Genomic DNA, 46,983 nt, shown 5'->3' on the forward strand with positions numbered 1-46,983 from the left:
TTTTAACCATTGGGTTGTTAATTATTTTTTCTATTTTTGTTCAGCATTAGTATAAGATGGGTAATCAATTAAGAATAACTTTATGAAAATAATCACTGGAGCATCAAGAGGTATTGGAAAATATTTGATGGAAAAATATTTAAACAAAGGTGAAACAGTTTATGGAACATACTTGTCAACCGAGCCTGATAGTAAATACAGGGAGTTTTTATCAAAGGTCGATATTTCTGATCATGCAGAGGTTGCAAAATGGGTTGGCTCACTTAAATTTGATGATAAAATTGAATTGATAAATTGTGCAGCTACTAACTATAATGCATTTGCTCATAAAGCCGATCCGACAAAATGGAAAAAAACAATTGAAATTAATCTAATAGGAACCTTCAATGTTATCAATGCCTTGTTACCTGAAATGCGAAAGAATAACTATGGCAGAATAATAAATTTTTCATCAGTGGTAGCTAAAATGGGTGTTGCCGGTACAAGCGCTTATGCCAGTTCTAAAGCGGCATTATGGGGATTGTCGAAAAGTATTGCCGTTGAAAATGCTTCCAAAGGAATAACAATAAATTCGTTGAACCTTGGATATTTTAATATTGGTATGATTAGCGATGTGTCTTCTGAAATCCAGGAAAAAATAAAAGAAAAAATTCCTTCTAATAGTTTTGGCGACCCGATTAATATTTATAATTCGGTCAATTATATCATTGCTTCTGATTATATCAATGGTGCCAGTATTGATATTAATGGTTGTATAATTTAATTTCGGGAAAAATGATTTACGAAGACAGTAAAAAAAATATTAAAATTGTTGCCGACAAAATCGAAATTGGTAAAAATGTTAATTTCGGAAATAATATTTCTATAGCGTTAAAAGGGCTTTTCAGTGTTGGCGATTTTAGTCATTTTGGAAATGATATTAATATCAGGGGCAACAACGTTAAAATAGGAAAACATTTATTTCATTCATCAGGCTTGCGAATTGGCGGAGGAGGGCGTCAACACCCGAATGCAAACCTTACCATAGGCGACAGATGTGTTATTCATAATAATTTTATAAACGTTTGCGAACCGGTTGTTATTGGAAATGATGTTGGGTTATCTCCTGAAACATCATTCCTCACACATGGTTACTGGATGTCGGTTCTTGAAGGATATCCTGCTTCATTTGCCGGAGTCAAAATAGGCAATGGTGTAATCATTGGTTACCGGAGTTTAATAATGATGGGCGTGGAAATTGCTGATTATTCTGTTATCGGTGCACAAAGCGTTGTTACGAAAAGCATCACCAGGAAAGGTATTTATGCCGGCTCGCCTGCAAAATTTATTAAAGAAATAATACCATTATCTCTTGAACAAAAAGTAGAAAAATTAAAACAGATTATTGACAGTTACATTCCTATTGCTCATTATCATAATATCAAACCAAATATTAAAATAGAGTACCCTTTTGTTTTTATAAATGATTTTAAATTTAATGCAGAAACATTTGAATATTGGGGCGAAGAAAGCGTAGAAACGGATGATCTGCGTGATTATATCCGCAAATGGGGAATAAGGATTTTCACTGAAAGACCTTTCGTGAGCAATTTCAGTTTATAATAAGTAAACTTTAAATTTTATATCATAATTTATTTGTCGTTTTTAATTTATGCAAAATCAGCTTAAAGTTTCAGTTATTATCCCTTGTAGAAATGAGGAGAAGTGGATTGGTAAATGTATAGAATCCGTTTTAAAAAATGATTATCCTCACGATTTACTTGAAATTTTTGTTGTTGACGGATTAAGTAACGATAAGACTGTAGAAATAGCAAAAAGCTATCGGGGAAAATATCCTTTTGTAAATGTTTTAAAAAACGAAAAAAGAATTTTTCCTGCTGCTATAAACCTTGCTTATAACAATTCAAAAGGCGATGTAATAATTATACTTGGCGCTCATGCTGAATATTCTTCAAATTATATTTCAGATAATGTAAAAGCATTGTTTGAATATAAAGTTGATAATGTTGGTGGTTTGGTAGAACAAATTTGGCCGGTAAAAAATTTTGCTGGCGAATTAATTACAATTGTTCTTTCATCTAAATTTGGAATTGGTGGTGCTACATATCGCACCGGTACTGATAAGCCAGTGTTAACAACAACAGTCTTTGGCGGTTGTTACCGAAGAGATGTTTTTGAGCGAATAGGTTTATTCAATGAGAAACTTATCAGCTCTTCTGATATGGATTTCAATACCAGGTTAAAAAAGATTGGAGGGAAAACGTTACTTATTCCATATGTAAAAGTAACTTATCATTATGCAGAAACGAATTATAAGAAATTCATAAAAAATAATTTCAGGAATGGATTCTGGTCTGTAAATCCTATAAAGTTTGTTAACTATATTCCTGTTTCATTCCGTCATCTTATTCCTTTATTTTTTGTCTCGGGCATAATAGGTGCATCTGTATTATCTGTTTTCTCTTATTATTTTTTATGGTTGCTGATATTAGTAATGGGCATATATGTATTAGCGGCATTTTATTTTTCATTAAAGTATATTAAAAAAGGATTTAATTATTTTCTTGTGCTTCCATGCTTCTTTTTTTCTCTTCATTTTTCATATGGTTTGGGCTCTTTACTTGCACTCATGAGTGTTATCGTATTTAAGATTTCGGGCATATTTAAAAAAGATTAATGATTGGGCATTGCTATAGAAAAGCTATAAGAGAAAGATTTTTAGCTTAAATATATACGGAATCACTCATTTCTGGCAGAAATTAAAATTATTTGGTTAACTTTGGCTGCCATTTTTAAAAGGTAGAAATGACTTATAATTCTGATTTTATACAAATAATTTATAAAACAATGCTTCGCATCCGGCTTGCCGAAGAGAAGCTGGTAGAGCCTATTTTGGATGGAACAGTTAAATGTCCGGTGCATCTTTATTCCGGTGAAGAGGCTGTAGCAACAGGCATTGGAGCGAATCTGAAAGATGAGGATTATGTTTTTGGCAATCATCGTTCGCATGGACATTATCTTGCAAAAGGCGGTGATTTGAAAAAAATGATTGCTGAAATTTATTGCAAGGAAACCGGATGCTCCGGTGGGCGTGGTGGTTCTATGCATCTGATTGCTCCTGAAAAAGGAGTGCTTGGAATTGCTCCCATTGTTGCGGGAACTATTTCGCTTGCTTTAGGTGCAGCGCTTGCATCTTCAATTCGTAAAGATGGAAGAGTTGCTGTTACCTTTTTTGGCGATGGCGCAACAGGTGAAGGCGTGCTTTATGAAGCCATGAATTTTGCTTCACTTAAAAAATTACCCATCATTTTTGCTTGTGAAAATAATTTTTATTCAACGCATTTACCAATTCTTGAAATCCGCGCCAATAGCCAGATTGCTGATGTTGCAAAGCCATTTGGGATTTCATCTTATCAGGTTGATGGTAATGATGTGCTAGCTGTTTACGAAGCATCGCGCGAAGCAGTTGAAAAATGCAGAAACGGAAATGGCCCTGTTTTTATGGAGTTTTTGACTTACCGTTTTCGTGGCCATGTTGGTCCTGATGATAATGTTCAGGGTACACATACCGATATTCGTCCGAAGGAAGAACTAGAGCAGTGGTTGAAGAAAGATCCTATTCCCCGTTTTGAAAATTATTTGAAAGAAAATAATTTCATTGATGATTCGAAAATAAAAGAAATAAGAAATATAATTTCTGATGAAGTGAACGATGCGGTTAAGTTTGCTGTTGAAAGCAATCGCCCGCATAAAGATGATGTAACAAAATATGTTTTCAGAAAGAAAAGTTAAATATAGTATTGCAATTAACGAAGCTATTATCCAACTGATGCGGAAGGATGCATCGGTTATATTAATTGGGCAGGGTGTTAAAAGCCCATGGTACGTAGGCAATACATGCACAGGATTAATAAAAGAATTTGGCGAAGAGCGTGTGATTGATACACCTGTTTCGGAAAATGCTATAACTGGTGCAGCAGTAGGCGCAGCGCTGGCAGGAATGAAATCTATTGTTGTTCATCCCCGCGCTGATTTTGTTTTGTATGCTTTCGATCCGATTATCAACCAGGCTGCAAACTGGCATTACATGAGCGGTGGAAACGCTAGCGCCCCGGTGGTTTTCTGGCTAATTGTAAATCGTGGAGGCGAACAGGCTGCGCAACATTCACAAGCGTTGCATTCAATCTTTTCGCATGTTCCCGGACTGAAAGTTGTTGCTCCTTCAAATGCTTACGATGCAAAAGGAATTTTAATATCCGCAGTTAATGATCCCGATCCTGTTGTTTTCATTGACGACCGCTGGTTATATGGAAAAGAAAATAATGTTCCTGAAGAAATGTATGAAGTTCAAATTGGTAAAGCATTTGTAAAAAAACAAGGAAAAGATATAACTTTAATTTCTTCTTCGTACACTTCATTTCTTTGTGAAGAAGTTTCTACTGAATTAATGAAAACGGGAATTGACGTTGAGTTTGTTGACCTATGCACACTTAAACCTTACGATAAAGAAACCATTCTTTCTTCAGTTAAAAAAACAGGAAAGTCTGTAATTGTTGATGGTTCATGGAAAACCTTTGGTTATGCTGCCGAAATTTCTGCAATGATTTCCGAAAATATTTTCAGTAAATTAAAAGCGCCTGTTGAAAGGCTTTGCCTGCCTGATGCTCCGGCACCTGCAAGCCGTTCGCTGGAAGAAAATTATTATATAAGTAAAGAAAAAATAATTGAAGCAATACATAAAGTAATTAATTATTCAGAGTGATGAAAGTACGTTTTGTGAATCCCGGAAGGCTGTACCAGATGCTGAAAAACGAGCTCGATGCAGCCTATTTTGATGTAATGAGCAGAGGTGAATTGATTGACAGAGGTCACTTGAAAGAGTTTGAATCAAACCTTGCAGCTTTTGTGGGAACAAAGTATGCCGTAGGTTTGAACAGTGGTTACGATTCGTTGCATATGTCATTGCGTGCTGCGGGAATTGGCGCAGGCGATGAAGTGATTGTTCCTGCACATACCTTTGTTGCAAGTTGTTCGGCAATTGTTAATGTTGGCGCAACACCTGTTTTGATTGATGTTGCGAAGGATTTTAATATTGATGTAAATAAAATTGAAGAAAAAATTTCGAAGAAAACGAAAGCAATCATGCCGGTTCATTTAAGCGGCTGGATGGCTGATATGCCAGCTGTGATGAAGCTTGCAAAAAAATATAATCTGGTTGTTGTTGAAGATGCATGTCAGAGTTTAGGTTCATCTGTAAATGGAATTGGTGCTGGAGCCTGGGGATTGACGGGATGTTTCAGCTTTTACCCTTTTAAAATTTTGGGCGGTTATGGCGATGGTGGTGCAATTACTACAAACAGCGAAGAAGTTGCCTCATTTGCCAGAAGGATGCGCTTTAATGGTGAAGAAAGAAACACCGGAGAATATCATGGTCATGGCTTTACCTGTTTGTTGGATAATTTGCAGGCAGCATTTCTAACAGTGAAATTGAAATATTTACCGGAACATATTCGTCGTCGCAAACAAATTGCAAACCGCTATCATGAAGCATTGGCGGATGTTTCGGAACTATTACTTCCAAAATATAAACGCGAGGGATTTGACCATGTATACCAGAATTATACTTTGCGTTCGCAACAGGGCGAAGAATTTTCATCATATTTAAAACAAAATGAAATTGAAGTTTTAACACAATTCCGTAAACCATATTATAAGCATGAAGCGCTGAAGCTTGCCGATACAGGCTTCCCTGAAACCGAAGCATTAAGCCGTGAAGTATGTTCATTGCCTATGTGTTTTGAATTATTGGATGAGGAAGTTGAGTATGTGATTAAGACCGTTAGAGCATTCTACGGAAAAAATTAAAACTTATTTTAATGAAACAATTATCAAGGATAACGGAAACCTTTACTGAGTCGGTTATTCGTGAAATGACACGTGTAAGCGATGCCTGCAATGGAATAAATATGTCGCAGGGTTTCCCGGATTTTGAAAGTCCGTTGGCAATACGGGAAGCGGCGATTAATGCGATAAACAAACATCATAACCAATATCCGGTAACCTTTGGTGAGCCTGAATTACGTGAAGCAATTTCAAAAAAAGCTTTAGCTTATAATAAAATAAATTCAAATCCTGATACTGATATAACCGTTACCTGTGGCGCAACTGAAGCTATGATCGCTACTTTAAAAGCAATTATAAACCCGGGTGATGAGATAATAATATTTGAACCATTCTATGAAAATTATGGTCCTGATGGAATTCTTTCAGGTGCAAAACCAAAATATGTAACGCTTCGTTTCCCCGACTGGCACTACGATTCAGACGAACTGAAAAAAGCTTTTAATAAAAATACAAAAGCAATTATCATCAATACTCCGAATAATCCTACAGGAAAAGTTTTTAGTCGTAAAGAATTTTTGGAGATTGCTCAATTATGCATTGAATGGGATGTTTATGCAATTACCGATGAAATTTATGAGCACATACTTTATGATGGAAACGAACATATAAGTATGGCTTCAATTCCCGGCATGGCTGAAAGAACGATTACAATAAATTCCATTTCTAAAACTTATTCAGTTACCGGATGGCGCGTAGGTTGGGCTATTGCCAATGCTCCGATAACCGCACGCATCCGAAAAGTTCATGATTTTTTAACAGTGGGTGCTCCAACTCCCTTTCAGCATGCAGCAGTTTCAGCATTAGGATTTCCTGATTCATATTATATTGAATTACAAAAAAAATATTTAACATCGCGTGATTATATGCTGGAAACCTTGAATAGCGCCGGATTTAATCCTGTTATTCCTAAAGGCTCATATTATATAATGGCTGATGTGGAAAAACTTTTCAATGAATTTAAAGCAGAAAATGATTACGACTTCAGCAAAAAATTAATTGAGAAAACACGTGTTGCAACAGTTCCCGGATTTTCATTTTATTCCAAACAAAATCTTACAACAAAGCAAGTTCGTTTTGCATTCTGCAAAAAGTTTGAAACATTAGAATTGGTAAGGGGTTTATTATTGAAAAATAAAAAATAAGAATTTTTTATTTATTCATTTTTCCCGTGACACACTTTGTATTTTTTTCCACTTCCGCATGGACAAGGATCGTTGCGTCCAACTTTTTTCTCAACCCTTACAGGTTCAGCTTTTCTTTCGGGCGGCTTATTTGATGAACCTTCACTGCTGCCACCGCCGCCAATATCGCTTCTGCCTGTTTGTAATTTGCTCATATCTGTTCTTTCAGGGGCCTGTGCTTCCTGAACATGCTCGGAATCCTGTAATGGAATATTTCCTTTGAAAATAAATGAGATCACATCCTTATTTACTTTTTGTATCATTTTTTTGAACAGTTCAAATGATTCAAATTTGTAAATGAGTAGCGGATCTTTTTGTTCATACGTAGCGTTCTGTACAGATTGCTTTAAATCGTCAAGTTCACGGAGATGTTCTTTCCATGCATCATCAATAATAGCTAAGGTGATTCCTTTTTCAATAGAAAGAATTATTTCTTTTCCTTTTGATGTATATGATTTTTTAATGTTCGCAAGAACCTGTAAGGTTTTCATTCCGTCGGTTACCGGTACTGCAATGTTATCGTAACGATAAGTGTGGTTTTCGTATACGTCTCTGATTATCGGGTAAACACGCTGTGCAGTGAAATCCTGTTTTTCTTTATAATATTTTCTAATGTGAACATAAAGTCTTTCTGTGATTTCATCAGATCTCATGTTGAAGAAATCTTTTTCCGATATATCGGTTTCGATACCGTATATTTTTAGCAAATCAAATTTAAAGCCTTCAAAGTCGCGAACTTCCTGGTAATCCAGGACCATCGTTTCGCAAACATCGAACATCATATTTGAAAGGTCGATTGAAAGTTTATCACCAAAGAGGGCATTATGACGTTTCGTATAAATAACATCACGCTGCTTGTTCATTTCATTATCATATTCGAGTAAACGCTTACGAATACCGAAATTGTTTTCTTCAACTTTTCTTTGAGCGCGTTCAATCGCTTTGGTGATCATGGAATGTTGTATCACTTCACCTTCTTTAAGTCCCATGCGGTCCATAAGGCTTGCAATACGGTTTGAACCGAATAATCGCATCAGGTCATCTTCCAGCGATACAAAGAACTGTGATGTTCCCGGGTCGCCTTGTCGTCCTGAACGACCACGTAACTGCCTGTCGACACGGCGCGATTCATGACGTTCGGTACCTATAATAGCAAGTCCACCTGCATCTTTTACACCGGGTCCGAGTTTAATATCAGTACCACGACCTGCCATATTTGTTGCAATGGTAACGGTTCCTGCACGTCCGGCTTCGGCAACAATATCAGCTTCTTTCTGATGAAGTTTTGCATTAAGTACATTATGCTTGATGTTCCTAATTTTAAGCATTCGGCTTAGTAGTTCCGATATTTCAACCGATGTAGTACCTACAAGTACCGGTCTTCCTGCTTTTACAAGTGCAACAATATCTTCAATGACTGCATTGTATTTTTCGCGTTTTGTTTTGTGAACAAGATCTTGCTTGTCGTCCCTGATAACGGGTTTGTTTGTTGGAATAACAACAACATCCAGTTTATAAATATCCCAGAACTCACCGGCTTCTGTTTCGGCAGTACCGGTCATTCCGGCAAGTTTCGAATACATTCGGAAATAATTCTGTAATGTTATCGTTGCATACGTTTGTGTGGCTGCCTCAATCTTTACAGTTTCTTTTGCTTCTATAGCCTGGTGTAATCCATCGGAATACCTACGTCCTTCAAGTATACGACCGGTTTGCTCGTCAACAATTTTTATTTTGTTATCCATGATAACATATTCCACATCTTTTTCAAAAAGGGCATAAGCTTTTAATAACTGGTTAACCGTATGTATACGTTCTGACTTTATTGAAAAATCCTGAAGGAGTTCATTTTTCTTTGCCAGTTTTTCCTGTGATGGAATCCCTGATTTTTCAAGTTCTGCAATATGTGCACCAACATCGGGGATGATAAAAAATTTATTATCATCAGTGAACGATGTGGTAAAATCAATTCCCTTATCAGTAAGGTCGATGGTATTATTTTTTTCATCAATGACAAAATATAATTCATCATCAACAATGTGCATGTTCTTTTGCTGTTCTGCAAGGAAAAAGTTTTCTGTTTTCTGCATCAACACTTTCATTCCTGGTTCACTAAGAAATTTGATAAGCGCTTTATTCTTTGGTAATCCGCGAAAAGCACGGAATAAAAGTTTGCTTCCTTCTTTTTCGTTTTCAGGATTTGATGTGTCGCCAAGCAGTCGTTTTGCTTCAGCAAGAATATTGGTAACTAAATTTCGTTGTGCGTTATAAACTTTTTCAACAATAGGTTTCATATCCAGGAATTCCTGTTTATCGCCTTTTGGTGTTGGTCCTGAAATAATAAGAGGAGTACGGGCATCGTCGATCAATACAGAGTCAACTTCGTCGACAATGGTATAATTATGTTTGCGCTGTACCAATTCTTCAGTGCTGCGCGCCATATTATCACGCAGGTAGTCGAATCCAAATTCATTGTTTGTTCCGTAAGTAATATCGGCAAGGTATGCTTTTCGACGGGCATCAGAGTTCGGTTCATGCTTGTCGATACAGTCCACTTTTAATCCGTGAAATTCAAATAAAACGCCCATCCATTCAGAGTCACGTTTTGCAAGGTAATCGTTTACAGTAACGATATGCACGCCTTTTCCCGGTAAAGCATTCAGATATGTAGGTAAAGTTGCAACAAGTGTTTTTCCTTCACCGGTAGCCATTTCCGAAATTTTTCCCTGGTGTAGTACAATACCGCCAATAAGCTGTACGTCGTAATGGACCATATCCCAGGTGATGAGGTTACCACCGGCGATCCACTGGTTTTTATAAAAAGCTTTTTCGTCTTTGATTTCAACGTTTGGACGTGAAGCTGCCAGATCGCGATCCATTTGTGTGGCGGTAACTTCTGTCCATTCATTTTCTTTAAAACGTCTTGCCGTTTCTTTCATTACAGCAAAAGCAGCAGGAAGAATTTCTATGAGGACATCTTCGATTTTTGAAGTAATCGTTTTTTCGATTTTTTCTATGCTGGCATAAATCTTTTCTTTCTCTTCATCTTCGATTTCAAGATTATTCTCAATCCGGCTTTTTAATTCCTCAATTTCTTTTTCTTCACCTTGGATATGAGATGCTATCTTTGATTTGAATTCATTTGTTTTTTCCCTGAGTCTATCATTGGAAAGCTTACAAATGACTTCGTACTCTTTATGTATTTTATCTACAAGAGGAAGTAATGCTTTAACATCTTTTTCAGATTTACTTCCGAATAATTTTTTTAAAAACGTTGCCATATATTAATTAATGATAATGTACAAAAGTACACGAATTTGATTAATAAATGTCAATAAAATAAAAAAGCTGCTATTTATACCGATACGTAACAGGTCGCCGTGGCGACTGCAAAAATAATTTTTCAACAAGCGTTACTATCGGCATAACTCGTTCTAATAATTTTTTCAAAATGGATAAGAACGAGTATAAAAGCAGCTTTGAAAAAGGAAGTATTTTTTTAAGAATGTTCTTTCACCACATCTTTAAGAGTTACACTTCTCTTTTTAAGTTCAATGCGGCATTTCGAGAAATTATTAACGGGCCATCCCTGCCACAGAACATAATTTCCGTAATTGTCTTTAGTGTTATATACAGCAGTAGTTTGGCTGTCGAATTCCCAATACATCATATCGCCGGTAGCATCGAAATCAACTTTTACATCCATAAATTTATGATAAATAACCAGGTCGAGGTAATCCTGTGTGATACCTAGTAAATCCAGTAATGTTGTTAAAGCTTTCTGACCGGGAAGCCCTTCGAGTTTCATTTCAATGGTAAATCGTTCTTGCTGACCTCCGCCAATAAAGAATTCCCCTCCATTATTAAAATCAAGGCTAAGATAATTGAAGGTCTGATCAATTTGTGATGCTATGGTTGTGTATTTATTGTCGCCATAAACGATATACATGAATAATGGTCCTGCCGTTGACGATACCGAATTATCACTTACTAAATAGAAAGCCACTACCGGAAATTCAACTTTACTGGTAATGTTGGTGCCTTGTTCATTATAAACTGCGGTAACTTCCCAAACTCCTTCCATTTTTGTTTTGGTAGGAGTTTCATCTTTAAGACATGAAGAGAAGAAAATAAAAAATATAACAAAGCTTAATGGTTTTAAAAGTACGATTCTGCGCTTTTTCATAAGAGGTGGTATTAAATTCAGCGTATAAATTTACAAAAAAAATGCCATTATATGAGTAGTGTAGATATTTGGATAGACAGTATTTTTATAGCAATTATTGGAAAAATAAAAAGCCGTAGGTCATACGGCTTTTTTTAAATTTTTAATATTCATCTTCATGAAAGAAGAAATCTTCTTTCGTAGGATAATCGGGCCAGATATCTTCGATGCTTTCGTAGACCTCACCTTCGTCCTCTATTTCCTGGAGGTTTTCAATAACTTCCATAGGTGCGCCTGAACGAACTGCATAATCTATCAATTCTTCTTTGGTAGCGGGCCAAGGGGCATCTTCCAGCTTCGATGCTAATTCAAGTGTCCAATACATATGGTTAAGTAATTTTGTGCAAAAATAATCTTTATAACATAAAAGTCAAGAGAAAAAAATAAAAACCTTGATTATTTTTCAACAGAATAATTAATATATTGTTTTTGAATGTGTTAATATTTATGAAATTGCGGTATCGATAAAGCGCTTAAAATTGTATAAAAAATTCTAAGTTATTATTTTAACCCTGATGGCATTCAATCCTTTTGGTCCTGACTCAGTTTCAAAAGTAACTTTATCATTTTCTTTTATCCTGTCAATCAATCCATTTATATGGACAAATATGCTTTCCTGCGTTTCATGGTCTTTAATAAAACCATAGCCTTTTGAATCATTAAAAAATGTAACAGTACCTTTTCTTATTATATCAAGGGGTTCGATGTCTTCTTTTTTCGAGATACTAATTCTGATGTCTTCTGTTTTAATTGTATTCTTTATATTCGGATCGGGTGGAGTGGAAGTAATATTGCCGTTATGATCAACGTAAGCAAACATTTCTTCGAGACTTTTACCTTTATCAGAGTTGGCTTTGCGTTCTTCTTTTTTTTGTTCTTTCTCTTTTTTCTTTTTTTCTCTATTTTTTTCTTTTTCCCTTTTATTGAATGTTTCGTGTGATCTACCCATAATTTATTTTTAGTGATTTTTTTGTATAAAAAGCAAACCCTGAATTTAGGAATAACTTATTTTTTGCAAAGATAACAAATTATAGGGAATGGAACACAAAACACCGCTTAGGACTGCTGTGGCTGTATTTGCTAATGATTGAATAATAAAATTCCAGTAATGATAATATTTCTTGGTAATGTTTTTTAGCTTTCATCTTTATAATAAATTTTATAATATTTTCGTCCGTCCTTCTCAACGCCTTGTTCTATCAGCTCTCTGTCGCCATGAATATAAATGTGAAAGTTCTTATCCAGTTTCAAAACACTTTTAAAAATGCGTGCTTGTTTTTTTACAGCTTGTGATGAAATCTCAAAACTATCGTTCAGGCTTAATTCGTTGTCTCCCCTGTATATTTCATCAAAGTTTCGGAATGATTTTATAATTCCTGTATCCTGGAAAACTTCTTTTTCAAATTCTTTCTTTTCGAATGTTTCGTGTGTTTTGAAATAATCAACGGAGCGGTTCAGCAAGTCAATCTGGTCGGCTTTGCTCACTTCAAATTCGTCCGACAATTGTTTCGTCACGAAGTTTTTTGCAATGGTCAGGAATTCTTTTGTTTGGTGGAATTCATTACGGATTGGTGTTATATTCAGAAAATCATCTCTCCAATACTGTGCTTCCAGTGATTTATTGGCATTATCAACAATCACTATTTTATAACCTTTTTCACGTTCGGTATTAAATATGATGCAAGCCTTATCAATTCCTTTTACTTCAAAACCATAATCATGCTGAATGACAAATTTTGATTTGTGGTTTATCATTTTAATGAAAGGGACATCTGTTTCTGATTTAAAAATCCCAATAGCTTCAACCATCTCATTATCTATTTCAACATCTGTAAAGTATGCAACATTCAATTCCCCTTCCTTTATTTTCGGGTGAGTTGATTGTTCATAAAGAAGTTTGGCAATATTCTGTGATGCCTCTATGAATGATTTAGGTTCAGAAAAAATTCCTTTGACTATTGTATAAACTTCATTTAAATTAAGTTTTACGGAATGTGTAAATGAAAATAATTCTTCAGTTTTTATTGGCAGTAAAAAATATGTTAGCAGTAGGTCTTTGGTGTCGGAAGCAAGGGCCGATACTTCGTCAGAAAGTGTGAGCTTTTCTTCTCGCTGCTTATTGCCAACATGATGGGTAATTAAATATTGAAGTTCTAATTGTGTGAAATCTAAATTCGTCATGGCGTATGGTGTGTGTTATATTAATTGTCGAAGTTTTTTATTCCTTATTATGGGTTGCTTTAATAATAAATGGGTTGTATATTTTGTAATTAAATTTAGGAATAATAAACTTTCTTAATGATTTGAAAGAAGGCATTTATAAATTTATTTATAAGTGATAAATTTACCCCAACTTCTTTTTTTAGCTTTCAAATTTGTAAGCTTATAAATATAAATGCCAGGCTTAAATTGTTGTATATTTATAGTGATTTTATTTTCAGTAATGTTATTAATATAAAGTTGTATCCTACTGTGAATATCGTAAATTGCAAGTTGAAAAGGTTCTGCATTAGGATTATCAAATCCGATTGTAATAAAATCTTTTGATGGATTTGGATATATTTTTGATTTAACAGGACTGAAATGAGTTTCAGAAATCCCTTCAACAAAATCCTGAATACATAAATCATCGAACATTAAACCATTAAGATTATTATCAATACTATCACTTATAAAAGTAAAGCGATATAATAATGTATCACCAATATTAACATTGAATACGGAACCATTATCTGCCAGTACAACATCAAAATATTTACATCCTCCTGAACGTCCCGTAAGGACAGGCTTTTGAGAGAACCATGTTATGCTAGCATTATAAACACTATCATTAATCAAATCTATCCATGTTGTTCCATTATCAGGTGAAAATTCTATTTTTCCAAAATCTTTTAATGAATCGGTTTCGCAATAAAATTTCCCCTGAAACATTTTACATCCGTAGATATCGCCAAATGTTGCCGTGTTTTTTATAATAAAAACAGAATGATTATTTATTGGATATGGATTAATTGTATCTGTAATTATAGTACGGGACGGGTATGCAGTATCGATGATTTGTTTTTGAGTTTTTCCAATTTGCCAGATATTTTGAGAATAATTAATGGTATCAATTGTTAAACGACACATGCATAAAGTATCATCAAAATTCAAACAATAATTATCGCAAGGTAATTGAGCATATATTGTGTGAATATTTAATGCAAATAAAAAAATAATTAGTTTTCTCATAGTTTTATTTTTATTTTAAGCAATATTAATGCAACGAGAACAAAACAAATATAAATATATTTAAGGAACCCAATTAATGATTTTAACTTTTTGCAATGATGTGTAAACATTTTACCTTTACAAAAAAAATTTCTATAAATGCTCGATAGAATAATTAATATAGATAAAGAATTGTTGCTTTTCTTTAACGGCATGCATAACTCTTTTGCCGATATTATGATGTATTGGATTAGCGATAAATTTATCTGGATTCCTTTTTATGTTTTTCTTTTATATAAAATTATCAGGATTTATAAATTGAGAACGATTGATGTTATTATAGGTATTGCTATACTGATTACAGCAAGCGATCAGATTTCGGTTCATTGCTTTAAAGATGTGTTTCAACGTTTGCGTCCTTGCCAGGATCCATCAATGCAAGGGCTTGTTCATTTGGTAAATGGCGAATGCGGAGGCTTATACAGTTTTGTTTCATCGCATGCTGCAAATACTTTTGCATTAGCATTTTTCTTAATCAGTGTTCTGGGAAAAAAAATAAGATGGATTACTTCGGTAATGATTATTTGGGCAACTGTAGTTTCATTTTCGCGTGTGTATCTTGGGGTACATTATCCGTTTGATGTTTTGTGCGGAGCAATATTAGGAATGATAATAGGTTTGCTTATCGGAAAAATTTTCAATTGGTATTTTCGAAAATTTGTTTTGAAGGAGACGCGGATTAACGCGGATTAACGCGGATTTAAAAGGATTGTAAGACCCTGGATACAAGTCTCAAGTTCCAAGTCCCAACTTACTACTTGCAACTTACTACTTACTACTAATGTCTTTCTATTCTTTTCCCTTAAATGGTCTTATAATCAGTCGTAGTGTGCGGTCGTAACTTATGTAATTCCAGAACCAGTCGAAAAATGTAAAAACTTTATTCCTGAACCCAATGATTGCCATCAGGTGTATGAAAAGCCAAATGAGCCAGGCAAGCATTCCCTGGAATTTTATTTTTCCTATATCGGCAACAGCTTTATTTCTGCCTATTGTAGCCATTGAGCCTTTATCAAAATATTTGAATTCAATTAAAGGTTCTTTTCTTTTTAATTTTAATAGATTTTTTGCAATCAGTTTGCCTTGTTGCATTGCTACTGATGCGACCATAGGATGTCCTTTGGGTGTTGTGTTCGAAATGAATGCAGCTACATCGCCTGCCACGAAAATATTTTCAAATCCTTCAATTTGATTATATGAATTTATATGGTAACGATTTCCGTGAATAATGGTACTTCCTGGTAACCCCTGTATTGTAGCGCCTTTCACGCCGGCTGACCATAAAAGTATTTTCGCATTGATTTCTCTTCCATCATTAGTATAAACTTTTTCACCATCAAAATTTTTCAAAAAAGTATTCAGCCATATTTCAACTCCCATGCGGGAAAGATAGTCGTATGCTTTTTTTGAAGCCTGTTCTGACATTACTCCCAAAAGCCTGTTGCTTCCTTCAAGTAAATAAATTTCCATGTTTGAAATATTCAGTTCAGGATAATCTTTTGCCAGCACATGTTTTTTTAATTCTGCAAGTGCACCGGCCATTTCAACTCCTGTCGGGCCACCACCGGCTATTACAAAAGTCATGTATGCCTTACGCTTTTCAAGGTCTTCAATGTGTGTTGCTTCTTCGAAGTTTTGTAGAAGTATGCTGCGAATATCAAGTGCCTGCGGGATATTCTTCATTTGCATCGATTTCTGTTCAAGTAATTTGTTTCCGAAAAAATTACTTTCGCTGCCGGTTGCAATTACTAAATAATCGTAGCGAATGCATCCTATTGATGTGCATAGTTCTTTTTTTTCCGCATCAATCTTGTTTACTTCAGCCATGCGGAAAAAAACATTTTTAAAATGTTTAATATATCTTCTTAACGGGTAAGCAATAGAGCCGACTTCAAGCCCGCTTGTAGCAACCTCATACAGCAATGGTTGAAATGTATGATAATTATTTCTGTCGAGAAGAACTACCTGAAATTCGTTTTGGTCAACATGTTTTATCAGCGACAATCCTGCGAAACCGCCGCCAATTACTACAACCCTGGGTAGCGCTGATGATGGTACATTAATATTCATAACTTTTTGTTAACTTAAATTTCCGAATTCTTTTGCAGTCATTTCGTCAATTTCAACTTTGAAAAGAAAAACATTTTTTATTGCCGGTTCCGAATATGTGAAATCTTTTTTTACATATTGCTGCATGATGATATTCATGGCTTCGATTTTCTTATCAATATCTTCAATAAACACTACTTTGCCGTAACAGATAACACTTTTATAGCTCATGATGTAACTGCATGCTACGTTTTCACTCTGACAACTTAGTTTATAACCATTACTGAATGCAACACATACACGATTATTTTTTTTGAGTATATCAATTTTTCTTCCGGCTTGCCCTGAATGCAGGTAAATGCATTTGTCTTTATAACCAAAATTAAATGGTAAAACATAAGGCATATTATTTTCATCAACCATTGCAACATGACAGCATTCGCATTTGCTTATGATGTCGTCCATTTCCCATTGTTTGGTAATGATTCTTCTTTTTTTCGGCATAAGCTTTTTTTTACAAAGATATTTCTTTAAAAATCTAAAACAAAATCACAAAAAATTTGTTACTTTGAATGAAAATTAAATTTTATGAAGCGAAGTATTTTATTTTTTTTATTGTTGCTTTTTACATTTTCTGCAATGGCACAAACCGGGAAATATTGGGTTTTCCTGAAGAATAAGAAAAATGTTACATTCGACCCTTATTCATATTTTGATAAAAAAACTATTGAGAGAAGAATAGCATACAATATTCCTTTGCTTGATTCTACTGATTTTCCGTTGAATGAAGAATATGTAAATACAATAGTAGTGCAGGTTGATTCGGTTTCGCAGTGCAGCCGTTGGTTCAACGCTATGGCGGTATACGCTAATGAACAACAAATTGAAAAAATAAAATCATTTTCTTTTGTGAAAGAAGTTGAACCGATGATGATGATGTGTAATGTTGCCGAAAAAAATACTGCTGACTGGGACACTATAATAAAACCGGAGCAAATGGAATTAATGGAAAAACAATTGACATTGATGGGTGGTGATAAATTTGAGAAAGCAGGAATTGATGGTAAAGGAATTCGTATTGCCATTTTCGATGGAGGATTCCCTACAGTGAATACCAGCCCAGTTTTTGAACATATCCGTAAAGACGGAAGAATTTTAAAAACATGGGATTTTACAAAAAATAAAGAATTTGTTTATAGTTATATTTCGCACGGAACCTCTGTAATGTCGTGTATTGCAGGAATGGTTAATGGGAAAAAAATTGGCCTTGCTACCGGCGCTGAGTTTATACTGGCACGCACCGAAGTTCAAAGCGAGCCATTCTCGGAAGAAGAAAACTGGCTTGCTGCCGTGGAATGGGCTGATAAGAATGGTGCAGATATTATAAACAGTTCGTTAGGATACACCTATCATCGTTATTTCCAAAACCAGATGGACGGGAAAACAAGCCTCGTTTCACGCGCAGGGAACCTTGCTGCAAAAAAAGGAATGTTAGTTGTTAATGCTGCTGGCAATGATGGTGATAATGACTGGAAAGTTGTTGGTACACCTGCTGATGCCGATAGTGTTCTGTCGGTAGGTGGAATTGATGCATGGACAAAATATCATATTTCATATAGTTCTTTTGGTCCCACTACTGATAAAAGAATGAAACCAAATGTTTGTGCAGTGGCGCATGTTATTGTTGCAGGAAAAAACGGGTTGAATGCATCCGACGGTACATCATTTGCCAGTCCGCTGATAGCAGGATTTGCGGCATGTGCATGGCAGAAAGCACGCAGCCTTTCAAATATGCAACTGTTTAATCAAATTGAAAAATCAGCAAACCTTTATCCTTACTTTGATTATGCACATGGTTATGGAGTGCCGCAGGCATCATACTTTACAGATACTACAATAACATTTAAAGAACGTACATTTACTTTTGATGTTGAAAGTAATGAGGTAAATGTAAATATCAAAAATTTTTCTTACGAGAATAATGATGATAATTTACTTTATTATAATATTCAGAAAGATGATGGTGTGCTTCTGGAATACAATGTACTTAATGTTTCGCAGGAAAAAGTTTTCAGCGTAAAAATATCTGATTACAAAAAAGGGTATAAACTCAATGTGCATTATAATGGTTACACAGATTCATATTCATTTTAAAGGTTAAAATTATGAGAAAGATTTTTTTAATACTGTCATTGTTCGTATTTGTTGCGATAACTCCTGCGCAGAATGTTTTACTTCATAAAGAGGTTAACGATTCAATAATACAAAAATATGGTCCAAACCTTAGAAATTTTCATCACCTGTTTATAAGCATGGGATTTGTTATGGGTGAACCGGATTCATCAGGTAGTGATATTTTATACGGGAACTCAACAAACTATTTGGTGGGCTATCGTTATAAATTAAAGCTTTCAAACTGGTTTGCGATTGGGTACGACATTGATATCAGTTCATATTATTTTCGTTTGAAACAGTCATTAACAAAATGTACTCCCGATTCCATTTTACATGATAAGGAGAAATTTATCATTGGAAATGTTGGTGGCGACCTTTATTTACGATTTAATTACGGACGTCGAGGTAATAGAGTTGGTAATTTCATTGATCTTGGCGGGTATGGCGATTTGAAAACAGCAGCAAAACACTTTACCAAAGATAAAATGCTAAATGGAAATGTTGTTGAAGTAAACACATCACATTTAAAATATGTGAACAAATATAATTACGGAGCAATGGCGCGTGTAGGATTCAACAGGTATGTTATTTATGGCTGCTACAGATTGTCGGATATTTTTAAAGATTCGCAATATCCCGAACTTCCAAGGATTACAGTGGGATTACAGATAGGGTTACATAAATAAAATTCAAAAACCAAGTTCCAAATTCAAAAAAATAATCAGTGTAAATCTGTATCATCCGTATAATTCGTGTTCTATTAAATTTTAATTTTATTTTTTTTATACCGATTGTATATATGTAATAGTCCAATATACCGATACGGAAATGATTTATTCATAACTTATTTTATTTTAAAGGTATTCATGATCTCAAAAGTTCTGTTGCAAGATTTCCTATCGGCATAACAGATTCTAAGCACAATTTGTTTTACTAATTTGCTAAGATTCTGTATAAATTGTACTATAACATCTATGTCATCGGCATAACCATTGTAAAATTTAAAATATCCTTTGGACTATTTTAAATTAACAATTGGTATTACACGAAATTTTTAATGAGAAACAAAGAAAAATTTTACTTCTTTCTTATCATCATAAGCCCATCACGCAAGGGGAGAAGGATATTTTCAACGCGTTCATCATTTTGAATAAAATCATTAAACTCTTTAATGCCACGTGTTTCCTTGTCGGATGATTTTTCTTCCATAACTTTTCCATCCCACAGTACATTGTCGGCAACAATGATTCCGCCGGGTTTCACTTTATCAAAAACCAATTTGTAATAATCAAGGTATTGTTCTTTGTCGGCATCGATAAAAACCAGGTCGAATGTTTCATTCATCTTTGGAAGCAATTCAAGTGCATCACCGATATGTAATTTTATTTTTTCTGAAAAGCCTGATTTATCAATGTATTTGCGAATTATTTCTTCAAACTCGGGATTGATCTCGATACAATGTAACACACCGTTTTTTTGTAATCCTTCAGCAAGGCATATTGCCGAATAGCCTGTATATGTACCTATTTCAAGAATATTTTCAGGTTGTAACATTTTGCTGATGATGCTAAGCAGTCGACCTTGTAAATGTCCTGAAAGCATACGCGGGTAAATCATTTTAACATGTGTTTCCCTGTTGAGTTCCTTTAATAATGCAGGTTCTTCTGATGTATGTTCTTCTGCGTATTGCAAAATTTCATATTCTGATTTCATAATGCCGATTTAAATATTAGCATACTGAGTTTACGTGTTGAAAAAATATCATTGGCAACATCCATCAGCTGGTTTGCTGTGATGTCGTCAATTTTTCTGCTTATCTCTTCAAGAGTATCTACTTTATGGTACACAGAAAAACTTTTTCCCATCGAAAGCATTTCATTTAAATTGTGGTCGTATGAAATAGCCAGTTGTCCGATGAGTTGTTGCTTGGCATATTTAAGCTGAAGCGATCCTATTTTGTTTTCACGCAGTTTCTGAAGTTCTTTATGAACCAGTAATATTACTTTTTCCATGTACTGGTCTTCGGTGCCCATATAAATCTCGAAAGAACCCGTGTCGGAATAAGGGTTGTATGATGAATCGATATTGTAGCAGAAACCAAATTTTTCTCTTATGTTCATACTCAGGCGCGAGTTCATTCCTTGTCCGCCAAGAATATTACTTAGCAGTATCAGCGGGTTTTTCATTTTATGTTTGCTGCTGTATGCATGATTACCTATAACACAATGAGTCTGGTGTATGGGTTTTGAAATTATTTTTTCAAAAGTTTTATTTCCGGTAAAATGTTTTCGTTCCCATTTCCTTGTGTTATTAGCTTTTTCACCGTAATGTTTTAATGCCAGTGTTTTCAGTTCTTCAAAAGAAATATTCCCTACGGAGCATATCACTACCTGGTTGGTGTTATAACAACGTTTAATGAAGCGCTGAAGTTTTGAGCGCGAAATGGACCTTATACTTTTTGGCGTGCCCAGAACGTAGCGGCCTATAGAGTGATTTCCAAATAACTGTTTTTCGAATTCGTCAATAATTTCTTCAGCGGGATTATCTTTATATGAATTGATCTCATCGAGCACCACATCTTTTTCTTTTTCAATTTCCTTTTCAGGGAATGTTGAATTGAAAACAATATCCGACATCAATTCCAATGCACGTTCATAATATTTATTCAGGAAAGAAGTGTATACACAGGTATCTTCTTTAGAAGTGAATGCATTAATTTCGCCGCCAACATTTTCCATGCGTGATAATACCTGGAACATATTACGGTTGGAAGTGCCTTTAAAAATAACATGTTCAATAAAATGAGCAATGCCCTGTTCGTTCTCATTTTCATCGCGCGAACCGGTATTGATTATAACTGCGCAATGCGATACAAGCGAAGGGGTTTGTTTGTGAACAAGCTGGATGCCGTTAGGTAAAGTATAGTTCTGGTACATTATTTTTTATATTCCTGCAAAAGTAATCAGAATTGTTGGCCGGAGGAAGAAATATAATTTATAGAAAAAAGAAATAGTTTATTGTTTTGGATTACTGGTCTTCTCGATTGGATGAATTATTTTAAGTTCGATAAGCTTTTCTTTTGGAGTATAGCGTAAACATAACCCTATAGCAGCAATAATGATTATCCTGATAATAAGTTTGCTGCCTAAATTTTGTTTCTGCATAACACTTATGACAATTGATAAAAGAAGCGTCATACACCCGGTATTGATCATTACGATATACCCAGGATAGTTTTGGATGCGAAATAATATTCCAACAACACAGATACTAAATGCCCAATAAACTAATTTATTTAAAAATTTTACCATTACTGATGCATCCGGTTCCATTGACTTATAAGCGAGTAAAAAATAAACCAATGAAAGAGTTCCTAACGATATTAAAAGTAAAATTCTTCCTTGTGAAATGTCAAATGATTTTAAGATCAAGCCTGTTAATATAAATAATACTGCAATACTTTCAATGGCTGTTAATTTCGTGATTAATTTATTGGCAAGTTTGGCAAGGATTTCATTTTGATTATTCATGAGTGTTTTTTTTTGATTAAAAATTATTTTTTTCAATTCGGTTTTTTACTGTGGTCCATGTTTCGGTGATCAGGAAACTTTCTTCCATGTATGCAATTATTTTTTCAAAACGTTTCATTGGTATGGCAAATGATAAAACATTTTCGGGAACACATGGACGTGCCGAAGGGTCGAACATTCCTATAACGGCTCTTTGTCGTTCTGTTTTACTTTCAAGAAAAGGATAATAAACAATACTTCCGCAACCTGCGCCAAATGGAGTAATGGTGCCGTTGGGGTCAACCTGGTCGAAATTGGCAAGCGTGAACAATCCCGACAACACATCAGGTTTTGCAAAAAATATAACTACATCCGGTTCATCGGTTTCACTAATATTATCCCAACGTTTGAAAACAATATTTTTCCCTTCGATTGGCAGTTTGCTTTGATTCTTCATTAATTCCAAAACCATTTCCGGAGTGTGGATATAACGTTCGCCTTCCATGTTTGCATTTCCGCACGAAAGAAAATACTCAAAACCCGGACGCATTTTATCGGTAAAGCCCAAATATCTTTTAGCGCCGCCACAGGCAATAGCATCAGCCTGATAGACGAGCGATTTTCCATTTCTTACTTTTGCCAATTCACAAATAAGGCAACTTCTTCCTTTAGGTTTTTCTGCCCATTCAGCGCCAGCATCATTATCGGAATAAAAAAAAGTTATTGGAAGCTCGGCATTACCAAAATATTTTTTCCAAAGTGTGATGAATTTTTCTTTCAGTTCGGGTTTCATGATTTGAAAATTATTTTTTATGTGGAATACTATCTATTTGTCAAAATAAATGAACATAAGAATAAAAAGATTAATATGATAAAATATTTTTCAAAAATTATAACGTTCTCGCACTTGCTGTTCGGTGGCGGTTTTAACCGATAAATTATCTAGAAAGCACTAAAGCTTGCCTTACTGCTTTCCTGTCCAACGAGCCACAAACCCACCACTGACAGCAAATGCGTGTTAGCGGTTCGGGCTTCCTTTTGTCCGAAGCCGTCAAGTCCAGTGTCCGCACAACTGTTCATTAGAAGTTTGTTATCGTGTTCGTTAAGTTTGTGGTCATGTCGTCTGTTCCTCTTTTACATAATAGCTCTCTAAAAACCTAAGTGTGTTAGATATTTTTTGTTGCACTCTGTCGTCAGCAACTGATTTGTTGTATTGAGCAAAATTATCACGAATGTTCTTGCTCATATTTTTTAGTGCCTCATCATTGACTGTACCTTTTACAATATTCAAAACAAATTCGTCTGCTCTTTCGTTTCCTGTTTTGTAAGGTACTTTATATCTTTTAGCATAAGGTAAAAGAAATTCGTCAAGATTATGTCCTCTGTTTGCAATTTCAGTTGTAAAACTTTCGTCAAGAACTGTCCCTGCCCAATGTTGTTCGTCCGCTCTTAAATGTGCTTTCACAAGACCCTTACCGTAAACGGAATTGATATTGTAAATACCACCACCTCCATTATTTTGTTTAAAGTCAACATAAACCATCTCTCCAAAAACCAAAGAACCTCTTACAGGAAAACAAAAGTCAATCGCTTGCCAGTTGAATTTGTAAGCGACTTCAAGAATTTCTATAAGCGAAGTTTCGCTGGTGTCGTTTGTGAAGAAAACAACTGTGTCAGAAAAGTTGATGCAGTTAATTTTTGATTTTGAAATATCTGCAATCACTCCGTGAGGTGCATCTTTAAACTTACCTTGTCCAAGTGCACTTTCCATGTCCCGAAAATTGTTGCCGATAATTCGACTTTGATATTCCAAGTCGTTGTTCTCAATGAACTCCTTAAAACCTAAGTAGTCAAAATATGCAATAAATCTATTCATGTCCTGTCATTGTTTCTGTTCGTTTTTTTACAATCAGTTTCAAGTTAGCTCTATCGTCTTAGCCTGACCGCTAACTTTAGTATTGCTCTATTGAATATATTTCTTCTAAATCATTACTTCAACTTAGCCGGGTAATCTTTATCAAAATAAATCCAGAATGTTGGCGAGTAACCTCTAAGGTTAAGGGAATCATCATAGTTTTCGCGCATCAGCATTACGCCGCAAACTTTTTTATTGAAAGAAAGTTTTTTATCATCATACGACCATTCTTCCAGGAAACGCACTTTAGAAATTTCTTTTATATCTGTTATGTTTTTAATCACGGTGTCCTTATACACATTAGTATTATTGGGATCCTGGATTGAAATGGTATCTACTTTATTAAGAATACCTTTTGCCTGTTCGGGTGTAAGCGGTGTATTATCGTAATCGTAGGCTTTTACCTTACCTGTATATGCAAGGTCGAGAATGGTTTTTACAAAATTCTCTCTTTTGGAACCTTCAATATTTTCGCGCCACCAGTCGTAATCAGCATTGGGCGATTTTATAAAAACATCATACTGTATACGCTCAACCAAAATATTCTTGTCTTTGTTTTCGGTTTCGGTATTGCTGTTATTGCTGCACGATAACATAAATAATGCAGGCAGCGAAAGCAGGAAAAAAGAAATTTTTTTCATAATGTTTGTGTTTAGTTTTTTATAAATGTTCCTGAATAAATATTTTTGAGTGTGCTTATTTTAATAACATAAAAACCCCCGGGTTTATTGTTCACGTTTACTGAAATGCTTTTATTCGCGGGCATAGTTAATTTTTCGGAATGCACAATATCGCCAATGCTATTGTATATTGTCATATCGGCTTTTTCATTTTCATTGATACCGGGGATATTGATATTTATTTCGCTTTCTGCAGGATTGGGATATAACTGCACTTTATCATTATGCAATTTATTTTCTGGAATGGAAAGCGTGGAATAAGAATCGAAATACATTATGTACGAACCGGGAATGATTACTGTTGGATTGCCGATTATTTCGTTTTCATTCTGCATAATTCTGTAATCGTCTTCTGTGTGTAATTCAATAGAACTTCCAAAGGTAGCGCTGATAATTCCTTTCTTAGCCAGGTATGACCTGTACAATCCGCATGATACCTGCATTGTAGAACTTGAGCCCCCTGCATTCCAATGAAAGCTGGAATCTTCCTGGAATGTATAACCATCAATTGATGAACACCTGATCAGTCCCGAATCATTTTTAGTTAAGAAAAGATTCCATAAGGAGTTTACTTTGAAAACATCGGGGTTGGAAATGCCTGCTGAATCAAAATAACTAATTCCGGGTTCTTCGGTAAATGTAACTCCATCAGAGGATGCAGCATGATGTAATTCAATATGTGAGTTGTGATCGTAGCTCAGATAAAATAATCTTATTCTCCAGTCGGGAAGCATTACAGCACAAGGGTCCGACTTGTGTACAACAGATGAGCCATTGATAATTACTTCTTGTGGTGTTGAAAAAAAATCACCATCCGGCGAAGAGGTAACCATTATCTTTTCAGTATCGGCAGCACTTTCCATTTTTACATAATACAATAATACCTGGTATGCTGAATCAATTACTGCGCTGGGTTTTGCTGCCGGGGAAATTGAAAATGCAAAATCGCGGGTAAAATCAATTTCATTAATTGATGAGGCCATATATACTTTACGTTCCCAGGGATTATATGTTTGAGAAAAAACAAAAGAACATGAAAATATTATGGAAAAGAAAAAGAAATATTTTTTCATCGTAGGGAATTTTATGGGATAAAGTTAGAAAAATTATTTTAAAACCTATTTATACTCGTTCTTATCAAGAATGCAAAAGCAAATTTGATTAGAACGTGTTATACCGATAGGAACGCTTGTTGAAAAATTATTTTTGCAGTCGCAGCGGCGACCTGTTCCGTATCGGTATATTACCAATTGTAAATTGAATTTGAAATGGCGGTCATTCTGAGTTCATCGAAGAATGAATCGCATACAGAATGTTCACATTTCGATAAACTCAATGTGACATATCTGACTTAACATTATACTATATTAATTCAATAATTTGATTTGTTTCTTTGACTTCCTCTATATTATTACTTTGTGAACCTCTGTGTTAAATAAACGAATTATTTGTAATAATTTATTTCATAGATTTTGTGAATTAATCTGTATAAATTCCTGCTTAACTTTTTTTAACCCTTGTTAACGTTTGTTTATAGAATTGTATAGTTAAGCTGGTGTAAATTTGTTGCGTAAAAAGAAGGAGGTTGTTATGACAACAAAAATAAAAATTGCATTTCTCATTTTAATGATGACCACATGCAATATAATTTTTGCACAGGAAAATAATTCGCAAAGCAAATCGTACATGAAAATTAAAACCATGAAAATAATTAATGGCGATACGATTATTAATGAAAAAGAATATACCGGCGATGGCAATATGAATATTGAAGACTCGCTGACCGGGGAGGGATTTGGGAATTTTAATTTCAATTTTGACCAGGGAAATTATAATTCTGATATGATGAAAAAGTTTTCGGATATGCAGAATATGTTTAAGGATTTTAGTTTTGGCGCTGACGATTTTTTTAAGAACGATTTTAATATTCCTGAATTTGAATACAATTTTAATATTGATTCAATAATTAGGGAATTCAATTTTCCGGGAAGTAACGATTCATTATTCCGCGATTTGAATGATCATCGGATGATAATAAAAAGTTATAAAGACAAACAGGATAATGAATCTATTGATAAAACTGAAAAACCCGATATGGATATTCAGCTTTTCGGCAAAGATGACAAAGGCAGAAATGTAGTATTCAACAAAAAAATAATTATCGAGAACGACGATTCAAAAAAAGAAATTAAAAACTGTAAATCTTCAATTGATATTGAAGTTTTCCCAAACCCTGCGGATGGTTATTTTAATATTTCATTTCCGTTAGATGAGAAAAACAAAACCATAATAACTGTTTCTGATGTGAATGGCAAGCAACTGCTGAAAGAGATATTGGAAAAGGCTGATGGACTTTATACACGTCAGTTTGATATGAAAGCATATGAGAAAGGAACTTATATGATAAACATAAAACAAGGTAAAAAGCAAGCTACAAAAAAAATTATTATTTCATAGTTTTATATTGATGTTAGAATAATTGGATGGAGTTGGGCTTCCCTTTTTTATATTCGGGAGGCCTTCTTTTTTAGTTCAAAGCTGAAACCCCAAATCTCAAATCTTAAATCTCAAATTATTTGTGTAAACCTAAAGTCAAAAGTATATAGGAGTAGTGGCTTGTTAAGGTTAAAGTTATTTGTTGAAAGTAAAATTCCATCGCACCATATTTCGATAAACTCAATATGGCGCCAGGCGCACGGTCAGGCTGAGTTCATCGAAGCCTGATGATGAATAAAAAATAATTTTATTTTCTTTCGACTTTAAACCATCAACCAAACCAGCGGCTCAACCTAAAAACACAAAACAAATATTCAATTCATAATTCATAAATCTCAAATCTTAAATCTAAAATTATTTATGTAAACCTAAAGTCAAAAGTATATAGGAATAGCGGCTTGTTAAGGTTAAAGTTATTTGATGAAAGTAAAATTCCATCGCACCATATTTCGATAAACTCAATATGGCGCCAGGCGCACGGTCAGGCTGAGTTCATCGAAGCCTGATGATGAATAAAAAATAATTTTATTTTCTTTCGACTTTAAACCATCAACCAAACCAGCGGCTCAACCTAAAAACACAAAACAAATATTCAATTCATAATTCATAAATCTCAAATCTCAAATCTGAAATCAAAAATTTTTACCTTATTTCCTCTATACATTATACCCCTATACCTATTTTTAACTAAAAAGATTTTGAATTTCAGCAGCGTACTTTTTATTAAGGAAAGTTCTTCTGAGTTTAAGGGTAGCAGTGAGTTCGCCGGTTTCTATACTCCAGTCGTTTTTCATCAACTCATAGCTTTTTATTTTTTCGGTATCACCAAAGTGTTCATTATATTTTGCTATTTCTTTTGCAAAACGTTTTTTGATACGTGGTAAATTAAGCATTTCATCGTTTGTTGTATAAACAATGCCTTTGTATGCACACCAGTTTCGCAGGTTGTTGAAATCAGGGACTACCAGTGCTGCCGCGAATTTCTGGTTTTCCCCAATGACCATAATGTTATCAATAAAATCGGATTCTTTGAATTTGTTTTCTATAAGTTGTGGTGCAACGTATTTACCAAATGATGTTTTGAAGATTTCTTTTTTCCTTCCGGTAATTTTTAAAAAACCATCATTGTCTATTTCGCCAATATCGCCTGTGTGAAACCATCCTTTATCATCAATGGCTTCCTTTGTGAGTCCAGGTTCTTTATAATATCCTTTCATAATTATTGGTCCATACACAATGATTTCCCCGTCATCTGCAATTTTTACTTCAACGCCCTCCAGCACTTTTCCTACAGTTCCGAATTTTGTTCCTTTAGCAATAATATCATTGCAGGTAATTACAGGTGATGTTTCGGAAAGCCCGTATCCTTCAAGCACACGAAACCCGGCAGCCCAGAAAATACGTGCAAGTCTTGGTTGTAGTGCTGCTCCGCCGCTAACAATAATGTCAAGGTTATTACCCAGGCTTTGTTTCCATTTTGAGAACACTAATTTCCGTGCAAGTTTCAATTCCATTTCGTATAACCAGCCTTTTGCTTTATCAAGCTCATAACGGTGTCCAAGGTGTAAAGCCCAAAAGAAAATATATTTTTTGATACCTTTAAGTTTGCTTCCTGTATTCACTATTTTATCATAAATTTTTTCAAGAAGGCGGGGAACAACACACATGATGTGTGGTTTTACTTCTTTAACATATTCACCTACATTAGCAATGTTATCGCAGTAGTATACCGAGTATCCTTTATACAAATAAAAATAATTAACGGTTCTTTCGTATACATGACAGATAGGGAGAAAGCTCATTGCGCGTACTCCCGGTTCGTAAGGAGGGATTTGGGAAAAAGCGATAAAGTCGGTTATAATATTTTTGTGAGTCAGTAATACCCCTTTGGGATTGCCTACAGTTCCTGATGTGTATATAATTGTTGGAATATCGTTTTCGGTTATTGAATCTTTGATGGATTGTAATTTTTCAGGAACTTTATTTTTTTCTCCAAGTTCAATAAGCTCTCCCAAATGCGGAAGTCCCTTAAGGTTTTTAAATGTGTATACAGTTTTTATGGTTGGGATATTTGGCAAAATATGACTTATCCTGCGATACATTTAAATGCCTGCAACAAAAATATATTTTACTTCAGCATGTTTTAAAATATATTCGTAGTCTTTGTCGCTTATCGTGGGATATATGGAAATATGTATCGCCCCGATTTGTTGTACGCCCATATCAATAAAGTTCCATTCGGGTCTGTTGAATGTTATTGATGCAATTTTATCGCCCTTCTCAATACCGAGAGCAAGCAAACCATAACTTATATTGTTTACATTTTCAACAAAACCGGTTGTACTGAATTTTACCCAGGCATTATTATCTTTCCCTGCAAGAGCATCAGTCCGTTCGGGCCAGTTCTCGTGATATTGGGAAACAAGATCAAAAATTCTTTTTATTTCCATGAAAATAATATTAAATAAGCAGTGTAAGCTTTATAATTTATTCCCTATAAAAAAATAAGAAATAAGTAGTATTTTGAAAATTGGTAAAAATTAATTTTTATACCAATTGTTAATTTAAAATAGCCCAAAGGATATTTTAAATTTTACAATGAATATGTCATCGGTATTATAATTCAAAGCGGCAAAAATAAAAAAAAATAAAATCATTTACGTTAAATAGATAAATCGTAAATATAATTATATTTATAGATACATGAATTCGATAAATAAATATTCAAAATGATTTTCATTTGCTTAATTAATAACTGATGTTACTTAAAATCATTATTTGTATCGAAACAACATTATTTTATTATTATTATGTTCCGTTTGGGACAACAGCTTGGTATAGAAAGGTACAACTCACTTCTTATTGTACCGTAGGTACTAAACTTTCAAGACTATATAGCTTTCAAGCACGCTCAGTTAATTGGGTTGTGCCTATCTGCCTCGTCGATCCGCTTACCATCGAGGCGGGCAAGGCTGGCGGCATATACTCTTAAAATACTTTTTTATTCGCTTTTTGCTTTCATCATATCCTTACTTATTTTTATCAGGTGGAAAGTCTTAACAAGCGTTCCGCTTTTATCAAAGATTTCTATTTTTTGCTCTTTTGCTTTATATTTCCATTTCCCATCTTGCATTTCGTGTTTATCACTTGGCGAAAGTGCAAGCCAGGAACAATTCTTACCTTTTTTGAATTCGACTTTATATCGGAATCTTCTTGGAGGTAACTCTTTATAATCGCATGGTCTATATACTGTAAATGCAGAATCCGGGTTGCATTCTTCGTTTGAATGCACCCAGCAGCCAATAATATCAGATTTAGTGATCTTGTGTTTTTGAGAATAGCAGGAAATAAAAGAAAAAATAATTGCAATTAATAAAATTGTTTTTTTCATCTGTTTAAATTTTAAGTTTTTATAGTTACCCGCCTTGTCAGTCGGGCAGGCCCACCTTGCCAGTCGGGCAGGCTCGATAGCACTCCCGATATTCATCGGGACGCAACACGGGCTTGCTCGTGAATATCCATGCTTTATTTTTTCCTTCACTTATTTTAATCATTTTGTTTAGTACAAATTTATCGTTTGCATGGATATTTCATACAGCTATGTTTTTATTTTATAAAATCAAAATTATAAATTTTTAAACTTTGCTAATTTAATATTTTATTTTTCATCATCATCCGGTAAAAAGAATTCGATTTTACCGCATTGCGGACAAAAATATAAATCGAACGATTCGCGATTAGTAAAGAGTTCAAACAAATCACCTAATGCACCAATTCTAGTTCCTTCGTGGAATTTACTGTTCCCTTTGTATAGCATAGGAACATTACATCGCAAACAATCTATTTTCATTTTGCCTTCGTAACTTTTGTTGTCGCGTGGTATGGCATTTATCCCAAGTTTATGCTGACAGTTAGGGCAGAATTCAAACGAAGCATCAACTTCTTTGTTACAATTCGGGCAGACATCTAAAAATTCATTTTTCGGAACCACTCTTTTTTCAGAAAAACTGTATTGGCAATTCCAGCATATGTCGAAATTTTCTTCAACCTCGGAATTGCAATTCGGGCATTTCTTAACAGTTGATTTATTTTCTTTTTGAACGGGAATATTTTTTAATAATAAATCAGCTTTTTCAAAATCTTCTTCTTTGATTTGTATGATTATTTGTTTGTCAAACGGATTAATTGAAGATGCTGCTAAATCAAAATGAATAGCAGAATCATTGACATTAACCTGGTATGGGATTCCGTTTGAGTCCAGAATACCTATTAACTCAGATGCTTCATCAAAGTTGGGAAACCTTCGAAATTCGATAAAATTATCCATAATTTATTTTAAAACTATTTCTATCAAATATAGGTAATATTATTAAACCTATTGAAATAAAGAAACAATCAACAATTGAACAATCGAAGAGTTGAACAATTGAACAGTTGAATTGAACTACAAACAGCAAACCACAAACAATTAAACACTCTTATAAGTATGCACTGTATTCGCTTGTGCAGTGGGCAATACAAGCATTTCGTTTATATTTACATGAGCCGGCAAAGTTGTAGTGAAATAAATAGTTTCCGCTACATCCATTCCTGTTAGTGGCTTGAAACCTTTGTAAACATTGGCTGCGGTATTGGTATCGCCTTTAAAGCGAACAATTGAAAATTCAGTTTCAACAGCGCCCGGATGAATTGCTGTAACTTTAATATTGTGTTTCAATAAATCAATGCGTATTCCTTTGGACAGTACGTCAACTGCCGATTTGGTGGCACAATAAACATTTCCATTTGCATAGGTTTCTTTACCTGCAATCGAGCCGATATTAATTATATGCCCTTGTTTTCGTTCTACCATTAACGGACTAACAAGTCGGGTTATATAAAGCAATCCTTTGATATTTGTGTCAATCATGCGTTCCCAGTCATCAATCACTCCTTCGTTAATCGGGTTCATCCCTACAGCAAGTCCGGCATTGTTCACGAGCACATCAATTGCTTTCCATTTGCCATCTATCGATTCAATGGCTTTTGTTGTTTCGCTTAATTTCCTAACATCAAAATTCAGAGCAAGAACATCTGCTTTGTATTTTTCTTTTACTTCTTTTGCAACTTCTTCAAGTTGTTTTAAGCGCCTGCCGGTAATGATAATATCGTAATTATTTTCGGCAAACTTAAATGCGCATGCTTTGCCAATCCCGGCAGTTGCGCCTGTTATCAATGCAATTTTTCTTTTCATTATTTTAAGAATTTGAGAAAAGGAATTTTATTTATTAGTTTTTCTTTATCAATCATCATGAACAATAAAATCATAAGAAACGGAAGTGCGGGAACTTTGTAACGAACAATAGCGCCCATTACCGGTGTTATCAACCCTGTAAGCACAAACATGAAAATTACAGCAAATAAACTTGCATAGAAAAAACTTTTATGAATTTGTTTGTGGTCGAAAAATATTATTGAAAGAAATAAAATTGTAAGTATTAAAAAATTTTCAATGCCTGCAAATAATATGAATATAGAACCTGTTTCAAAAAAATAAGGACGAAACAATGTATTGTAAAAAGCAACTGGCGAATACTTAATAAAACTGAAAATATCGGGCGATAAAACAGGAATCTCTATATAACTCCCAGAATTCATAAACTTGGCAAGCCCAATAAAATCGCGCTGTTTGGTAACAAGAATATCAATAATATTGTAATCGGGAAAAATGTAATGAAGATTAAAACCTATTATGATGTATGCGAAAAATACAATACAATATTTGAGAAGAATATTTTTTTCGTTGGTTTTATATACCCAGAAATGTGAAATTAAAATAGGAATTACAATAGCAAGAATATAAAATTTAGTATAATACAGAAGAACACAACCAGCAACAATCCACAAAAAATAGATGAAATTAAAATTGTGAATTATTTTTATAAAGTGATAAAGAAGTATTCCGATTGCAAAAAATAATAGTCCTTCTTTCAGTACTCCCGAGCCCCAGAACAAAACGGAAGGCATCAGGAAAATGCCGAAGATCATTTCTTTGCTTTTTCCTTGAGTGTATTTTATTACACTCTTATAAATACCTGTCAGTCCAATTAGGGAAAGGAAACACATAACAACCGTGTGAACATTATAATATCCGAAAGAAAAAATACGCAGTAATGCGTTAAAACGAATAATGGTGTGGCTTTCATTATATATATTGCTTTCGTAAACCCGATACCAGTTGTTCATCACTTTGTAGTAATTAGTATCGAAATATGCGCTGTTATTGTTAATCCCGAAAAGCATCCTGAAAAAATCACCGGGTTTGTTATATAAAGCATCATACATAATTTTGCTGTCATCAAAGTATTTGAAAATATCGGCGGTATTACGGTCGGTGTAGTAGTAAGTGTAAATAAGGCTCATAGTAATGCCTGCAAGAATTTTCAAAATAAAAATTCCCGAAAGTGTTTTTGACGATAATCCTTCCGACTTGAAGAATGGAAGTTTATAAATTACAAAAACAAAGATTGCAGTATAAAATATTACCAGCAGGTATTCCATCATTTTCAAAATGTCCTCAAATTTAGACAATTTACTTATTGTTGAAAAAATGTAAAATCAATTTTTTTCCTTCTGTAATATGTTAATTACATTTGCTCAAAATATAAAAATTAAAATAATGTCATATAAATCGAAGGATATTCCTGTAACTGCCGAAGCTGTTAAGAAACTGGGCTTGCTGCCAGAAGAATTTGATAAGATAAAAGAAATTCTCGGACGTACTCCGAATTTTACTGAACTCAGCTTATATTCTGTTATGTGGTCGGAACATTGTTCCTATAAGAATTCAATTTTCTGGTTGAAAACATTACCGAAAGATGGTCCGCATATGCTTGCAAAAGCCGGTGAGGAAAATGCCGGATTGGTTGATATTGGCGATGGAATAGGCTGTGCATTTAAAATAGAATCGCATAATCATCCTTCTGCAATTGAGCCATACCAGGGCGCTGCAACGGGTGTTGGCGGGATAAACCGCGATATTTTCACAATGGGCGCTCGTCCGGTAGCACAATTGAATTCATTACGTTTTGGAAATATTGAACTCGACAGAACCAAATGGTTATTGAAAGGTATTGTTAAAGGAATTGGCGATTATGGTAATGCTTTTGGCGTTCCTGTTGTTGGTGGTGAAATTTATTTTGATGAGTGTTACAACACCAATCCCTTGGTAAATGCCATGTCTGTAGGAATTGTAAAACAGGGTAATGTGGTTTCAGCAACTTCCAAAGGTGCAGGAAACCCTGTATTTATTGTAGGTTCATCAACAGGTAAAGATGGTATTCACGGGGCAACTTTTGCTTCTGAAGATATTACTGAATCGACTTCCGAAAAACTTCCTTCCGTTCAGGTTGGCGACCCGTTCCAGGAAAAATTATTACTCGAGGCTTCACTTGAAATTATCAAGACAGGCGCTGTTGTGGGTATGCAGGATATGGGCGCTGCCGGAATTATTTGTTCCACTTCCGAAATGTCGGCTAAAGGCGAACATGGAATGAACGTGTGGCTCGATAAAGTTCCATTACGCATGACCGATATGGAGCCATGGGAAATACTGCTTTCCGAATCGCAGGAACGCATGCTTGTAGTGGTTGAAAAGGGAAGAGAGAAAGAAGTTACCCAAATTTTTGATAAATGGGATTTGAATTGTATTCAGATAGGCGAAGTGGTAAAAGGCGAACGTTTGAATTTCTTCTGGCATGGCGAACTGGTTGCCGATGTACCCGCTGAATCGCTCGTGCTTGGAGGCGGAGCCCCGATATATCAAAGAGAATATAAAGAACCAAAATATTTTGCAGCATCAAAGAAATTTAATATTAATGATATTAAGGAACCTGAAAATTATAAAGCTGTTGCGGTATTTCTTGCAAAGCATATAAATATTTGTTCGCGCAAATGGGTAATCGAACAATACGATACGATGGTTGGAACAAAGAATATGTCAACCAATGCACCATCAGATGCGGGTATTGTAAATGTTAAAGGAACAAATAAAGCTTTGTTATTGACCACTGATTGCAATTCAAAATATGTTTATGCTGATCCCGAAATAGGTACACAGATAGCCGTTTCCGAAGCTGCCAGAAATATTGTTTGTGCTGGTGGCGAGCCTTCAGCAATCACCAATTGCCTGAATTTTGGGAATCCATATAATCCTGAAGTATACTGGCAGTTTGTTGGAGCGATAAAAGGAATGAGCACTGCATGTAAAAAATTTCAAACTCCTGTAACTGGCGGTAACGTTAGCTTCTATAATCAAACAGTGATTGATGATAAAATAGAACCGGTTTATCCTACACCTACTATTGGAATGCTGGGAATTTTGCCTGACAAGCAATTCCAGATGACTCTTGATTTTAAAAAAGCAGGCCATATTATTTATATTCTTGGTCAGCCACACGATGATATTAATTGCAGCGAATATCTTTATTCCTATCATAAAGTAAAATTATCACCTCCTCCGTATTTCAATATTGATGAGGAATTCAATATGCATCAGGTCGTGAAAGGATTGATAAAAAATAAGATGATAGCTTCAGCTCATGATGTTTCTGAAGGCGGATTATTTATCAGTTTGTTGGAATCAGCAATGTATCGCAATTTAGGTTTTGAAATAGAAACGGATATCGACATTCGTAAAGATGCATACCTGTTTGGCGAATCGCAGGGCAGGGTAGTGGTTTCAGTGGAACCTAAAAATGAAGATGCTTTTATTGAATATATGACAAAATCAAAAGCAGTATTTACCTTACTCGGAACAGTTCGCGGAAAAGAAATAATTATTGATGGCGAATCGTTTGGAAAAGTTTCTGATTATAAAAAAGCAAACGATAATGTTATTGATGAAATTATGAAAGTGAAGTAAATACCTTTTATAAAACAGTCCAGCCTATTGCTGTATTTACAGCGTCTTTTACAATGCCGAGAGCTGCATTAATAGCTGATTCTACTGCAAGCAGAGTTAATCCTTTTTCTGTGATAAGTATTGTTTTTAAAGTGTTTTTTTGTATGTCGAGCTGTAGCTGAGCCTGTTCGAGAGTAATGGTATTATTGGCTTTCATCAATTCGATTTGAGCAATATTTTCGGATATCTTTTTTAATCCATCGGTTGCAGTATCACGTATTTCGGGCCATTTATCGCTGATGATCTTTTTAAATTCATCAAGCATCTGTTTTAATATTTGTTCAGTATTTATTGGCATAAGTTATTTTTATTTTGTTTGTTTCTCTCTTTTCAAAGCATTTTGCAGTTTTATCATTGCTACAAATTGTATCTCCAGAGCACTTTTAACGGGTGTAATTTGTTCTTTAGTGCTGAAGCCCAGTTTATGCAAGCTTTCGAGGTTACGGATGTTTAACTTCAGCAATTCAACCTGGTCAAGAACAAGTTTATAATCAGGAATAGCGCTGCATCTGATTTTCAAGCTTTCAATTTCACCGAAAATATTTTCATAAGAAGTTTTGAAATTATCATACTTGTTTTCATCAAATGTTTTGTTATCGATGTTTCTTTCAATTTTTACAATCAGAGTAGAAATTTCGTTTTGTATTTGTTGAATGCTTTCGTCGGTTACCTGGTCGTAAGCGCCAATAAGCCTGACACTACAGCTTGCAAGTATGAGCGGTATAATAAAACTTAAAAGAAAAGTTTTAAAATGGAGTTGTATTATTTTTACGTGCATAAATTAAAATTTATTCGAGTGAAAGTTCAATTGTATTTAATTCTCCTGCTTTAACAGTAGCAACATCAGTTTTCTTTACTTCTTTATTTCCATCTGTTTTTAAAGCGGTGATATAAATAGTTCGATTACCGGGATAAATTGATTTTATAACATACGAACCACCTGTTATCTCTCCTTTTGCAGTATTATCAACCGTGAGTTGAATATTTTTGTATAGGTTATAATTCTTAACGCTTATTTTAAGGTCGCTTGGTTTAAGTTGTTCAGTTTGGGTTTTTAAAAGTTTTTGCAATTCTTCATTCCCGCCAAAAAATTCTTTCAGCCATACATCGGTTTCGGCTTTAACAATATTGCTTACGGTGTCATCAAATTTTTTAATAACATCAAGCAATGCAATAAAACCTTCAATCGTATCGGCTTTATGCTCGATTTTTTCTTTCAGCATGGTTCGTTCAATATCCCTGCGGGCATCACCCAATTCTAGCATGGTTGAATTTATACGCATCCATCCGGTTGAAAATCCGTAAAATTTATCAAGGAATAGCAAGCCTCCGCCAATAGCGGCAGTTATATAACCAATATTAAGAATCCATCCGTAGTTGTCAGATTTTATTAAAGGGAAAATAATTGGAACCAAACTACTTATAAGGAAAAGAATAATTGCAAATAAACGCACTTTTTTCGACCACCATTTTTTTGTGCCTTTATATTTTTTATACCAATTTGTATAAAAAATAATACGTTCAATCACTTGATCGTAAAGCTCATTTATTTTTGCTGGGGCTGTATTTGCATCCCATGAATAATTTTCATATTTGTTTCTTATTTTTCCATCCATGATTATTTGCTTTTTAAAGTAGCTTTTGCAAATAAAGAAATATTTAAGAAATAAATAAAATAAATATGAAAATTATTCTTCAGTAATTTTTTTATTGATTACAAGAAAGTAAAAATCGGCATCAAGTGGGAGGTAGCCGTACTCGTAGCAGAAATAATATGTTGTTCCTTTTTTTGTTATCAATACATTTGTATAATACCTGAAGTTAAAACCTTTTTCAAGAAGTTTATCTTTATGCACTTTTGCTTTATCAATAGGATTCAGCTCCTGGAGTATCCGGCGATTTTTTCTTAAAATATTATTTACGTTACGAACATAATTCGTCGTGTCGCTGTTGATACGATTATTGTACGAGTTTCTGCATTGGTCGGAACAAAATTTTTTATCGCTCCTTCCTGTAAAAACTTCTTTACATTCGAGGCATTTTCTTTTTTCCATCTAGCAAATATAAAAAAAACCCCTCTGTATCGGAGGGGTTTTTAAATTTTAATTCACTACAATTTTTTTATTGATTATTCCTTTTTCTGATTTTATCCGGAGGAAATATACACCGGTTGGATAACTCATCATGTCAATGACCTTCTTATATTTTCCGTTGATAGTACCCAGCGATTCTTTATATAATTCTTGCCCAAGGATATTTACTATTGAAAAATCTATATCGCTGTTGTACGTTTCAAATGACATGAACAACAGGTCTTTCGTTGGAATCGGATAAATTGTAAGATTATCTACCGGTTCATTTTCATCTATTCCTGCGCCGGTGTTAACGGTAATCCATACTGTATCAAGGCTGGTTCCGCACATATTGGTTACAGCTAAAACAATAGGGTATGTTCCATAATCAGTATATGTATGGGTAGGATTTTCCAATGTAGAAGTTGTTCCATCACCAAAATACCATAGATAAGAGTTACCGTTTAATGAGAAATTGAAAAATTCATAATACAATCCATTAGATCCGTAATTGAAATAAACAACCGGAAGTGGAGTAAAGGTAATTTCTAACGGGTCAATGCTTACTGACGAACAGCCATGAACATCAGTTACAGTAACCCAGTAAAATCCTGCATGTGTAGCGTGAACAGAAGGAGTAACCGATCCCGTTGACCAATTGTAATAATTATATAAAACACTTGTAGACAGATTTACAGCTACAGAATCGTTTTCACAGAAATTGATTGGACCATCAGCAATGATTATAGGTGCATCGGGTGATGGATAATTTCCTACTATAATTACATTAGAAGTATCGGAACAACCGTTAGTATAAGCACCTTCACAATAATAAGCTCCTGCTGTAGTAACATGAATTGATGATGAGATCGAACCATTATTCCATAAATATGAACTGTAGCCTGTTGTAGAAATTAAATTTACATCGATTGGATCGTTATCACAGAAGAAAACAGGACCATCAGGAGTTATTACAGGTGGCTCATAGTTTAACACAGTTACAGCAACATTATCGGTATTTGTACAACCATTGATATCTGTTCCCGTAACAGTGTAAATAGTATTTAATATCGGGTGAACGGTTATAGAATTATTAGCGATGCCATTATCCCAGGTATAAGAACTACCTCCTGTAGCTACAAGTGTAGTGCTTTGATATTTACAAATAGTTACAGCTTGTCCTGCATCAATGGTTGGTAATGCATTAACATTTACTGTTATGTCATCAGAACCAGAACAGCCGTTTATTGATATTGTGGTTACCACATAAGTGGTTGTTATCGGTGGAGTCGATATCGGGTCGGCAACAGTATTAGAACTTAAATAATTATCAGGTAACCATAAATAGGAATCACCGCCGCTTGCATGCAGTTGTATAGAATTGCCGTTACAAATTATTACATCAGAACCTGCATTTACAACAGGACTTTCTTTTACAGTAATAATTACATCGGCAACATCAGAACAACCATATGTATTTGAAACAGTAACATAATATGTTGTCGTTATTTGAGGATTAGCAATAGGATTGGCAATGGTAGTGCTGCTTAAGCCTGAAGCAGGGCTCCATATATAATCGGTGCCACCTGATGCGCTAATGTTTATTGAACTGCCACTGCAAATTGTGGTATCGTTGCTTGTGGTAACTGCAACATCAGGATTTACATTAACAACAACATTATCCATCGAAGTACATCCATGTTTATCTGTTGCAATAACTGTATAAGTAGTAGTAATTGCAGGTGTAGCTATAGGATTGGAAATAGTTGCAGAACTTAATGTTGATACAGGTGTCCAAATAAAACTATCCCCACCGGAAGCATTTAGTTGTGCTTCATGTCCGTTGCAAATGGTATGGTCAATTCCGGCATTAACTTGTTCTGTATTAAATAATGTAATATTTATATCATCTGTTGATGAGCATCCGTTAATATCAGTTACAGTAACAACGTAGGTAATAGCTGATGCAGGAGTAGTAACAGGATTATAAATATTAGTTGCACTTAAGTACGTTGCAGGTGACCATGCATATGAACCTCCGACTCCTGCACCAGTAGCGTTAAGATTCAAGCTAAAGCCAAGGCAGATTGTAGTATCGCTACCGGCATGTGCAACCGGGATAGGATTAACAGTAACTGTGATAGATGCAGATGCTGTATTGTAACTGTCATTTGCAACTACAGTATATGTTGTGGTTACAGTTGGTGATACAACAGGGTTTGCAATGTTGGATGTAAATCCTATTGGGTTCGAAGTCCATGCATAAGTATATGTTCCATTACCACCCGCAGCTACTGCGCTTAATTGGGTAGATGTACCCAGGCAGATTGAGCTTGGAGTTGCTGAGATTGAACTTATATTTATAGGAACACCTGATAAAAGTATATTCACCTGGTCTGTTCCGCTACATCCGGTTGCCCAGTCAAGAACAGTAAGTGTATAAGTTGTATTGGTATATAAGTTTGTAGTTGTTGGGTTCTGATTTGTTGGATTTACAAGGCTTCCGACAGGTGACCATGAATATGAATAAGAACCACTGCCACCGGTAGCAGAGCCATTTAATGTTGTGCTTGTTCCATATGGAATAGTAGCATCAGAACCGGCATTGGCAACAGGTGGGTTGTTTATTGAAACTGTTGTTGAACCACTCATTGTATTTACGCATAATGTAGTAACATTTGTAGCTACAATAGTGTAAGTTCCGGCAACAGTCTGATTATTGAAACATAATGCAGCACCTGTACCTGCCAATGGTGTTCCTATGTTTGTTCCGTTACATTGCAATTGATAACTTACTCCAAGTTGTGATAAGCTTAAGCAAACATTTACTCCTGTTGCAGTTCCACCGCAATAAGAACCTCCACCTGAAACTACATATACCAATGGTAAAGGATTAACAGTAATGTTTATCGTATCAACAACTGTATTATATCCGTCATCAAGAGTTATAATATACATTGTTGTAGTTGCAGGAGAAACTGTTGGGTTGAACGCTGAACTTGTAAAACCAGCCGGAACAGATGTCCAAGAATAAGTGTACACGCCACTTCCACCACTTCCTAAAGCTTGCAATTGTGTTGATTCTCCGTAACAGATAGTATCATCAGTTGCAGTTAATGAACTTATATTTAATGAATCGCCAGTGATTGTTACAATAATCGTATCAGTATCAATACATCCAAGCGAATCCGTAACAGTCAAAATAAACTCTGTAGTAGAATATAAATTATAGGTATTTGGATTCTGAGCATTAGGATCCACAAGACTGTCAACAGGTGTCCATGAATAGTTGTATGACCCGCTACCACCAGTGGCCGAGCCGGTTAAGCTGGTAGATATTCCATGAGGTATGCTGAAGTCAGCACCGGCATTGGCAACAGGCAATGGGTTTATTACAACTGTAGCACTCCCGGTAACGTTAACATCACAGTTAGTTGTTGTATTGGTTGCAATAACAGTATATGTTCCTGCTGCTGTCTGGTTTCCAAATGAAATAGCAGCACCTGTGCCTGCAACAGGGAGTCCTACCGGGCTTCCGTTAAGATATAATTGATATGATATTCCAACTTGTGAACCATCTAATCCAACAGGAACACCTGAAGAACCAGAACAATATTGACCTCCTCCTGTTACACTGTATAATGTAGGTAACGGATTGATTGTAATAATTACATTATCACTTACTGCTCCGCAAGGACCGGCAGGGTCATCAGTAGTTAAAGTAAGAGTAACTGTACCGGTAGCGATTTCAGTAGAAGAAGGAGTATAAACAGCATTAAGTGTGGTATTATTAGGATTGTATGTTCCCGTACCACCGCTCCATGATGCGCTTGTGGCAGCACCGCCAATACTTCCTGCAAGAGTAACTGTTTGGTCAGCACAAATAGTTTGAGGCACTCCTGCATCAACAGTAGGTAAGGGGTAAATAGTTATTGTAACATTATCATTTACTGAACCACAGGGGCCGGTAGGGTCATCGGTGGTTAAAGTTAAAGTAACAGTTCCTGCAGTGATTTCAGTAGAAGAAGGAGTATAAACTGCATTGAGTGTTGTATTATTCGGATTATAAGTTCCTGCGCCGCCACTCCATGTTGCGCTTGATGCGCCACCACCAATACTTCCTGCAAGTGTTACTGTTGAGTTTGCACAAATAGTTTGTGGGGCTCCGGCATCAACAGTAGGTAAAGGATTAATAGTTATAGTAACATTATCATTTACTGCTCCGCAAGGTCCTGAAGGGTCGTCAGTAGTTAGGGTTAAAGTAACAGTTCCTGCAGTAATTTCAGTAGAAGAAGGAGTATAAATAGCATTGAGTGTAGTGTTATCTGGATTATAAGTTCCTGTACCACCACTCCATGTTGCACTTGATGCGCCACCGCCGATACTTCCTGTAAGAGTAACTGTGCCATCAGAACAAATGGTTTGAGGTGCTCCGGCATCAACAGTGGGTATTGGATTAATTGTTATGGTAACATTATCGTTTACGGCATTACATGGTCCGGAAGGGTTGTCGGTTGTAAGTATAAGATTAACAGTACCGGCAGTAACTTCAGCAGCAGAAGGCGTGTAAACTGCATTTAAAGTTGTGTTGTTTGGATTATAAGTTCCTCCGCCACCGCTCCATGTAGCACTGGATGCGCCTCCGCCAATAACTCCGGCAAGAGTAACAGTAGAACCGCCGCAAATAGTTTGAGGCGCTCCAGCATCAACTGTTGCTGCGGAATTAATAGTAATTGTAACATCGTCGCTTAAAGCAGGACATGGTCCAGCAGGGTCATTGGTTGTAAGAGTTAAAGTAACAGTTCCTGCAGCAATTTCAGCAGCAGTAGGAGTATAAACAGCATTAAGAGTAGTGTTATCTGGATTATATGTTCCTGTACCACCGCTCCATGTGGCACTTGATGCACTTCCTCCAATACTACCTGCAAGGGTTACCGTAGAACTTGAACAGATAGTTTGAGGAGTTCCGGCATCAACAGTTACTGGTTGATTTACAGTTACTGTAACATTAACACAACCCGTAGTGTTGCAAGTTCCTTCTGCTCTTACATAATATGTAGTAGTTCCTGTAGGTGATACTGATAATGGTGAACCTGTTCCTACAGCTCCTGTTCCGCAATTGGTCTTATACCAATGCCAGTCGGCACCTGAGCCTAATGTGCCTCCAACAACTTCAAGTGAAGAGCTTTCCCCATTACATATAGTAGCTGGTGTTGCCGTTGCTGAAGTAGGAATACTTGAATTAGCGCTTATTGTGATATGTATATTATCTGATGCTGTATTTCCGCAGGAATCTTTAACAACAAGATAGTAGTTTATTGCAGAAGCTAAAGCAGGTGTAGTATAGTTTGCATTATGTGTAAGAATTGGACCTGTTAAAGAACCGCTATGCCATGTATATTGAAGCAGATTTCCTGTTGCCGAACTTGTTAAAGCCAATGATGTTCCGGAGCAAACTGCCTGGTCTGCTTGCACAATGTTTGCCGTAACATCTGTATAATCTCTGAGTTTTATTGTATCTTTTAAAGTAACAGCGCTACATGGGCAACCCCCGCTGTTAACAGTAAGAATTATTAATTCTTCTCCTTCAGTACTGGCATCATTAAGTGCAACTACAGGTACAGTAACTGATGTTTCACCTGACGGAATAGTTGCTGATCCGGATAATGAGCTATAATCAGTACCATTGGTTGCTGAGCCACTCATAGTATAACTTACAGAGATAGGTGATGAAGTGTTTGTAACGTCAGCTCTTGTGAATACTATTGAAGAAGTACATCCTTCATAGCTAACATCGGTAGCAGTAGGATTAGCAGTTGCCAAAGTAATACCATCGCCTGAAGTAAAACTGTTTGCTTCGAGGAACACCCAGCTATCTAAGATATCATCACCAACGTCGGCAACAACAAGCTTTATATGATACCAGTTACAAGCAGTAACTGATGCGGTAGCTGTAAGTACTGTAGTTAATCCATCGCACTGTACATTATATCCCAGCCCACCATTACAATTATCACGGTAATATGAACAATTTGTACAAGGACCTGTTCCTTTATCAGGAGCAGCTCTGTAACCATTGTTAACATTGTTAATTGTAACAGGGGTGGAGGTTCCGGGTATTAAAGCAATATTTTTATTTGTATATGAACCACCGGTTAAGAAAAATCCGAAAGCATCATTAAATTTATTTACATATTCATTGTATTCTTCTGAAGCAAACACATAACGGAAAGAAACAGTATTGCTCGAAGGTTTAAAATCAAATTCAAGAACTGATGCATCATTTGACTTATCAGGGCTTACAATAGCATCAATATTAGAGTCTCCGGCTCTACCATAGCTGGTTTGTTTATTGGAAACATTATTAGGTCCTTCTGCATCTTTTGCATTTCCTGAAGAGAGAACTAATCCTGAATAATATCCTATCGTACTGCTGCCACCTGTAAAATATCCAATCTGAGCTGAATTACCTGTGAATTTAATGTTTTTTGTTTCCAAACATCCTGAAACCAAATAATTGTTTACCAAATCTTCTGCGCTATACGTTGTATTATCAACAACAAGTGTTGATGATGTTTCTGTAGTGAAATGCCTTATTTCGCATCCGGCACTTTCGCCTGCTGAATTAACAGCAGTTATTTCCCAATAATATGTAGTAGCAATAGAAAGGGGAGGGGAATATGTTAATACATTTCCAATATTTATCCCGTTGTTAATATTTGTCGGTGGGTTGTTTGTCCCGAAATATAATTTATAATATGAAACTGCACCACCAGTTGTAGGAGCAGTCCAGTTCAATGAAGCTGGTGAACCTACATTTATTTGCCCATTAGCAGGTGTTGTAAGAGTGGGGCATCCGGGAACTACAATTGCTGAGCATGATATATTAATTGTAAAAGTTCCTGTACTGGTACCAGTTCCATGAACAAATAAATAATACACGGTTCCTGCACCAGTAGTAGAAAATGTAATTGAAGGGTCGTTATCTCCGCATACGGTGTAATCATCATCTTCACCGATAAGACAGGATAATGCTCCGCATGCACCTGTGTATATGCTAAGTTTTGTATCTAATGATGAACCGCAAAGGCTAACAGTTACATCGTTCACCCCTGTTGAAGTATAGGTGTACCACACCCCGGGAGCAGTAATAGTAGTACCGCAGGTAGCTGTTGGGTCACCTGTTGTTGTAGCACCTACTGTTGTTCCTGGTGTACTCGAAGGACAGGTTATTGCAATTGCTCCTGCACATTGGTCATTGGCAGGAACAACAGGGCAAGCGCTGGTAGTAAATGAAGTTGCGGCAGGGTATCCTGAAGATGTTCCATTACAGCTTGTGTAAGCTTTTACTGTCCAGTAATAAGTAGTATTACAGCTTAACAATGACGATGTAGCTGATAAATCCGTTGTTATACCACGGTCAACATAATCGCTAACATAGTCAACCCCAGCAACGGTACCAACAGCCCAGTAATACGATACTACTGCACTTCCTGCCGGGGCGCCGGCTGCCCAGTTAAATGTGGCGCTGGTTTCTGTTACTCCTGAAGTGGAAGTAATTGATGGAGTTCCGGGAGTAGTACATGCTCCTGAAGCAACATTAATTGTATAATCCTCAACTTCACCGTATGATGCAGTACCGCAAGGATAAGGGGTTTCGGAATAAGCTATCCTGACTCTCATTCTGGTACTACCAACGGATGCACTCGAAGGTGGAGAAATAGTTTTAGTGTAAGGTCCTTTTCCAGGTGTACCTGAAATTCCTGTTATGGTTTCATTGGCATCATTAAAATCCCCATCGCGGTTCCAGTCAATCCAAATACCGCATTGGTCAGAGGGAAATCCATTTCCATTTGCATTTGTAACAGTCATTGAGTAGCCTATACCGGTTGTCATATTTGTTGATAGCGCAGTATAGTCTTTATATCCTCCTGCTGTACAAGTTGAAGGATTATTAATCGTTCCAACCTGGACTCGTGAAATATATTCACTACAGATTGTAGAATTGCCTGTACAATAGGTACATGTAGAACCTGTAGTTAAATCCTTTGGATTATTAGCTGCAGCTGTAGAAGTAAAATATTTTATGTTAGTACCCAAACATTTATATTCACAAATATGTACCCTGTAGGTGGTGCTTGCATTTAACCCGTTTACTGTAACACTTGTGCCTGTTCCGTTATATATGCAGTACCATCCAAAGCCATCATCGTCTCCATTACCAAAGGTTGTGTTAGCAACATATTCAGTACCATCCACCGGAGTTGCACCTCCAGCGTTCCCTTGTGTTATAAATACTGCACATGCATCTCCATTACCGCGTGTCCAGTTTACGGTAGCATCATAAAAACAGCTTGTATTGGTATAAGAAATATTTGAAGCTTGTGTTGTGGGGGTTAAACAACTTACAGTTTCGGTAAGAGAAAAATCATCAAAGCCAATATAATATGGGGTACTATTTGCATTAATTCGAATTCCAAAATAATATGTTCCATTAGAAACAGGTGTAAACGATCGTGTAACCTGCGCATAGGTGGTAGAACTAACAGTAGCTGACGTAATAAAA

At 35.4% G+C, this 46,983-nt stretch carries 38 protein-coding genes; 12 read left to right on the forward strand and 26 right to left on the reverse strand.

Going from position 1 to position 46,983, the window contains the following annotated elements:
- Positions 1–82: 82 nt before the first annotated feature.
- The 7 genes from PKK00_09090 to PKK00_09120 all read left to right on the forward strand — a co-directional run bounded on the left by PKK00_09090 (position 83) and on the right by PKK00_09120 (position 7,046).
- Positions 83–763, forward strand: coding sequence for an SDR family NAD(P)-dependent oxidoreductase (locus PKK00_09090; protein ID HNW98548.1), 681 nt, complete (start codon positions 83–85; stop codon positions 761–763).
- A gap of 11 nt (positions 764–774) precedes the next feature.
- On the forward strand, positions 775–1,602 hold the full coding sequence (locus PKK00_09095) for an acyltransferase (GenBank protein HNW98549.1): 828 nt from the start codon (positions 775–777) through the stop codon (positions 1,600–1,602).
- A 49-nt stretch (positions 1,603–1,651) separates the two neighbouring features.
- The gene (locus tag PKK00_09100) at positions 1,652–2,677 is read left to right on the forward strand and encodes a glycosyltransferase family 2 protein (GenBank protein ID HNW98550.1); all 1,026 of its coding nucleotides are present in this window, start codon (positions 1,652–1,654) and stop codon (positions 2,675–2,677) included.
- A 128-nt stretch (positions 2,678–2,805) separates the two neighbouring features.
- Entirely contained in the window at positions 2,806–3,792 is a 987-nt protein-coding gene (locus PKK00_09105; GenBank protein HNW98551.1) for a thiamine pyrophosphate-dependent dehydrogenase E1 component subunit alpha, read from the forward strand.
- The gene (locus PKK00_09110) at positions 3,770–4,762 is read left to right on the forward strand and encodes a transketolase C-terminal domain-containing protein (GenBank protein ID HNW98552.1); all 993 of its coding nucleotides are present in this window, start codon (positions 3,770–3,772) and stop codon (positions 4,760–4,762) included. The genes PKK00_09105 and PKK00_09110 overlap by 23 nt, the downstream gene beginning before the upstream one ends.
- Positions 4,762–5,865, forward strand: coding sequence for a DegT/DnrJ/EryC1/StrS family aminotransferase (locus PKK00_09115; protein ID HNW98553.1), 1,104 nt, complete (start codon positions 4,762–4,764; stop codon positions 5,863–5,865). The genes PKK00_09110 and PKK00_09115 overlap by 1 nt, the downstream gene beginning before the upstream one ends.
- Positions 5,866–5,876: 11 nt before the next feature.
- On the forward strand, positions 5,877–7,046 hold the full coding sequence (locus PKK00_09120; protein HNW98554.1) for an aminotransferase class I/II-fold pyridoxal phosphate-dependent enzyme: 1,170 nt from the start codon (positions 5,877–5,879) through the stop codon (positions 7,044–7,046).
- Positions 7,047–7,057: 11 nt separating this feature from the next.
- On the opposite strand, the gene secA is transcribed toward PKK00_09120, so the two are convergent.
- From secA to PKK00_09150, 6 genes are all read right to left on the reverse strand, one after another.
- The gene (gene secA, locus PKK00_09125) at positions 7,058–10,366 is read right to left on the reverse strand and encodes a preprotein translocase subunit SecA (protein HNW98555.1); all 3,309 of its coding nucleotides are present in this window, start codon (positions 10,364–10,366) and stop codon (positions 7,058–7,060) included.
- A 218-nt stretch (positions 10,367–10,584) separates the two neighbouring features.
- On the reverse strand, positions 10,585–11,271 hold the full coding sequence (locus PKK00_09130; GenBank protein ID HNW98556.1) for a hypothetical protein: 687 nt from the start codon (positions 11,269–11,271) through the stop codon (positions 10,585–10,587).
- Between the two features lie 142 nt (positions 11,272–11,413).
- A complete protein-coding gene (locus tag PKK00_09135) occupies positions 11,414–11,635 on the reverse strand; it encodes a DUF2795 domain-containing protein (protein ID HNW98557.1) in 222 nt (73 codons plus the stop codon).
- 168 nt (positions 11,636–11,803) lie between these two features.
- On the reverse strand, positions 11,804–12,259 hold the full coding sequence (locus PKK00_09140) for a cold shock domain-containing protein (GenBank protein HNW98558.1): 456 nt from the start codon (positions 12,257–12,259) through the stop codon (positions 11,804–11,806).
- A 185-nt stretch (positions 12,260–12,444) separates the two neighbouring features.
- Positions 12,445–13,491, reverse strand: a complete 1,047-nt coding sequence (locus PKK00_09145; GenBank protein ID HNW98559.1) for a nucleoid-associated protein — start codon at positions 13,489–13,491, stop codon at positions 12,445–12,447.
- 144 nt (positions 13,492–13,635) lie between these two features.
- The gene (locus PKK00_09150; GenBank protein ID HNW98560.1) at positions 13,636–14,541 is read right to left on the reverse strand and encodes a T9SS type A sorting domain-containing protein; all 906 of its coding nucleotides are present in this window, start codon (positions 14,539–14,541) and stop codon (positions 13,636–13,638) included.
- Positions 14,542–14,679: 138 nt separating this feature from the next.
- Here PKK00_09150 and PKK00_09155 point away from each other — a divergent pair, with 138 nt between their 5' ends.
- A complete protein-coding gene (locus tag PKK00_09155; GenBank protein HNW98561.1) occupies positions 14,680–15,273 on the forward strand; it encodes a phosphatase PAP2 family protein in 594 nt (197 codons plus the stop codon).
- A 96-nt stretch (positions 15,274–15,369) separates the two neighbouring features.
- Here the strand turns inward: PKK00_09155 and PKK00_09160 are convergent, their stop codons facing one another.
- Positions 15,370–16,650 (reverse strand): NAD(P)/FAD-dependent oxidoreductase, encoded by a 1,281-nt coding sequence (locus PKK00_09160; GenBank protein ID HNW98562.1) that lies wholly within the window; start codon positions 16,648–16,650, stop codon positions 15,370–15,372.
- Between the two features lie 9 nt (positions 16,651–16,659).
- A complete protein-coding gene (locus PKK00_09165) occupies positions 16,660–17,133 on the reverse strand; it encodes a pyridoxamine 5'-phosphate oxidase family protein (protein HNW98563.1) in 474 nt (157 codons plus the stop codon).
- Positions 17,134–17,217: 84 nt separating this feature from the next.
- On the opposite strand from PKK00_09165, the gene PKK00_09170 reads away from it, so the two are divergent.
- Together PKK00_09170 and PKK00_09175 are read left to right on the forward strand one after the other, a co-directional pair.
- Entirely contained in the window at positions 17,218–18,783 is a 1,566-nt protein-coding gene (locus PKK00_09170) for a S8 family serine peptidase (GenBank protein HNW98564.1), read from the forward strand.
- 11 nt (positions 18,784–18,794) lie between these two features.
- A complete protein-coding gene (locus PKK00_09175; GenBank protein ID HNW98565.1) occupies positions 18,795–19,490 on the forward strand; it encodes a hypothetical protein in 696 nt (231 codons plus the stop codon).
- 391 nt (positions 19,491–19,881) lie between these two features.
- Here the strand turns inward: PKK00_09175 and PKK00_09180 are convergent, their stop codons facing one another.
- The 7 genes from PKK00_09180 to PKK00_09210 all read right to left on the reverse strand — a co-directional run bounded on the left by PKK00_09180 (position 19,882) and on the right by PKK00_09210 (position 25,981).
- On the reverse strand, positions 19,882–20,517 hold the full coding sequence (locus tag PKK00_09180; protein ID HNW98566.1) for an O-methyltransferase: 636 nt from the start codon (positions 20,515–20,517) through the stop codon (positions 19,882–19,884).
- On the reverse strand, positions 20,514–21,740 hold the full coding sequence (locus tag PKK00_09185) for a pitrilysin family protein (GenBank protein HNW98567.1): 1,227 nt from the start codon (positions 21,738–21,740) through the stop codon (positions 20,514–20,516). The genes PKK00_09180 and PKK00_09185 overlap by 4 nt, the downstream gene beginning before the upstream one ends.
- A 78-nt stretch (positions 21,741–21,818) precedes the next feature.
- Positions 21,819–22,334 carry a hypothetical protein gene (locus tag PKK00_09190; GenBank protein ID HNW98568.1) on the reverse strand — a complete coding sequence of 172 codons (516 nt, stop codon included), beginning with the start codon at positions 22,332–22,334 and terminating at the stop codon, positions 21,819–21,821.
- Positions 22,335–22,350: 16 nt separating this feature from the next.
- Complete coding sequence (locus tag PKK00_09195) at positions 22,351–23,106, reverse strand: DUF169 domain-containing protein (GenBank protein HNW98569.1); 756 nt, start codon at positions 23,104–23,106, stop codon at positions 22,351–22,353.
- A 321-nt stretch (positions 23,107–23,427) separates the two neighbouring features.
- On the reverse strand, positions 23,428–24,084 hold the full coding sequence (locus tag PKK00_09200) for a hypothetical protein (protein HNW98570.1): 657 nt from the start codon (positions 24,082–24,084) through the stop codon (positions 23,428–23,430).
- Positions 24,085–24,302: 218 nt separating this feature from the next.
- Entirely contained in the window at positions 24,303–24,869 is a 567-nt protein-coding gene (locus PKK00_09205; protein ID HNW98571.1) for a hypothetical protein, read from the reverse strand.
- Positions 24,870–24,880: 11 nt separating this feature from the next.
- Positions 24,881–25,981 carry a T9SS type A sorting domain-containing protein gene (locus tag PKK00_09210; GenBank protein HNW98572.1) on the reverse strand — a complete coding sequence of 367 codons (1,101 nt, stop codon included), beginning with the start codon at positions 25,979–25,981 and terminating at the stop codon, positions 24,881–24,883.
- A 517-nt stretch (positions 25,982–26,498) separates the two neighbouring features.
- Between PKK00_09210 and PKK00_09215 the strand changes: the two genes are divergently transcribed.
- The gene (locus tag PKK00_09215) at positions 26,499–27,365 is read left to right on the forward strand and encodes a T9SS type A sorting domain-containing protein (GenBank protein HNW98573.1); all 867 of its coding nucleotides are present in this window, start codon (positions 26,499–26,501) and stop codon (positions 27,363–27,365) included.
- A 722-nt stretch (positions 27,366–28,087) separates the two neighbouring features.
- Here PKK00_09215 and PKK00_09220 read toward each other — a convergent pair.
- The 6 genes from PKK00_09220 to PKK00_09245 all read right to left on the reverse strand — a co-directional run bounded on the left by PKK00_09220 (position 28,088) and on the right by PKK00_09245 (position 33,974).
- Positions 28,088–29,482 (reverse strand): AMP-binding protein, encoded by a 1,395-nt coding sequence (locus tag PKK00_09220; protein HNW98574.1) that lies wholly within the window; start codon positions 29,480–29,482, stop codon positions 28,088–28,090.
- A 24-nt stretch (positions 29,483–29,506) separates the two neighbouring features.
- Positions 29,507–29,854, reverse strand: a complete 348-nt coding sequence (locus tag PKK00_09225; GenBank protein HNW98575.1) for an AMP-binding protein — start codon at positions 29,852–29,854, stop codon at positions 29,507–29,509.
- Positions 29,855–30,405: 551 nt separating this feature from the next.
- Positions 30,406–30,795: a hypothetical protein gene (locus tag PKK00_09230; protein ID HNW98576.1), complete on the reverse strand. Its 390-nt coding sequence runs from the start codon at positions 30,793–30,795 to the stop codon at positions 30,406–30,408.
- 267 nt (positions 30,796–31,062) lie between these two features.
- Positions 31,063–31,731: a zinc ribbon domain-containing protein gene (locus PKK00_09235; GenBank protein ID HNW98577.1), complete on the reverse strand. Its 669-nt coding sequence runs from the start codon at positions 31,729–31,731 to the stop codon at positions 31,063–31,065.
- 141 nt (positions 31,732–31,872) lie between these two features.
- Positions 31,873–32,637 carry an SDR family NAD(P)-dependent oxidoreductase gene (locus PKK00_09240; GenBank protein ID HNW98578.1) on the reverse strand — a complete coding sequence of 255 codons (765 nt, stop codon included), beginning with the start codon at positions 32,635–32,637 and terminating at the stop codon, positions 31,873–31,875.
- Complete coding sequence (locus PKK00_09245; GenBank protein ID HNW98579.1) at positions 32,637–33,974, reverse strand: hypothetical protein; 1,338 nt, start codon at positions 33,972–33,974, stop codon at positions 32,637–32,639. Before PKK00_09245 ends, PKK00_09240 begins: the two co-directional genes overlap by 1 nt.
- Positions 33,975–34,062: 88 nt before the next feature.
- On the opposite strand from PKK00_09245, the gene purL reads away from it, so the two are divergent.
- A complete protein-coding gene (purL, locus tag PKK00_09250; GenBank protein HNW98580.1) occupies positions 34,063–36,306 on the forward strand; it encodes a phosphoribosylformylglycinamidine synthase subunit PurL in 2,244 nt (747 codons plus the stop codon).
- Between the two features lie 7 nt (positions 36,307–36,313).
- On the opposite strand, the gene PKK00_09255 is transcribed toward purL, so the two are convergent.
- The 5 genes from PKK00_09255 to PKK00_09275 all read right to left on the reverse strand — a co-directional run.
- Complete coding sequence (locus PKK00_09255; protein ID HNW98581.1) at positions 36,314–36,643, reverse strand: hypothetical protein; 330 nt, start codon at positions 36,641–36,643, stop codon at positions 36,314–36,316.
- Positions 36,644–36,652: 9 nt separating this feature from the next.
- Complete coding sequence (locus tag PKK00_09260) at positions 36,653–37,123, reverse strand: hypothetical protein (protein ID HNW98582.1); 471 nt, start codon at positions 37,121–37,123, stop codon at positions 36,653–36,655.
- Between the two features lie 10 nt (positions 37,124–37,133).
- Complete coding sequence (locus PKK00_09265) at positions 37,134–37,961, reverse strand: SLATT domain-containing protein (protein ID HNW98583.1); 828 nt, start codon at positions 37,959–37,961, stop codon at positions 37,134–37,136.
- A gap of 72 nt (positions 37,962–38,033) precedes the next feature.
- On the reverse strand, positions 38,034–38,399 hold the full coding sequence (locus tag PKK00_09270) for a hypothetical protein (GenBank protein ID HNW98584.1): 366 nt from the start codon (positions 38,397–38,399) through the stop codon (positions 38,034–38,036).
- A gap of 48 nt (positions 38,400–38,447) precedes the next feature.
- The coding region (locus PKK00_09275) for a choice-of-anchor L domain-containing protein (GenBank protein ID HNW98585.1) at positions 38,448–46,983 on the reverse strand (8,536 nt) is incomplete at its 5' end.

It is taken from the genome of Bacteroidales bacterium, assembly GCA_035353855.1.
Lineage (GTDB): Bacteria > Bacteroidota > Bacteroidia > Bacteroidales > CG2-30-32-10 > DAOQAK01.

What these genes read in the sequence shown, in the direction of transcription:
- PKK00_09090 (HNW98548.1), top strand. Translation starts at nt 83, where the DNA reads ATGAAAATAATCACTGGAGCATCAAGAGGTATTGGAAAATATTTGATG.
- PKK00_09095 (HNW98549.1), top strand. Translation starts at nt 775, where the DNA reads ATGATTTACGAAGACAGTAAAAAAAATATTAAAATTGTTGCCGACAAA.
- PKK00_09100 (HNW98550.1), top strand. Translation starts at nt 1,652, where the DNA reads ATGCAAAATCAGCTTAAAGTTTCAGTTATTATCCCTTGTAGAAATGAG.
- PKK00_09105 (HNW98551.1), top strand. Translation starts at nt 2,806, where the DNA reads ATGACTTATAATTCTGATTTTATACAAATAATTTATAAAACAATGCTT.
- PKK00_09110 (HNW98552.1), top strand. Translation starts at nt 3,770, where the DNA reads ATGTTTTCAGAAAGAAAAGTTAAATATAGTATTGCAATTAACGAAGCT.
- PKK00_09115 (HNW98553.1), top strand. Translation starts at nt 4,762, where the DNA reads ATGAAAGTACGTTTTGTGAATCCCGGAAGGCTGTACCAGATGCTGAAA.
- PKK00_09120 (HNW98554.1), top strand. Translation starts at nt 5,877, where the DNA reads ATGAAACAATTATCAAGGATAACGGAAACCTTTACTGAGTCGGTTATT.
- secA (HNW98555.1), bottom strand. Translation starts at nt 10,366, where the DNA reads ATGGCAACGTTTTTAAAAAAATTATTCGGAAGTAAATCTGAAAAAGAT.
- PKK00_09130 (HNW98556.1), bottom strand. Translation starts at nt 11,271, where the DNA reads ATGAAAAAGCGCAGAATCGTACTTTTAAAACCATTAAGCTTTGTTATA.
- PKK00_09135 (HNW98557.1), bottom strand. Translation starts at nt 11,635, where the DNA reads ATGTATTGGACACTTGAATTAGCATCGAAGCTGGAAGATGCCCCTTGG.
- PKK00_09140 (HNW98558.1), bottom strand. Translation starts at nt 12,259, where the DNA reads ATGGGTAGATCACACGAAACATTCAATAAAAGGGAAAAAGAAAAAAAT.
- PKK00_09145 (HNW98559.1), bottom strand. Translation starts at nt 13,491, where the DNA reads ATGACGAATTTAGATTTCACACAATTAGAACTTCAATATTTAATTACC.
- PKK00_09150 (HNW98560.1), bottom strand. Translation starts at nt 14,541, where the DNA reads ATGAGAAAACTAATTATTTTTTTATTTGCATTAAATATTCACACAATA.
- PKK00_09155 (HNW98561.1), top strand. Translation starts at nt 14,680, where the DNA reads ATGCTCGATAGAATAATTAATATAGATAAAGAATTGTTGCTTTTCTTT.
- PKK00_09160 (HNW98562.1), bottom strand. Translation starts at nt 16,650, where the DNA reads ATGAATATTAATGTACCATCATCAGCGCTACCCAGGGTTGTAGTAATT.
- PKK00_09165 (HNW98563.1), bottom strand. Translation starts at nt 17,133, where the DNA reads ATGCCGAAAAAAAGAAGAATCATTACCAAACAATGGGAAATGGACGAC.
- PKK00_09170 (HNW98564.1), top strand. Translation starts at nt 17,218, where the DNA reads ATGAAGCGAAGTATTTTATTTTTTTTATTGTTGCTTTTTACATTTTCT.
- PKK00_09175 (HNW98565.1), top strand. Translation starts at nt 18,795, where the DNA reads ATGAGAAAGATTTTTTTAATACTGTCATTGTTCGTATTTGTTGCGATA.
- PKK00_09180 (HNW98566.1), bottom strand. Translation starts at nt 20,517, where the DNA reads ATGAAATCAGAATATGAAATTTTGCAATACGCAGAAGAACATACATCA.
- PKK00_09185 (HNW98567.1), bottom strand. Translation starts at nt 21,740, where the DNA reads ATGTACCAGAACTATACTTTACCTAACGGCATCCAGCTTGTTCACAAA.
- PKK00_09190 (HNW98568.1), bottom strand. Translation starts at nt 22,334, where the DNA reads ATGAATAATCAAAATGAAATCCTTGCCAAACTTGCCAATAAATTAATC.
- PKK00_09195 (HNW98569.1), bottom strand. Translation starts at nt 23,106, where the DNA reads ATGAAACCCGAACTGAAAGAAAAATTCATCACACTTTGGAAAAAATAT.
- PKK00_09200 (HNW98570.1), bottom strand. Translation starts at nt 24,084, where the DNA reads ATGGAAAGTGCACTTGGACAAGGTAAGTTTAAAGATGCACCTCACGGA.
- PKK00_09205 (HNW98571.1), bottom strand. Translation starts at nt 24,869, where the DNA reads ATGAAAAAAATTTCTTTTTTCCTGCTTTCGCTGCCTGCATTATTTATG.
- PKK00_09210 (HNW98572.1), bottom strand. Translation starts at nt 25,981, where the DNA reads ATGAAAAAATATTTCTTTTTCTTTTCCATAATATTTTCATGTTCTTTT.
- PKK00_09215 (HNW98573.1), top strand. Translation starts at nt 26,499, where the DNA reads ATGACAACAAAAATAAAAATTGCATTTCTCATTTTAATGATGACCACA.
- PKK00_09225 (HNW98575.1), bottom strand. Translation starts at nt 29,854, where the DNA reads ATGGAAATAAAAAGAATTTTTGATCTTGTTTCCCAATATCACGAGAAC.
- PKK00_09230 (HNW98576.1), bottom strand. Translation starts at nt 30,795, where the DNA reads ATGAAAAAAACAATTTTATTAATTGCAATTATTTTTTCTTTTATTTCC.
- PKK00_09235 (HNW98577.1), bottom strand. Translation starts at nt 31,731, where the DNA reads ATGGATAATTTTATCGAATTTCGAAGGTTTCCCAACTTTGATGAAGCA.
- PKK00_09240 (HNW98578.1), bottom strand. Translation starts at nt 32,637, where the DNA reads ATGAAAAGAAAAATTGCATTGATAACAGGCGCAACTGCCGGGATTGGC.
- purL (HNW98580.1), top strand. Translation starts at nt 34,063, where the DNA reads ATGTCATATAAATCGAAGGATATTCCTGTAACTGCCGAAGCTGTTAAG.
- PKK00_09255 (HNW98581.1), bottom strand. Translation starts at nt 36,643, where the DNA reads ATGCCAATAAATACTGAACAAATATTAAAACAGATGCTTGATGAATTT.
- PKK00_09260 (HNW98582.1), bottom strand. Translation starts at nt 37,123, where the DNA reads ATGCACGTAAAAATAATACAACTCCATTTTAAAACTTTTCTTTTAAGT.
- PKK00_09265 (HNW98583.1), bottom strand. Translation starts at nt 37,961, where the DNA reads ATGGATGGAAAAATAAGAAACAAATATGAAAATTATTCATGGGATGCA.
- PKK00_09270 (HNW98584.1), bottom strand. Translation starts at nt 38,399, where the DNA reads ATGGAAAAAAGAAAATGCCTCGAATGTAAAGAAGTTTTTACAGGAAGG.